At 68.6% G+C, this 54,135-nt stretch carries 54 protein-coding genes, 1 tRNA gene, 2 pseudogenes and 1 riboswitch (2 of these 58 running past the window's edge); of the genes and pseudogenes, 28 read left to right on the top strand and 29 right to left on the bottom strand.

Annotated elements, in window-relative coordinates:
- Together ACQY9S_RS15000 and ACQY9S_RS14995 are read left to right on the top strand one after the other, a co-directional pair.
- Positions 1 to 540, top strand: the 3' portion of a protein-coding gene (locus ACQY9S_RS15000) for a YheT family hydrolase (RefSeq protein WP_428420634.1). 480 nt of this gene lie to the left of the window's left edge; 540 of the gene's 1,020 nt are visible here — the last part of the coding sequence; the start codon falls outside the window, past its left edge; it ends in the stop codon at positions 538 to 540.
- A gap of 21 nt (positions 541 to 561) precedes the next feature.
- Positions 562 to 1,098, top strand: a complete 537-nt coding sequence (locus tag ACQY9S_RS14995; RefSeq protein ID WP_428420632.1) for a DUF2946 family protein — start codon at positions 562 to 564, stop codon at positions 1,096 to 1,098.
- A gap of 237 nt (positions 1,099 to 1,335) precedes the next feature.
- Here the strand turns inward: ACQY9S_RS14995 and ACQY9S_RS14990 are convergent, their stop codons facing one another.
- Positions 1,336 to 1,893: a c-type cytochrome gene (locus ACQY9S_RS14990; RefSeq protein WP_428420630.1), complete on the bottom strand. Its 558-nt coding sequence runs from the start codon at positions 1,891 to 1,893 to the stop codon at positions 1,336 to 1,338.
- Positions 1,894 to 2,032: 139 nt separating this feature from the next.
- Between ACQY9S_RS14990 and ACQY9S_RS14985 the strand changes: the two genes are divergently transcribed.
- A tRNA-Arg gene (locus ACQY9S_RS14985) sits at positions 2,033 to 2,108 on the top strand.
- A 343-nt stretch (positions 2,109 to 2,451) separates the two neighbouring features.
- On the top strand, positions 2,452 to 3,138 hold the full coding sequence (locus tag ACQY9S_RS14980; RefSeq protein WP_428420628.1) for a DUF1329 domain-containing protein: 687 nt from the start codon (positions 2,452 to 2,454) through the stop codon (positions 3,136 to 3,138).
- A 182-nt stretch (positions 3,139 to 3,320) separates the two neighbouring features.
- Here ACQY9S_RS14980 and ACQY9S_RS14975 read toward each other — a convergent pair whose 3' ends face one another.
- Positions 3,321 to 3,803: an Lrp/AsnC family transcriptional regulator gene (locus ACQY9S_RS14975; protein WP_428420626.1), complete on the bottom strand. Its 483-nt coding sequence runs from the start codon at positions 3,801 to 3,803 to the stop codon at positions 3,321 to 3,323.
- Between the two features lie 121 nt (positions 3,804 to 3,924).
- Between ACQY9S_RS14975 and hppD the strand changes: the two genes are divergently transcribed.
- The 3 genes from hppD to ACQY9S_RS14960 all read left to right on the top strand — a co-directional run bounded on the left by hppD (position 3,925) and on the right by ACQY9S_RS14960 (position 7,060).
- A complete protein-coding gene (gene hppD / locus ACQY9S_RS14970; RefSeq protein WP_428420624.1) occupies positions 3,925 to 5,019 on the top strand; it encodes a 4-hydroxyphenylpyruvate dioxygenase in 1,095 nt (364 codons plus the stop codon).
- The gene (phhA, locus tag ACQY9S_RS14965; RefSeq protein WP_428420623.1) at positions 5,016 to 6,050 is read left to right on the top strand and encodes a phenylalanine 4-monooxygenase; all 1,035 of its coding nucleotides are present in this window, start codon (positions 5,016 to 5,018) and stop codon (positions 6,048 to 6,050) included. The genes hppD and phhA overlap by 4 nt, the downstream gene beginning before the upstream one ends.
- Positions 6,051 to 6,214: 164 nt before the next feature.
- Positions 6,215 to 7,060: a hypothetical protein gene (locus ACQY9S_RS14960; RefSeq protein ID WP_428420622.1), complete on the top strand. Its 846-nt coding sequence runs from the start codon at positions 6,215 to 6,217 to the stop codon at positions 7,058 to 7,060.
- On the opposite strand, the gene ACQY9S_RS14955 is transcribed toward ACQY9S_RS14960, so the two are convergent.
- The 3 genes from ACQY9S_RS14955 to ACQY9S_RS14945 all read right to left on the bottom strand — a co-directional run bounded on the left by ACQY9S_RS14955 (position 6,970) and on the right by ACQY9S_RS14945 (position 10,192).
- Complete coding sequence (locus ACQY9S_RS14955; protein WP_428420620.1) at positions 6,970 to 7,908, bottom strand: esterase/lipase family protein; 939 nt, start codon at positions 7,906 to 7,908, stop codon at positions 6,970 to 6,972. The two genes, ACQY9S_RS14960 and ACQY9S_RS14955, sit on opposite strands and share 91 nt — an antisense overlap.
- Positions 7,909 to 7,930: 22 nt before the next feature.
- A complete protein-coding gene (locus ACQY9S_RS14950; RefSeq protein WP_428420618.1) occupies positions 7,931 to 9,547 on the bottom strand; it encodes a GMC family oxidoreductase N-terminal domain-containing protein in 1,617 nt (538 codons plus the stop codon).
- Between the two features lie 117 nt (positions 9,548 to 9,664).
- Positions 9,665 to 10,192, bottom strand: coding sequence for a hypothetical protein (locus ACQY9S_RS14945; protein ID WP_428420617.1), 528 nt, complete (start codon positions 10,190 to 10,192; stop codon positions 9,665 to 9,667).
- Positions 10,193 to 10,326: 134 nt separating this feature from the next.
- Between ACQY9S_RS14945 and ACQY9S_RS14940 the strand changes: the two genes are divergently transcribed.
- Positions 10,327 to 11,046 carry an FFLEELY motif protein gene (locus tag ACQY9S_RS14940; RefSeq protein ID WP_428420615.1) on the top strand — a complete coding sequence of 240 codons (720 nt, stop codon included), beginning with the start codon at positions 10,327 to 10,329 and terminating at the stop codon, positions 11,044 to 11,046.
- Positions 11,047 to 11,099: 53 nt separating this feature from the next.
- Positions 11,100 to 12,794, top strand: a complete 1,695-nt coding sequence (locus tag ACQY9S_RS14935; RefSeq protein WP_428420613.1) for a long-chain-fatty-acid--CoA ligase — start codon at positions 11,100 to 11,102, stop codon at positions 12,792 to 12,794.
- 21 nt (positions 12,795 to 12,815) lie between these two features.
- Here the strand turns inward: ACQY9S_RS14935 and ACQY9S_RS14930 are convergent, their stop codons facing one another.
- The 9 genes from ACQY9S_RS14930 to ACQY9S_RS14890 form a co-directional block, all read right to left on the bottom strand.
- Positions 12,816 to 13,544: an SGNH/GDSL hydrolase family protein gene (locus ACQY9S_RS14930; protein WP_428420611.1), complete on the bottom strand. Its 729-nt coding sequence runs from the start codon at positions 13,542 to 13,544 to the stop codon at positions 12,816 to 12,818.
- A 154-nt stretch (positions 13,545 to 13,698) separates the two neighbouring features.
- On the bottom strand, positions 13,699 to 14,328 hold the full coding sequence (locus ACQY9S_RS14925; RefSeq protein WP_428420610.1) for a response regulator: 630 nt from the start codon (positions 14,326 to 14,328) through the stop codon (positions 13,699 to 13,701).
- On the bottom strand, positions 14,325 to 15,773 hold the full coding sequence (locus tag ACQY9S_RS14920; RefSeq protein WP_428420609.1) for a HAMP domain-containing sensor histidine kinase: 1,449 nt from the start codon (positions 15,771 to 15,773) through the stop codon (positions 14,325 to 14,327). Before ACQY9S_RS14920 ends, ACQY9S_RS14925 begins: the two co-directional genes overlap by 4 nt.
- Positions 15,774 to 16,003: 230 nt before the next feature.
- Positions 16,004 to 17,146, bottom strand: coding sequence for a porin (locus tag ACQY9S_RS14915; RefSeq protein ID WP_428420608.1), 1,143 nt, complete (start codon positions 17,144 to 17,146; stop codon positions 16,004 to 16,006).
- A 121-nt stretch (positions 17,147 to 17,267) separates the two neighbouring features.
- Entirely contained in the window at positions 17,268 to 18,440 is a 1,173-nt protein-coding gene (locus tag ACQY9S_RS14910) for an alpha-hydroxy acid oxidase (RefSeq protein WP_428420606.1), read from the bottom strand.
- Positions 18,441 to 18,608: 168 nt separating this feature from the next.
- Entirely contained in the window at positions 18,609 to 20,048 is a 1,440-nt protein-coding gene (aldA, locus tag ACQY9S_RS14905) for an aldehyde dehydrogenase (protein ID WP_428420604.1), read from the bottom strand.
- A 68-nt stretch (positions 20,049 to 20,116) separates the two neighbouring features.
- Positions 20,117 to 20,587: a DUF1097 domain-containing protein gene (locus ACQY9S_RS14900; RefSeq protein WP_428420602.1), complete on the bottom strand. Its 471-nt coding sequence runs from the start codon at positions 20,585 to 20,587 to the stop codon at positions 20,117 to 20,119.
- 94 nt (positions 20,588 to 20,681) lie between these two features.
- A complete protein-coding gene (locus tag ACQY9S_RS14895; protein ID WP_428420600.1) occupies positions 20,682 to 22,400 on the bottom strand; it encodes a methanol/ethanol family PQQ-dependent dehydrogenase in 1,719 nt (572 codons plus the stop codon).
- Positions 22,401 to 22,488: 88 nt separating this feature from the next.
- The gene (locus tag ACQY9S_RS14890; RefSeq protein WP_428420599.1) at positions 22,489 to 23,115 is read right to left on the bottom strand and encodes a ubiquinol-cytochrome c reductase iron-sulfur subunit; all 627 of its coding nucleotides are present in this window, start codon (positions 23,113 to 23,115) and stop codon (positions 22,489 to 22,491) included.
- 427 nt (positions 23,116 to 23,542) lie between these two features.
- Between ACQY9S_RS14890 and ACQY9S_RS14885 the strand changes: the two genes are divergently transcribed.
- Complete coding sequence (locus ACQY9S_RS14885; RefSeq protein ID WP_428420597.1) at positions 23,543 to 25,579, top strand: sigma-54-dependent Fis family transcriptional regulator; 2,037 nt, start codon at positions 23,543 to 23,545, stop codon at positions 25,577 to 25,579.
- A gap of 25 nt (positions 25,580 to 25,604) precedes the next feature.
- Positions 25,605 to 25,775, top strand: a riboswitch (yybP-ykoY riboswitch).
- A gap of 3 nt (positions 25,776 to 25,778) precedes the next feature.
- Entirely contained in the window at positions 25,779 to 26,351 is a 573-nt protein-coding gene (locus tag ACQY9S_RS14880; protein ID WP_428420596.1) for a TMEM165/GDT1 family protein, read from the top strand.
- A 13-nt stretch (positions 26,352 to 26,364) separates the two neighbouring features.
- Here ACQY9S_RS14880 and ACQY9S_RS14875 read toward each other — a convergent pair whose 3' ends face one another.
- Positions 26,365 to 27,222 carry a LysR substrate-binding domain-containing protein gene (locus ACQY9S_RS14875; RefSeq protein WP_428420594.1) on the bottom strand — a complete coding sequence of 286 codons (858 nt, stop codon included), beginning with the start codon at positions 27,220 to 27,222 and terminating at the stop codon, positions 26,365 to 26,367.
- A 111-nt stretch (positions 27,223 to 27,333) separates the two neighbouring features.
- Here ACQY9S_RS14875 and ACQY9S_RS14870 point away from each other — a divergent pair, with 111 nt between their 5' ends.
- The 4 genes from ACQY9S_RS14870 (at position 27,334) to ACQY9S_RS14855 (ending at position 30,427) form a co-directional block, all read left to right on the top strand.
- Positions 27,334 to 27,888 (top strand): amino acid synthesis family protein, encoded by a 555-nt coding sequence (locus ACQY9S_RS14870; protein ID WP_428420593.1) that lies wholly within the window; start codon positions 27,334 to 27,336, stop codon positions 27,886 to 27,888.
- A 17-nt stretch (positions 27,889 to 27,905) separates the two neighbouring features.
- Positions 27,906 to 28,226 carry an EthD family reductase gene (locus ACQY9S_RS14865; protein WP_428420592.1) on the top strand — a complete coding sequence of 107 codons (321 nt, stop codon included), beginning with the start codon at positions 27,906 to 27,908 and terminating at the stop codon, positions 28,224 to 28,226.
- A 35-nt stretch (positions 28,227 to 28,261) separates the two neighbouring features.
- A complete protein-coding gene (locus ACQY9S_RS14860) occupies positions 28,262 to 29,617 on the top strand; it encodes an aspartate aminotransferase family protein (protein ID WP_428420591.1) in 1,356 nt (451 codons plus the stop codon).
- A 276-nt stretch (positions 29,618 to 29,893) separates the two neighbouring features.
- Complete coding sequence (locus ACQY9S_RS14855) at positions 29,894 to 30,427, top strand: hypothetical protein (RefSeq protein ID WP_428420590.1); 534 nt, start codon at positions 29,894 to 29,896, stop codon at positions 30,425 to 30,427.
- Positions 30,428 to 30,613: 186 nt separating this feature from the next.
- Here the strand turns inward: ACQY9S_RS14855 and ACQY9S_RS14850 are convergent, their stop codons facing one another.
- Both ACQY9S_RS14850 and ACQY9S_RS14845 read right to left on the bottom strand, forming a co-directional pair.
- Positions 30,614 to 31,708 carry an IS5 family transposase gene (locus ACQY9S_RS14850; protein ID WP_428420589.1) on the bottom strand — a complete coding sequence of 365 codons (1,095 nt, stop codon included), beginning with the start codon at positions 31,706 to 31,708 and terminating at the stop codon, positions 30,614 to 30,616.
- A gap of 464 nt (positions 31,709 to 32,172) precedes the next feature.
- Positions 32,173 to 32,879: pseudogene (locus tag ACQY9S_RS14845) on the bottom strand (transposase).
- Positions 32,880 to 33,019: 140 nt separating this feature from the next.
- Between ACQY9S_RS14845 and ACQY9S_RS14840 the strand changes: the two are divergent.
- The 10 genes from ACQY9S_RS14840 to ACQY9S_RS14795 all read left to right on the top strand — a co-directional run bounded on the left by ACQY9S_RS14840 (position 33,020) and on the right by ACQY9S_RS14795 (position 39,923).
- A complete protein-coding gene (locus ACQY9S_RS14840; protein ID WP_428420588.1) occupies positions 33,020 to 33,628 on the top strand; it encodes a hypothetical protein in 609 nt (202 codons plus the stop codon).
- Positions 33,629 to 34,160: 532 nt separating this feature from the next.
- Entirely contained in the window at positions 34,161 to 34,610 is a 450-nt protein-coding gene (locus ACQY9S_RS14835; RefSeq protein ID WP_428425769.1) for a DUF1801 domain-containing protein, read from the top strand.
- Positions 34,611 to 34,684: 74 nt separating this feature from the next.
- Positions 34,685 to 35,317: a hypothetical protein gene (locus ACQY9S_RS14830; RefSeq protein WP_428420586.1), complete on the top strand. Its 633-nt coding sequence runs from the start codon at positions 34,685 to 34,687 to the stop codon at positions 35,315 to 35,317.
- On the top strand, positions 35,318 to 35,911 hold the full coding sequence (locus ACQY9S_RS14825; protein WP_428420585.1) for a hypothetical protein: 594 nt from the start codon (positions 35,318 to 35,320) through the stop codon (positions 35,909 to 35,911).
- 3 nt (positions 35,912 to 35,914) lie between these two features.
- Positions 35,915 to 36,316: a VOC family protein gene (locus ACQY9S_RS14820; protein ID WP_428420584.1), complete on the top strand. Its 402-nt coding sequence runs from the start codon at positions 35,915 to 35,917 to the stop codon at positions 36,314 to 36,316.
- Between the two features lie 162 nt (positions 36,317 to 36,478).
- Positions 36,479 to 36,913, top strand: coding sequence for a DUF2846 domain-containing protein (locus ACQY9S_RS14815; RefSeq protein WP_428420582.1), 435 nt, complete (start codon positions 36,479 to 36,481; stop codon positions 36,911 to 36,913).
- 49 nt (positions 36,914 to 36,962) lie between these two features.
- Complete coding sequence (locus tag ACQY9S_RS14810) at positions 36,963 to 37,424, top strand: hypothetical protein (RefSeq protein ID WP_428420581.1); 462 nt, start codon at positions 36,963 to 36,965, stop codon at positions 37,422 to 37,424.
- A 212-nt stretch (positions 37,425 to 37,636) separates the two neighbouring features.
- Entirely contained in the window at positions 37,637 to 38,281 is a 645-nt protein-coding gene (locus tag ACQY9S_RS14805) for a glutathione S-transferase (protein WP_428420580.1), read from the top strand.
- Positions 38,282 to 38,350: 69 nt separating this feature from the next.
- The gene (locus ACQY9S_RS14800) at positions 38,351 to 39,277 is read left to right on the top strand and encodes a hypothetical protein (RefSeq protein WP_428420579.1); all 927 of its coding nucleotides are present in this window, start codon (positions 38,351 to 38,353) and stop codon (positions 39,275 to 39,277) included.
- Positions 39,278 to 39,308: 31 nt separating this feature from the next.
- Positions 39,309 to 39,923, top strand: a complete 615-nt coding sequence (locus ACQY9S_RS14795) for an antibiotic biosynthesis monooxygenase (protein ID WP_428420578.1) — start codon at positions 39,309 to 39,311, stop codon at positions 39,921 to 39,923.
- 201 nt (positions 39,924 to 40,124) lie between these two features.
- Here the strand turns inward: ACQY9S_RS14795 and ACQY9S_RS14790 are convergent, their stop codons facing one another.
- On the bottom strand, positions 40,125 to 40,487 hold the full coding sequence (locus ACQY9S_RS14790; protein ID WP_428420577.1) for a carboxymuconolactone decarboxylase family protein: 363 nt from the start codon (positions 40,485 to 40,487) through the stop codon (positions 40,125 to 40,127).
- A 16-nt stretch (positions 40,488 to 40,503) separates the two neighbouring features.
- The gene (locus ACQY9S_RS14785) at positions 40,504 to 40,713 is read right to left on the bottom strand and encodes a YgaP family membrane protein (RefSeq protein ID WP_428420575.1); all 210 of its coding nucleotides are present in this window, start codon (positions 40,711 to 40,713) and stop codon (positions 40,504 to 40,506) included.
- 217 nt (positions 40,714 to 40,930) lie between these two features.
- Here ACQY9S_RS14785 and ACQY9S_RS14780 point away from each other — a divergent pair, with 217 nt between their 5' ends.
- Positions 40,931 to 41,758, top strand: a complete 828-nt coding sequence (locus tag ACQY9S_RS14780; protein WP_428420573.1) for a 2-keto-4-pentenoate hydratase — start codon at positions 40,931 to 40,933, stop codon at positions 41,756 to 41,758.
- A gap of 69 nt (positions 41,759 to 41,827) precedes the next feature.
- On the opposite strand, the gene ACQY9S_RS14775 is transcribed toward ACQY9S_RS14780, so the two are convergent.
- The 4 genes and pseudogenes from ACQY9S_RS14775 to ACQY9S_RS14760 all read right to left on the bottom strand — a co-directional run.
- Entirely contained in the window at positions 41,828 to 42,193 is a 366-nt protein-coding gene (locus ACQY9S_RS14775) for an SPW repeat protein (RefSeq protein WP_428420571.1), read from the bottom strand.
- 103 nt (positions 42,194 to 42,296) lie between these two features.
- Positions 42,297 to 43,085, bottom strand: coding sequence for a slipin family protein (locus ACQY9S_RS14770; protein ID WP_428420570.1), 789 nt, complete (start codon positions 43,083 to 43,085; stop codon positions 42,297 to 42,299).
- A complete protein-coding gene (locus ACQY9S_RS14765; protein ID WP_428420568.1) occupies positions 43,082 to 44,518 on the bottom strand; it encodes an NfeD family protein in 1,437 nt (478 codons plus the stop codon). Before ACQY9S_RS14765 ends, ACQY9S_RS14770 begins: the two co-directional genes overlap by 4 nt.
- 38 nt (positions 44,519 to 44,556) lie before the next feature.
- Positions 44,557 to 44,646 (bottom strand): annotated as a pseudogene (locus ACQY9S_RS14760) (CBS domain-containing protein); the annotation flags it as partial.
- A gap of 169 nt (positions 44,647 to 44,815) precedes the next feature.
- Between ACQY9S_RS14760 and ACQY9S_RS14755 the strand changes: the two are divergent.
- Positions 44,816 to 45,469, top strand: a complete 654-nt coding sequence (locus ACQY9S_RS14755) for a phosphoribosyltransferase (RefSeq protein WP_428420566.1) — start codon at positions 44,816 to 44,818, stop codon at positions 45,467 to 45,469.
- Between the two features lie 52 nt (positions 45,470 to 45,521).
- Here the strand turns inward: ACQY9S_RS14755 and ACQY9S_RS14750 are convergent, their stop codons facing one another.
- From ACQY9S_RS14750 to ACQY9S_RS14725, 6 genes are read right to left on the bottom strand one after another with little or no spacing between them, the layout of a single operon-like run.
- On the bottom strand, positions 45,522 to 46,070 hold the full coding sequence (locus ACQY9S_RS14750) for a response regulator (protein ID WP_428420565.1): 549 nt from the start codon (positions 46,068 to 46,070) through the stop codon (positions 45,522 to 45,524).
- Complete coding sequence (locus ACQY9S_RS14745) at positions 46,070 to 47,413, bottom strand: HD domain-containing phosphohydrolase (protein ID WP_428420563.1); 1,344 nt, start codon at positions 47,411 to 47,413, stop codon at positions 46,070 to 46,072. The genes ACQY9S_RS14750 and ACQY9S_RS14745 overlap by 1 nt, the downstream gene beginning before the upstream one ends.
- Positions 47,414 to 47,415: 2 nt before the next feature.
- The gene (locus tag ACQY9S_RS14740) at positions 47,416 to 48,372 is read right to left on the bottom strand and encodes an ATP-binding protein (protein WP_428420561.1); all 957 of its coding nucleotides are present in this window, start codon (positions 48,370 to 48,372) and stop codon (positions 47,416 to 47,418) included.
- Positions 48,373 to 48,387: 15 nt separating this feature from the next.
- Positions 48,388 to 49,242, bottom strand: a complete 855-nt coding sequence (locus ACQY9S_RS14735) for an HDOD domain-containing protein (protein ID WP_428420560.1) — start codon at positions 49,240 to 49,242, stop codon at positions 48,388 to 48,390.
- Positions 49,239 to 49,496, bottom strand: a complete 258-nt coding sequence (locus tag ACQY9S_RS14730; RefSeq protein WP_428420558.1) for a hypothetical protein — start codon at positions 49,494 to 49,496, stop codon at positions 49,239 to 49,241. The genes ACQY9S_RS14735 and ACQY9S_RS14730 overlap by 4 nt, the downstream gene beginning before the upstream one ends.
- Positions 49,497 to 49,500: 4 nt before the next feature.
- On the bottom strand, positions 49,501 to 52,440 hold the full coding sequence (locus ACQY9S_RS14725; RefSeq protein WP_428420557.1) for an EAL domain-containing protein: 2,940 nt from the start codon (positions 52,438 to 52,440) through the stop codon (positions 49,501 to 49,503).
- Positions 52,441 to 52,850: 410 nt separating this feature from the next.
- Between ACQY9S_RS14725 and ACQY9S_RS14720 the strand changes: the two genes are divergently transcribed.
- On the top strand, positions 52,851 to 54,135 hold the 5' end (the start) of the coding sequence (locus ACQY9S_RS14720; RefSeq protein WP_428420555.1) for a PAS domain S-box protein. 1,856 nt of this gene lie beyond the right edge of the window; only the first 1,285 of its 3,141 coding nucleotides appear in the window; it begins with the start codon at positions 52,851 to 52,853; the stop codon falls past the right edge of the window.

Raw genomic sequence — 54,135 nt, 5'->3', positions numbered from 1 at the left:
CTGCGCTGGGCCGAAGAGGCCGGCGACAGCGCCGCCGCCACGGCGTGTGCGGTGTGCGCGATCTCGTCGCCGATCGACCTGACGGCCAGCGGTCATGCGATCACGCGCGGCTTCAACCGGCAGGTCTACAACCGCATGTTCCTGCGCACGATGAAGCCCAAAGCGCTGGCCAAGCTCGCGCAGCATCCGGGCCTGTTCGACCGCGCGCGCCTGCTGGCCGCGCGCGACCTCTACGAGTTCGACGACGTGTTCACCGCACCACTGCACGGCTTTCGCAACGCCGAGGACTACTGGGCGCGCGGCTCTGCCAAGCCGCACTTGGAGCGCATCCGCATCCCGGCGCTGGTGCTCAACGCGCGCAACGATCCCTTCGTGCCGGCGGCCTGCCTGCCGCAGTCGCACGAAGTGGGGCGCCACGTCACGCTGTGGCAGCCCGCGCAGGGTGGGCACGTCGGCTTTCCCCGTGGCGCCTTTCCCGGCGAGGTGCTGAGCCTGCCCGAGGCGGTGATGTCGTGGGTGCAGAGCATGGCTTGCGTGTAAGCCGGGTCGCACAATGCCGGCATGGATGACATCGTCCGTGCCGCGCTGAAGAAATGGCCGCAGGTGCCCGCCTGCTATGGCTGGCTCGGGCTCGATGCGCGCGGCGACTGGTATCTGCGCGACGACCGCACCCAGGCGGCCGGCCCCTTCCCGCAGGTCAAGGGCAGCCGCCTGCTGCACCAGAAGCTGTGCGAGTTCATCTGCCGCAACTACGAGGCCGATGCCGACGGGGCGTGGTACTTCCAGAACGGCCCGCAGCGCGTCTACGTCGAGCTGGAGGCCGCGCCGCTGGTGCTGGGCGTGCAGCGCTCCGGCGGCGGCTATGCCGTGCAGGCGCACACCGGTGCCGACGCGGGTGCCGTGAAGAGCGCATGGCTCGACGAGCACGGTCGCCTGTTCCTCGACACCGCGCTCGGTTTCGGCCTGCTGCGTTCGCTCGACATGGACACCGCCGCCGACGCGGTGACCGCAGGCCTGTGGGTTCCCGAAGACCTGCCGTTCGCCGAACTGCCGGCGCGCTTCGGCTATGTGCCGAGCCCGCGGTGCGTCAGAGCCTGATACCGACTCGCGTTCACCCGCATCAAATCGGCCATCGCCATTCGGTTCGTTGGCGCCGTTCGTGTGCGTTGGTTGCCGGCGCCCTCGCCAGCACTCACCACCGCGACCCGACGTCGTGTCCGCGCTCACATTGGACGGTCAGCGTTCCGGACAAGGACACCGAACACCGCATCCGCGCAGCCGCCCACAACAAAGCCGGTCACGCGGACCGGCTGGTTTGCTGAGCGAAGGCGCAACTCACGGCGCCGCACTGGCCGCCGCGGCTGGCAGTTTGGGCGCTTCGAACTTGGCGCCGCCGGCATTGGCCATGTAGACCACCGCACGGCCGACTTCCACGTCGCTGAAATCACCGCCTCCCTGCGCCCCCATCGCACCCTTGCCCTTGAGCGCTGAGTTCAGCAGCGCCTCGTAGCCGGCGGTGATGCGGGGGCCCCAGGCCGCGGCGTCACCGAACTTCGGCGAGCCTGCCACGCCAGCCGCATGGCAGGCCGAGCACTGCGCCTTGAACACGTCTTCGCCGCTCTTGAGCGCGCTCACGTCCGAGGCGTCCTTGACCTCGACCTTGCCCACCGGGGCAATGCGCTCGGCCGTTGCTTCGGCCTTCAGCCCGTCGCTGCCGGCTCCAGGCTTTTGCTCCGAACTCACGTAGCCGGCCAGCAGCACGATGATGACAATCGGCACGACGAAAGCGAAGGTCACCGCCACGATCAACTGCTTGGGCGTGCGGATCGGGCCTTCGTGGTTGGCTTCGTGTTCGTCGCCGTGGTTGTTGTCGTGGGAGGGCGCTGCGCTCATGGAGTCCTCGAGGGGTTTTGGGGAGCGAAGCAGCGCGGTGGAACGTGCCTCGCAAAGCCGGCCGAGTATACAAGGCCACCCCGTCGCGGACCTTGCCGCGCGCGGCTTTGCGCAGGGGCGCTGATAGAATGAAACCGTTGCGTCCGTAGCTCAATGGATAGAGTACTGCCCTCCGAAGGCAGGGGTTGCTGGTTCGATCCCAGCCGGGCGCACCATCCTGTTTTCGAGAGCGCTAAGACCGCCTAACGCCTTGGGCAAGGCTAAATGTGCGGTTCTAAAGCCCTCGTCTCGCACGTAGCTCAGACGGCCCGCGAAGGCCAGCTTGAGCACGGTGCGCTTGTCCTCTAGACGCTCGGAAGCCCATAGCTGACAAGGACTTGCGAGGAAATCGAGCGCGGTTCTAAGTGATTCTTCAAAGCTGCGCAGCGGATGCCCGCTTGAAGCCATCTTTTCCGCCAGAACGATCTTGCGATCTTCCAGCGTTTTGATGCGCGACTCATAGGCGGCGATCACCGATGGCACGGTGGCCTCCGTGATGCGGTCAAGGAGCTGCTCGACTTGCACGGCGACCTTGGTCAGCTCGGCCTTGAGCGCTTTGCTGCGCTCAGCGCTGCTGGCAAGGCGGTGGACGACTCCTACCTCTATCTTGGCTTTCAGCGCCGCGTGCGTCGGCTGGCGGCGGGCCAGACGACCGACTCGTTCCTCGGCTCGGACATCATGATCGAGGCCTTCGAAGGCTACAACGGCCGCGTCCTCGACATGGACTGGAAGTACATCGAGACCAAGCTCATGCTGATGCCGGTCTATCGGCACAGCGAGTGGAAACAGACGGAACCGAAAGACCAGGACGGCTACGGGCAGGTCAGGTTCGGCGGCCAGGCGGCCTGCTTCCCGAATATTCCCTGGTCACTGCGCATCGTTCATGTCATCGAGGGAACGCCCACCGAAGCGCGAAACCCCATTGGCAAGCGGATCATGTACATGGATGCGCAAGCCTCCATTTTCCCGATGATCCTCGCCTACGACCGCAAGGGCGAGTTGTGGAAGCGCTGGGGGATCGGCTTCTCGGATTCGGCGTACCACGCGCCGGCCAACAAGAACGCGGGGATTGCGATTTACATGTCCGCCTCGATGTTCGACCTGCAAGCGCAGCACTGCACCACCTTCCAGCTCCGCATGATCAGTGATCCGGCGCTGAATCCGGCCTCGACATTCTCCGTTCAGAATTTGCGCGGAGGGGACTGAGCAATCGTGCAGCCAGACTGCGAGCCCGGCGCCACAACACTGTCCGCCTCGTCTGATCGGAAATCTGCGATTCCGATCGGTGGCCCTCGCGGCCGGCGGCAGCGAGCTCGGCCGCAGCAACGCATTTCTCATGGCTGCCGTATGTCGACACCACCAGCCCGGCGCCTGCCTCGCTGGCCCGTTCACACCGGCGTCGCACTCACCGACTTCACGCGGTCCATCACGAAGCTCGTCTTGCAGTCCTCGACACTCGGATGCTTGAGCAGCGTGTCCATGATGAAGCGCGAGTAGTGCCCCATGTCCTCGACCACCACGCGCAGCTGGTAGTCGGTCTCGCCGGTCAGCGCCACGCACTCCACCACCTCGGGCCAGGCCTGCACCGCGGCCTTGAACAGGTCCATCGGGTTGCGCTTGTGGCTCTCGGTGTGCTTTTCGAGCCGCACGCTGATGAAGGCCGTGAGCCCCAGCCCCACGCGCTCGGGCGGCACCAGCGCCGCATAGCCGGCAATCACGCCGGCTTCCTCCAGGCGCTTCACGCGCCGCAGCGCCGCCGAAGCCGACAGCTGCACCTCGGCGGCGAGTTGGTCGTAGGTGGCGCGGCCGTTGGCCTGCAGCGCGCGGAGGAGGCGCCGGTCTATGGCATCGAGCTCGATCGGGGCATCCATTCGACGAATTGTGCAGGAATCATGCGTGATGGGGTGAATGAACGCGCGATTTGCAGAAAACCTGCGCTCCATGCTCTATACAGTGGGTGACCACCGTTCTTCCATGCAAGCGAGGCGCACGATGCTGTTCACCCCTTGGGACAACCCGATGGGCACCGACGGGTTCGAGTTCATCGAATACGCCGCGCCGGACCCGGTGGCGATGGGCGCGCTGTTCGAGCGCATGGGCTTTCGCGCCATCGCCAAGCACCGTCACAAGCAGGTGACGCTGTACCGTCAGGGCGAGATCAATTTCATCGTCAACGCCGAGCCCGATTCCTTTGCCCAGCGCTTCGCGCGCCTGCACGGGCCGAGCATTTGCGCGATCGCCTTGCGCGTGCGCGATGCCAAGGCCGCCACCGAGCGGGCCGTCCAGCTCGGCGCGTGGATCTATGCCGGCCAGGCCGGCCCGGGCGAGCTCAACATCCCGGCCATCAAGGGCGTGGGCGACTCGCTGATCTACCTGGTCGACCGCTGGCGCGGCAAGAACGGTGCATCCGTGGGCGACATCGGCAACATCGGCTTCTTCGACGTCGACTTCGAGCCGCTCGCCGGCGCCACGCTCGATCCGGTCGGCCATGGCCTGACCTGCATCGACCACCTGACGCACAACGTGCACCGCGGCCGCATGGCCGAATGGGCCGACTTCTACGCGCGCCTGTTCAACTTCCGCGAGGTCCGCTACTTCGACATCGAGGGCCGGGTCACCGGCGTCAAGAGCAAGGCGATGACCAGTCCCTGCGGCAAGATCCGCATCCCGATCAACGAAGAGGGCAACGAGACCGCCGGACAGATCCAGGAGTACCTGGACCGCTACCACGGCGAGGGCATTCAGCACATCGCCCTCGGTTCGGGCGACCTGCCGAAGACCGTCGATGCGCTGAGAGCCCGGGGCGTGAAACTGCTCGACACCCTCGACACCTACTACGAACTCGTCGACCAGCGCATTCCCGGCCATGGCGAGGATCTTGCGGCGCTGCGCTCGCGCAAGATCCTGGTCGACGGCAAGGCCGGCGAGCTGCTGCTGCAGATCTTCAGCGAGAACCAGCTCGGCCCGATCTTCTTCGAGTTCATCCAGCGCAAGGGCGACCAGGGCTTCGGCGAAGGCAACTTCAAGGCCTTGTTCGAGTCGATCGAGCTGGACCAGATGCGACGCGGGGTGTTGGAGAAGGCATGAGCGGGCCGCAAACCCTGGCTTCGGCCGCTGCGCTCGACCTGGCGGTGCCAGGTCAGCCTGCGCCGGCGGGCCCCATCCCTTTGGCTTCGGCCGCTGCGCTTGACCTGGCCGTGCCAAGTCAGCCTGCGCCGAAGTCCGGCCCTGGCGGGCCGGACTTTCACGACGGTGTGAACAAGGGGGTTGCTCCGGTCACCTACGGCCAGGGCGATCGCCCGCCGCGCGGCGACTATTCGCGCGCCCGGGCTGACTACACCTGCGAGCAGGACCTCGCCCGCTACACCGAAGCCGACCATGACACCTACCGCCGCCTCTATGCCCGCCAGCTGCAGCAGCTGCCCGGCCTGGCCTGCCAGGAATTCATCGACGCGGTCGAGCAGCTCGGCGCTCCGGATCGCATCCCGCGTTTCACCGACATTTCCGAGCGGCTGACGAAGGCCACCGGCTGGCAGGTCGTCGGCGTGCCGGGGCTGATCCCCGAAGAGGCTTTCTTCGCGCTGCTCGCCGAGCGCAAGTTCCCGGTCACTGACTGGATCCGCCGGCCCGAGGAGTTCGACTATGTCGTCGAGCCCGACGTCTTCCACGACCTGTTCGGTCATGTGCCGCTGCTGTTCGACCCGGTGTTCGCGAACTACATGCAGGCCTACGGCGCGGGCGGCCTGAAGGCCAGCCGGCTCGACGCCTGCGAGCTGCTCGCACGGCTGTACTGGTACACGGTCGAGTTCGGCCTGATCGACACCCCCCAGGGCCTGCGGGCCTACGGCGCCGGCATCCTGTCGAGCGCCGGCGAATTGCGTCACGCCGTCACGTCGCCCGAGCCGCACCGCATCGCCTTCGATCTGCAGCGGCTGATGCGCACGCTCTACAAGATCGACAGCTACCAGGCCAGCTACTTCGTGATCGACAGCTTCCAGCAGCTGTTCGACGCCACGGCGCCCGACTTCACGCCGGTCTACGCGACGGTACGCCGGCAGGCACTCGTCGAAGCGGGCGTGGTGCTGGACGGCGAGCGGCGCTTCCTTGCGGCCGTCTGAAGACGGCCTGCTCGACCCGGGGTCGACAAGGACCCTGGGCCGGAGCGAGGTTGGCACGGGCTTGCCTAGGACTTCACCCCCAAGAGGGGCCCCCGCGAGGGTGATGTGCGGCACCGCCGCGGCGCCGAGACTCGTCGGCAGTGAATGCCGCCACGCTGCCGTCGATGTCTTCCCAATTGTCCACACGTTGCGCGCTGGCCATGCTGGTCTCGATGCTGTTCGCCAGCGTGACAGGCCTGCTCGCCTGGGGGCCGGTCGGCTACGGCGAGCAAGCGCACCGCCTGACCGAACCCCGGACCGTGCTCGGCATGCTCAACGGCGCCAGCGTCGTGTTGCATCTGCCGCTGCTGGCGGCCGCCGCGGCGGGCACGCTCGGCATGCGGCGCAGCCGCACCGGGGCCGCGCTGCGGCGCGCCTGGGGCGTGTTCTTCGCCGGGGTGATGCTGGCGGCATCCATCAGCATTGCCGATCACCTCGCGCCGAGCGACACCGGCTATCTGCTGACCCAGGTCGCGACGGGCAGTGCCTGCGCCGTGCTGGCGGCGCTCTTTCTTGCCGAACGGCTGGGCGCCGGCTGGGTGGCGCCCGGTGCGCTGGGCCTGGCCGCCGCGAGCGGGCCCGTCGGCGGCCTGGTGTGTCTGGCGAGCCAGGCACTGCTCGGTGTGCCCGACCTGCGCTGGCTGTTGTGGCTCGAATACCTGCCGATGGTGCTGGTGCCGCTGGGCGTCTGGGGTCTCAGGAGCGAAGGCCTGAGCGGGCGCGACTGGGTCGTCGCCCTGCTGTGGTTCGCCGCGGCCAAGCTGATCGACTGGGCCGACGGCCCGCTGTGGCAAGCGAGCGGCCGCGCGATCACCGGCCATGCGCTGCACTACGTGCCGCTGGCGGTCTGCGTGGGCTGGCTGGCGTGGTGCGCGACGCGTCAGCGCGGCTCGCCGGCGGCGACGCCGGCCGAGATCGCCGCGTCGGTCGTGGCGAGCCAGCGCGCGGCTTCGCTCACCACCTCCGGGTGAAACACCATCGCCACGTGTGCGGTCGCGCGCAGGTGGCGGTTGTCGGCGCCAGGCAGCGTGGCCACGCGGGGCGGGAACACGATGTTGTCGGCATGGCCGTAGAAGCAGGTGAAGCGGCCCGTGTGCAGCGCCGGCTCGCGCGAGGCCAGGCCCGTGAGCCATTCGCTGGCCTGGCGCATGTGACGTGAGTTCGTCGTGCGGCTCAGCCGCGCGAGCCAGGTGCCGCGGTGGGGCGTGGCGATCGTGATGACGTGCTGCACGCGCGCCGCCGTGCCGGGCAATGCGGCGAGCCAGGCGCGCGCCACCAGTCCGCCCATGCTGTGGCACACCAGCAGCGGTGGCAGACCGGTCTCGCGCTCGAGTCGCGCAACCGCCGCTTCAAGCTGCGGCACGTAGACGTCGAGGTCGCTGAACACCGGCTCGAGGTTGACCGCAACGAAGGGGCGTCGCTCGGCGGTGCAGCGGACCAGCCAGGGGCCCCACAGACCGCGGTTGCAGACGTAACCGTGAACGAACACGATGCCCCGCACACCGGGCCGGCCCGGCACGTCGGGGTGCAGGCCGGAGCGAAACGGCTGGCGCCAGACGAACACCTGCCAGGCCACCACGCACTCGCCCAGCCACGCGCGCAGCAGCTGCAGCGGGCCGGCGCGCGGCGTCTCGTCGCGGCCGTGCACGCAGGCCAGCAGCATGAACTCGAGGGCCAGCACGAGCGTGTAGCTCAAACCGATGCCGGCCGCACCGACGATCGCCATGGCCGGCCGACCCTGCCACCACCACGGCGCCAGCCAGCCCAGAGCGACCAGCGTCACCGCCAGGACCACGAAGCGCTGCAGGCGAGCGAGCATCGGCGGCGTGTCAGGTCGCAGGTCAGGCGAGTCGGACCGCCCGGCCCGAGAGGCGCTGTGCAAGGCCGCTGGCCAGTCGGTTGACGATGCCGTAGATCGACAGCTGGGGGCTAGCGCCCAAGCTGGTGGGGAACAAGGAGCCGTCGTGCACCGACAGGTTCTCGAGCTGCCAGTGCTGACCGTCGGGTCGCACGACGCCGAGCCTTTCGTCGCCGGCGAAACCGCAGCCGCCCATCACGTGGGTGCTGACCACGCGCGTGAGCCGGGGCTTCATCGGCAGGGCCGCGATCTCGGCCTGGGCCTCGGGCCAGCTGCGGTAGCTGCGAGCCCGCTCGTGCACCGGCATCACCTCGCGTGCGCCGGCCGCGAACTGGATTTCCGCCATGCTCAGCAAGGCCCGGCGCGCGCCGTTCATCACGAACTCGGTCAGCGGGTAGTCGAGCACCGGCGAGCGGTCGCTGCGCAACCGGACCCGCCCGCCGGGCGACTGCGGATGGAAGCCGTCGCGCAGCAGCGCGAGCAGCCCCTGCAGGTGGGCGAACTGCGCGAGCACCCGCGTCTGCTCGAGGCCGAAGCCGGCCAGCGTGCTGGCGAAGGCCGCCGGGTGGATCGGCGGGGCTTCGAGCTTGTAGCCGATCGGTCCGTCGATCGCATCGACGCCGAGAAAGTGGTCGCTGTAGATCGACTGCGGCGCGCCGGACCAGGCTTCGACCTTCTGGTCGAACACCGCGGCCGAGACCACCACCGGATGCAGGAAAGTGCGGTGTCCGAGCCGGTTGTGCGGGTCGGGCGCCTCGGAGCGCAGCAGCAATGCGGGCGAGTTGATCGCGCCGCCGGCCACGACGTAGTGCTTTGCGGTCACGCGCACCGGCTGCTGTGATGCAGGGCCGCCGCCGGGCCCGACCGGCACGCAGTCGAGCCGGCTGATCTTCGAGCCGCTGTGTTCGAAGGCCTGCGCGCGGGTCTCGACCAGCAGGCGCGCGCCGCGCTCCAGCGCGGCCGGGATCGTGGTGACGAGCATCGACTGTTTCGCGTTCGTCGGGCAGCCCAGGCCGCAGGAGCCGAGGTTCCTGCAGCCCGTCACGTTGCGCGGGAGCGTCGCCGTCGCGATGCCCAGCCGGCTCGCGCCGCGCTGGAGCAACTCGTTGTTCTCGTTCGGCGGCGCCCGCCACGGGCCGATGCCGAGGCGCCGCTCGGCCTGTGCGAACCACGGTGACAGCAGGCCCGGCAGGCAGTCCTTCAGGCCGAACTGCTGCCGCCAGTAGGCCAACGTGTCGTCGGGCGTGCGCGACGAGCTGGTCCAGTCGACGGTGGTCGAGCCGCCGACGCAGCGGCCCTGCAGGATGTTGATGGCCTTGTCGGCCGTCTTGCGCCCAGCGCTCTCCTGGTAGAGCTGCGGGTAGGCCTCGCGCTCGAGCTGGTGGAAGTCGCTGCTGGTCTTCAGCGGGCCCTCCTCGATCAGCAGCACATCGAGGCCGGCCTGCGTCAGCAGCTCGGCGGTGATGCCGGCGCCGGCGCCGGTGCCGACGATCGCCACGTCGCAGCGGATCTGCGCGGGCAGCGGCTGTGCGCCGGCATGGCGGCCGCCGTAGACCTTCCAGCCGCGCGCGAGGCCTTCACGAAACGGATCGGTGGTCAATGGGGCCTCTCGTCGAATGAGCACATCCGCCGATCCCCCAGGGGGATGCGGGCCGGCTTGCGGCGGCCCGGCACTCGGCCCGCCGGAATCGGGATCGACGCCGGATCTCTCATTGCGTCAGACCGGGCTCGGGCCGGGGTAGCCCATCAGCGGCCAGTGCTCCGGCTGGGCATAGAAGGCCGCGTTGGTGAGGTCGCGCAGTGCGTGATAGGCCTGCTGGCGCAGCTCGTGATCGGTGGTGCGCATGCGGCGCAGTGCGGCCTCGAGCTCGTCGATGCGCGCCTCGGGCCAGTCGCTGCGCAGCCCGGTCAGCCACCGGCGGGTCACCGCCACCGACAGCAGACCGAGCAACTGCGCGATCTCGCCCTGCGTCGCGGCCGGGAGACCGGCGATGGTTTCGTCGAGCCGCAGCAGGTGGCGGTCCAGCGCGGCCTCCAGCGCGGCGGCCTCGGTCGGCAGGCTGCCTTCGAGCACCACCCTTGCAATCGCACGAAAGACCGCACGACCCGACCGCGTGAGTGCGCCATCGCGCACGCCCGGCCGCCACAACCAGGCGGCCCCACCGGCTGCCGCCAACACCACCGTGGCGCCGGCCCCGAGCTGCAGCAGCCGGCGGCGCGACAGGGCCGGGTCGGCAACGCTCATGACGCAAGCCCGCGCCGGGCTCGTGAAGGACGGGGCAGCACGCGGTCTGTCATGGGTGGCGAGTGTTGCATCATTCGAGCGCGCGGCCGTCGGGGCCGGCGTCTATTTGCGCTCAATACAAACCCCAGACCCGCATGGTTCAGAAGCGAGAGTCCGGCGCCACCGCGATCCTGCGCAGCCTCGCGGCCGCCGAGCAGGAGCGCACGCGCCGCCAGGCGCAGCCCGAACTGGGCGACAGGGTGCAGGCGCTCAAGGCCTACCAGCAGGCGCGTCTGCGGCTCAGCCACGCCGACCTGCTCGCGAGCCCGCGCTACGCTGCGGCAGCACGCTTCTTTCTCGACGAGCTGTACGGGCCGGGCGACTTCAGTCGGCGCGACGCGCAGTTCGCGCGCATCGTGCCGGCCCTGGTGCGACTGTTCCCGCGGGAGATCGTCGGCACCGTCGCGACGCTGGGTGAACTGCACGCGCTCACCGAGTCGCTCGACAGCGCGATGGCCGAGGCGCTGCCGTCGGCCGCGCTCGACGCGCCCGCGTACGTCCGGGCGTGGCAGGTCACGGGCCGCCGGGCGGACCGCGAGCGGCAGATCGATCTGCTGCTCGACGTCGCCCGCTCGCTGGACCGCTACACGCGCACGCCGATGCTCTCGGTGAGCCTGCGCATGATGCGCGCCCCGGCGCGCGCGGCCGGCCTGAGCGACCTGCAGGTCTTCCTCGAGCGCGGCTTCGACACCTTCAAGACCCTGCGCGGCGCCGACGAGTTCCTCGGCTGCATCGAGGCGCACGAGCGTGCCTTGCTCGCGCAATTGTTCACCGCCGATCCGTCCTCGCTCGCCGGCTCAGGGCAACTCCCGTAGCCGCGCGGGGGGGCCAGCTCGAAGAATCGGGCTTGAATCGGAGGAGTTCCTGCATGGACATGCCGGCCAAGAAGCCGTGGCTCGCCCACTACCCCCCGTCGGTGGCGGCCACGGTCGATGCCGGCGCCCATGCCTCGCTGTCCGCGTTGCTGGACGAAGCCTTTCGCCAGCACGCGGCGCGCGTCGCGGGCGTGTGCATGGGCCGTGAACTGAGCTTCCGCGACATCGACCAGATGGCCGACGCGCTCGGTGCCTGGCTTCAGGGCAAGGGCCTCGCGAAGGGTGCGCGCGTCGCGCTGATGATGCCCAACCTGCCGCAGTACATGGTCGCCATTCCCGCGGTGCTGCGTGCCGGCTGCGTGGTGGTCAACGTCAACCCGCTCTACACGGCGCGCGAGCTCCAGTACCAGCTCAGGGATTCCGGCGCCGAGGCCATCGTCCTTCTCGAGAACTTCGCGGCCACGCTCGAAGAAGTGATCGACCGCACGCCCGTCAAGCATGTGCTGCTGGCCTCGATGGGCGATCTGCTCGGCTTCTGGAAGGGCGCGCTGGTCAACTTCGTCGTGCGCAGGGTCAGGAAAATGGTGCCCGGGTTCGCGTTGCCGCTGGACCAGGGGCGCAGCGTCACGCGCTTCAACACGGCGCTTGCCGAGGGCATGCGGATGAAGCTCGAACGCCCGGTGCTCGGCCCCGACGACGTCGCCTTCCTGCAGTACACCGGCGGCACGACCGGCGTGTCGAAGGGCGCCACGCTGCTGCACCGCAACGTGGTCGCCAACGTCCTGCAGACCGAGGCCTGGTTCAAGCCCATGCTCGACAAGATCGGCGCCCGGCAGATCACCTGTGTCTGCGCGCTGCCGCTGTACCACATCTATGCGTTGACGCTGTGCTACCTGATGGGTGCGCGCCTGGGCATGAAGAACCTGCTGATCCCGAACCCGCGCGACTTGTCCGGCCTGGTCAAGACGCTGTCCCGGCACCGGATCCACATGTTCCCGGCGGTCAACACGCTGTTCAACGCGCTGGTTCACCACGCCGGCTTCGCGCGCCTGGACTTCTCCGGGCTGGTGGTGTCCAGCGGCGGCGGCATGGCCTGCCAGCACGCGACGGCCGAGAAGTGGCTCGCGCTCACCGGCTGCCCGATGGTGGAGGGCTACGGCCTGTCGGAGACCTCGCCGGTCGTCGCCAGCAACCGGCTCGACCTGCGCCAGTTCAGCGGCAACGTCGGCCTGCCGATCCCGTCGACCGAGATCGCGATCCGCGACGACGACGGGCGCGATCTGCCGTTCGGCGAGCCGGGCGAGATCTGCATCCGCGGGCCGCAGGTGATGGCCGGCTACTGGAACCGGCCCGACGAGACCGCCCAGGTCATGACGCCCGATGGCTTCCTGAAGTCGGGTGACATCGGCGTGATGGACGAGCGTGGCTACCTCCGCGTCGTCGACCGCAAGAAGGACATGATCCTCGTGTCGGGCTTCAACGTGTACCCGACCGAGATCGAGCAGGTGGTCAACCTGCACCCCGGTGTGCTCGAGTGCGCGGCGGTCGGCGTGCCCGACGCCAGGTCGGGCGAAGCGGTCAAGCTCTTCGTCGTGAAGAAGGATCCGGCGCTGGACGAGGACGGCGTGGTGGCCTACTGCAAGCAGAACTTCACCGCCTACAAGCGGCCCAAGCGCATCGAGTTCCGCAACGACCTGCCCAAGAGCAACCTCGGCAAGATCCTGCGCCGCGAGCTGCGCGGCGCCTGAACCGCCAAGCCGCCGGGAAACTCAGCGCGGTGGGGCGGGTGCGTGCAGGTGATCGGCGATGACCGACCGCCACAGCGCGTAGCCCTGCGCGTTGAGGTGCAGCGCATCCGGCCGGAAGAGATCGGCGCGCGGGCGGCCTTGATCGTCGAGCATCTTCGAATAGACGTCGATGAAGTCGAGCTTGGCCGTGCGTCGGCTGTAGCCGGCGATCAGGGTGTTGGTCGCCACCATTCGCGGCATCAACGCGGCCCGCAGCGGGCTCGGCTTGATCGACAGATAGGTGATGCGCGTGTCCGGCAGCGCCCGGCGCACGCCTTTCACGAAGGCGGTGAAGCTGGCGAGCACTTCCCGTGGCGTGCGGCCCTCGGCGAGGTCGTTGTCGCCCGCGTAGACGATCACCAGCCGGGGCCTGTACGGCAGCACCAGCTGCTCGACGTAGCGAGCACAGTCCGACATGCGTGAGCCGCCGAAGCCGCGATTGAGCACCGGTTCGGTCCCGAACTGCGTTTCGAGTCCGGGCCACAGCCGGATCGACGAGCTGCCGATGAACAGCACGCCGCCCGGCTGCGGCGCCCGGGCCCGGTCGGCCGCCGCGAAAGCGTCGAGGCTCTCCTGCCAGCGGTCATCGACTTGCGCGGCGCCGCTGGCCGCGCGTGCCGGCGCCGGTTGCCCGGCAGGCTGCGCCTGCACGGCCAGCGTCCAGAGTCCGAGGACGCACAGCGTCAAGGCCCGGCGAACCGCGCGCTCCATTCCTCGCTCCTTCCGGTGTCTGCGAACCCATCCCACCGTCGGCGAACAGATCCTTCAAGGTTCGCCGTGACGGCTTCGGCTCCGCGAACGAGCTATTTTGCGCCGGCCGCGACATCGCGTGACCCGGAGCACCGGCACGGCGGCATGCCGAAGCTCAGGCGATCCAGCCCCGCTGCCAGGCCATGCGCGCGAGCTCGAAGTCGCTCGTGGCCCCGAGCTTGGACTTGATCTGGTAGTGCACGTTGTGCACGGTCTTGACGCTCAGGCTGAGCGACTGCGCGATCTCCTGCGGCGTGCGCCCGCCGACCAGCAGCCGCATCACCTCGAATTCGCGTGGCGACAGGCCGTGCGCCGCGCTGTCCTGCGGGTCGAGCAGCACGCTGGTGACCTCGGTCGCCACGTCGGGGCTGAGCACGCGGCGGCCCCGGTGCACCTCGCGCACTGCTGTGACCAGCTGCGACGGCGCGCTGCTCTTGGTGACGTAGCCGAGTGCGCCGGCGCGCAAGGCCTGGGCCACCCACACCGGGTCGCGGTGCATGCTGAACGCGAGCATGCGGCACTGCTCGTCGCGCTGGCGCAGCCGCACCATCAGCTCCAGCCCGCCCATGCCGGGCAGCCCGAGGTCGACCACCACCACGTCCGGGCGCAGCGCGCGCCACTGGTTCATCGCCTCGCCGCCATCGCCCGCTTCGGCGACGACGACGATGTCGCTCTGCAGCTCGAGCAGCCGCTTGTAGCCCTCGCGCACGATGGCGTGGTCGTCGACCAGCATCACGCGGATCATGCGGCCTGCTCCGTTGCCCAGGCCGTCGGCGGCAGCGGCAGCGTGACCGCCAGCCGCATGCCGCCGGGCAGGCAGGGCGCCACGGCCAGCGTGCCGCCCAGCGCCGAGACCCGCTCGCTCATGCCCAGCAGACCATGCCCAGGTACCGGCACCGCCACGCCGACATGGCTGCCGTTGTCCGTCACTTCGATGCTCACCTGCCGCTCGGTGCAGGCGACATGCACCCGCGCCTGCGCGGCGTCGCCGTGGCGCACCGCGTTCGTCAGCGCCTCCTGCACGATGCGGTAGACGTGCACCCGCATCGAATCCGGAATGCGCGAGGTATCGCCGCTGATGTCGAGCGTGGCTTGCAGACCGCCCTGGGCCACGCGGCGCCGTGGCTGGGCCACCAGCGCCTGCAATGCCTGACCCAGGCCGAAGCGGTCCAGTGCCGGCGGCCGCAGGTCCGACAGCACGCGCTGCAGGCCTTCGAGCAGGTGGGCGGTGGTGCGCGACATCGCGTCGGCGCTGGGTTGCAGCTGCGGCAGCGACTGGCCGGCGAGCGTGGCCACCACCTCGGCCTCGGCCCGCAGCGCCGCGAGACTCTGGCCCATCTCGTCGTGCAGTTCGCGCGCCAGGCGTCGTCGTTCCTCTTCGCGCACCTGCAGCAGCCGCTCGGTCAGCAAGCGCTGGCGCGCCGTCGTCGCGGCCCAGCGCGCGGCCAGGCGGTTGAAGCTGTCGGCGATGTTGCGCAGTTCGTTCAGCGCGAACGGCGGCAGGCGGGCCGTCAGGTCGCCGCCTTCCAGCCGCGCCAGCGCCGCCAGCACCTCGTTGGCCGGGCGCAGCGAGCGGTCGACCAGCAGCGCCACGGCGGCCACCACCACCACGAAGCCGAGGCCGAAGCCGCCCAGCACCAGCCAGCGCTCCCACAGCATCTGACCCAGGCTGTCCCAGTTCGGCGTGACGACGATGGTCCCGGCGCGGATGCCCGCCTGCAGCTGCAACAGGCGCGTCGCCTGCGCCTTCTCGATCTTGCCGGTGCGGATCCACGGCGCCAGCAGGCGCCCGGCGTTCGACACGGGCTCCTCCGACAGGCAGGACTGCGCCAGCAGCCGGTCGCGCATCAGGTGCTGGACCTCGACGCAGAACGAGATGCGCCGTCCCAGCCGGTCCAGCGGCGTCAGCGGCACCTCGATGTCGATGCGATCGAACGACGAGGTGCGCCGCGCCAGGTCGTCGTTGAGCAGCTGCGCCACCAGCGACGCGGTGGCGGGCAGCTCGGCCGTCGCGGCCTGGCGCAGCACGCGCACCTCCCAGGCCGCCAGCGACAGCAGCACCGCGGCGGCGATCAGCACGATCCGCCAGATCAGTGCGCGTCGCAGGTAGAGGACCGGTCGTGCGGCGGGCAGGGCCGCAGCCGGGTGTGCGAGGCGACGCGCAGGAACGACGGGGTGAGAGTGGGGCATGGGCGGCGCAGTGAGTCGCCCATCTTGCACGAAGGCCACCGGCCCCCCGGCGATGCGACGGGGTGCCGGGCAGTTTGCCCGTTCCCGGGGCATGTGCCGTCAGGGCCGGGCGAGGCCACTCGGCACAGTGGTGCGCCGGTGCCCGGAGCTCGCCTGAGCAGCGCGAAAAAGGCAAGAAACCGGGGCGTCCGCGAGGACGCCCGCAAAGCCGTCGGCTCGGCTCGAGTCGGTCAGAAGGTGTGGTTGATGCCCACGTTCAACAGCGTCGTCTTGGCACCCTGCGCCGGCACACCCGCGGCGACGATGGTGGTCTTGATCGTCGCGCCGGCCTTCGCGTCGACGTAGGCGCCCTGCACGTAGAGCAGCGTGCGCTTGGACAGCGAGTAGTCGTTGCTGATCACCAGGTTGCGCGTCGCGTCGCTGTGGTTGCGCCGGTCCTTGTTGTCGTAGTAGGCCACCGTCAGCTTGTTCGCCGCGCTCCAGTCGCAGTCCACGCCCAGACTGATGCCGTTGACGTCCGACACCTCCGCGCCACTCGGGTCGGCGTTCTTCACGTTGAGGTAGTTGGCCTTCAGCGTGAAGTCGCCGATCGGCACGGCGCCGCCGAAGCCGAGGTGCTTCACGACGGGCTCGCCGGTCGTGCCGTCTTTCATGTTCTGGTACGAGAACGACAGCACCACCGGACCGGTGTAAGTCACGCCGGCCGCGAGGACGCTGTTCTTCTTCAGGCTGCCCGCCGCCTCGCCCAGCGCGTAGGCCAGGCCCACCTGCACCGGGCCGAAGGCGTTGCGGTACTGGATCGCGTTCTTCAAGAAGATGCCGACGTCGTTGTTCGCGTTGATACCGGCCGGTGCCGGGCCGAGGGTGGCCGCGTACTGGTTGTAGGCGAACAGGTAGATGTTCGAGAACTGCTCCTTGAACGCGCGCGGCTCGGTCGCCAGGTGGGCCAGCAGCGCCGGGCCGTACTGGCGCCCGAACGCCACCTGGCCCCAGTCCCCCGACAGCCCGAGGTTGGCCTGGCGGCGGAACAGGATCGGGCCGGAGCCGGCCGCGTCGCCGGTGCCGTGGAACTCGCCGGTATCGACGTCGAAGTGCGTCTCGAGGTTGAAGAAGACCTTCAGGCCGTTGCCCAGGTCCTCCTTGCCGCGAAAGCCCCACACGCTCTGGCGGTAGCCGCTGGTGGCCACCTGGGTCAGGCTGCCGGCGGTGCCGGACTTCGATTGCGTCAGCACGCCGATGTCGACGATGCCGTAGATCTGCACCGACGGCTCGTCGGCGGCGGCGAGGCCGGTGCCCAGGCCGAGGGCCAACGCGATGGCGGTCGCGCGCCAGGGCAGGGCGGGAGCGGAAAGGCGGGTGTGCTTGGTGAACATGGTGGGTGTCTCCTCTGTGCTTGTTGGTGTTCGATGCGCGGCCGCCTGTGCCCGTCGCGGGCCGGGCGGTCCTTGTGTCTTTCGTCGGTGGGGTGTGCGTGCGTGGGGATCGAGGGCTGGCTCACCTCCCTCGTTCCGTGCCGGGGTGCGGCGTCGGCGCGCTCAGCAGGATCTCGCGCCCCACCTTTGTGATATCGGTATGGCCGGTGAAGGCCATCGTGATGTCGAGCTCGTTGCGCAGGATCTCCAGCGCGCGGGTCACGCCGGCCTGGCCCATCGCCCCCAGCCCGTACAGGAAGGCCCGCCCGATCATCGTGCCGCGCGCCCCCAGCGCGACCGCCTTCAGCACGTCCTGCCCCGAGCGGATCCCCCCGTCCATCCACACCTCGATCCGATCGCCCACCGCCTCGGCGATCGCCGGCAGCGCCGCGATCGAGGACGGCGCCCCGTCGAGCTGCCGCCCGCCGTGGTTCGACACCACCAGCGCATCGGCCCCGCTGTCGGCCGCCAGCTTCGCGTCGGCCACCTCCATGATCCCCTTCAGGATCAGCTTGCCGCCCCAGCGCTGCTTGATCCACGCCACGTCGTCCCAGCCCAGCCGCGGATCGAACTGCTCCTTCGTCCACGTCCCCAGCGAAGACATGTCGCTCACCCCCTTGGCATGCCCGATCAGGTTGCCGAAGCTGTGGCGCCGCGTCCCGGCCATCCCCAGGCACCAGCGCGGCTTCATCGCCAGGTTCACCAGGTTCGCCAGCGTCGGCTTCGGCGGCGCCGTCATGCCGTTCTTCAGATCCTTGTGGCGCTGCCCCAGCACCTGCAGGTCCAGCGTCAACACCAGCGCCGAGCAGCGCGCCGCCTTGGCGCGCTCGATCAGCCGCTCCATGAAATCGCGGTCCCGCATCCAGTACAGCTGGAACCAGAACGGCGCCTGGGTGTGCGCGGCGATGTCCTCGATCGAGCAGATGCTCATCGTCGACAGCGTGAACGGGATGCCGAAGGCCTCGGCGGCGCGCGCGCCCAGGATCTCGCCGTCGGCGTGCTGCATGCCGGCGAGGCCGGTCGGGGCGACGACCACCGGCATGGCGCAGTCCTGGCCGGCCAGCGTGGTGCGCAGCGAGCGGCCCTCCATGTTCACCGCCACGCGCTGGCGCAGCAGGATGCGGGCGAAGTCGGCCTCGTTGGCGCGGTAGGTGCCCTCGGTCCACGAGCCCGAGTCGGCGTAGTCGTAGAACATCCTCGGCACGCGCTGCTTGGCCAGCACCCTCAGGTCTTCGATGCAGGTGATCACGGGCATGGGGGATCGGCGTTGCGGTGGGAGGTGCTTGCGTCGGCGGCGGGCTGAACGCGGCCGGGCGCCGGCGCGAGACGCGCCGGGACCGTCGGGTGTCAGATCGGAAAAGAGGCCCGCCCCGCGGGGCGGAGCGGGCTCAAGCGTCGCTGCGTGGCGACACGATGACGAAACTCAGCCGTGCTGGATGTAGACCACGTGGGTCTCGGTGAACTCGTACAGGCCGTGCTTGCCGTCGGCCCCGCCGATGCCCGACTTCTTGCGCCCGGCGTGGAAGCCCTGCATCGCCTCGAAGTGCTCGCGGTTCACGTAGGTCTCGCCGAACTGCAGGTCGCGCACCGCGCGCATCGCCGAGTTCAGGTCGCGCGTGAAGATCGACGAGGTCAGGCCGTAGTCGGAGTCGTTCGACAGCGCGATCGCCTCGTCGAGCTCGTCGACCACCTGGATCGGCAGCACCGGACCGAAGATCTCTTTGCGCATGATTTCCATGTCGGCCTTGCAGTTCGCGATGACGGTGGGCTCGTAGTGGAAGCCCTTGTCGCGGTGGGCCTTCTGGCCGCCCTGAACGATGCTGGCGCCGGCCGCGCGGGCGCGGTCCACCATGCCCGCTACCTTGTCGAGGCCGGCCTGGCTGACCAGCGGGCCCATCGCCACGTCGGGCTGGGCCAGCGGGTCGCCGTACAGCGTGCCGGCCATGCGCGCGGCGATCTTGCTGGTGAACTCGTCGGCCACCTTGCGCTGCACGTACACGCGCTCGGCGCAGTTGCACACCTGGCCGGTGTTGATGACGCGCGAGTCGTAGATGGCCTTCACGGCCAGGTCGAGGTCCGCATCGGCCAGCACGATGGCCGGCGCCTTGCCGCCGAGTTCGAGGTTCACGCGCGTCAGGTTCTTCGACGCCGCCGCCATGATGCGGATGCCGGTCTCGACGCTGCCGGTGAACGACACGATGCCCACGTCACGGTGCGAGGTGAGCTGCGCACCGGCACCGGCGCCGGTGCCGCCGACCAGGTTGAACACGCCGCGCGGCAGGTCGGTCTGCGACGCCAGGCGCGCGAACTCGAAGGCGTTGATCGGCGTGATCTCGCTCGGCTTGATCACGATGGTGTTGCCGGTGATCAGCGCCGGTGCCAGCTTGCGCGCGATCAGGAAGAACGGGAAGTTCCACGGCAGGATGCCGGCGGCCACGCCGATCGGCTTGCGCATCAGGAAGATGCTCTCGCCGACGCGGTCGCTGGTCAGCACCTCGCCCTCGAGGCGGCGTGCCCACTCGGCCATGTAGTCCATGTAGTCGGCGGTGAAGTTCACCTCGACGCGCGCCAGCCCCAGCACCTTGCCCTGCTCGGACGTGATGGTGTGCGCCAGCTCCTCGACGTTCTCGCGCAGCTTGGCTGCAATGGCGCGCAGGTGCTGGGCGCGCTGGATCGCCGGCAGCTTCGCCCAGGCCGGCTGGGCAGCGCGCGCCGCTTGCACGGCCTGGTCGACCACGTCGTTCGGGGCATCGGGCACGTGCGCAAGCAACTCGTGGGTGGCCGGGTTGCGGACGTCGATCAGGGCACCCGAGCGGTTGGCCAGGAACTCGCCGTCGATGTAGTTTCTGTATTCGGTGACCATGGTGGTGTTGTCCTTCTGGGGTGGGGGAGGTGAGCGCTGACGCAAAGTCAAGAGGGGCTGCCGCTCGCTCAGGTCGCGGGCCGGGCGAAGCGTTTGCCCATCAGCTCGGACGCGAAGCCGAAGGCCACGCCGGCGAGCCAGGTGATCGAGACGAGCAGGATGGTTTCGTCGGCCTTGCCGCCGGCGCCGAAGAAGGACGCGGCGCCCAGGAAGGCGGCCGGCGTGTAGGCCAGCGCCGGGATGTCGGCCATCGCCACCAGCACGAAGGCGAGCACCGCGACCAGGCCGATCATCCAGGGCAGTCCGCCGCCGAGCGCGGTGACGGCGGCCATCGTGCCGGCCGTCAGCAGGATCGCGGCGATGCCGCCGGCCACCGACTTGTAGGCGCCCTGCGTGCCGCCGCCGGCGGCGAAGAACGCGGCCCAGGCGACGAAGCCGATCCACGGGTTGAAGCGCAGCTCGGGCCGGCCGATGCTGAGGTAGACCCACAGGCCGACGAGGGCGGCGATGCTGAGGGCGAGCGCGTGCAGCAGTTTCATGATGTCTTGTCTCCTTGCGTGTTTTTGAGGGACGAGTCACCCAGCGGCGGCGGACCTCGTGGTCCGCCGCCGGCAGGGATCGAACGGGGCGGGCTTACTTGCCCAGCTTGAAGACCAGCACCGTGCCGCCCTGCGGCACGAAGGTCTTGTGCTTGAGCACCGCGTTGAAGGCGCCCTGCATGCGTTCGGCGTCGACACCCCAGCCCGACTGCACGGCGATGTACTGCTCGCCGTCGACCTCGAAGGACGAGGGCACGCCGGTCACGCCCGAGCTGGCCGGGTACTCCCACAGCAGCTTGCCGGTGCTCGCGTTGAACGCATGGAACATGCGGTCATTCGTGCCGCCACCGAACACCAGGTTGCCGGCGGTCGCCATCAGCGGCCCCCAGTTCATCTCCGGGTAGGTGTGCGTCCAGACCTTCTTCTTGTCGGTGAGGCTCCATGCCTGCACTTCGCCGATGTGCTTCTTCGACTCGTCGGTCATGCGCACATTGGTCAGGATGTTGTCGAGCGCCACCCCGATGTAGAGGTCACCCTTCTTGTACTTGACGGCCTCGCCGGTCATCTCCGAGCACAGGTTGTTGTTCGCCGGGATGTAGAACATGCCGGTCTTCGGGCTGTAGGCCTCGGGGAACCAGTCCTTGCCGCCCCACAGCGAAGGACAGAAGCCGACCGTCTTGCCGGTGCCCGGCACCTTCGTCTGGTCGTAGGTCGGGCGGCCCGTCTTCGGGTCGACCGACTTGAACACGTTCTGCTTCACGTACGGCCAGGCATCGACGAAGTTGATCTTGCCGCTGGTGCGTTCGAGTTGCCACACGTAGCCGTTGCGGCCGGCGTGGACCAGCGACTTCACCTTCTTGCCGTTGCGTTCGACGTCGATCAGCAGCGGTGCCGACACTTCGTCCCAGTCCCAGGCGTCGTTCCAGTGGTACTGGTGATAGCCCTTCATCTTGCCGGTGTCGATGTCGAGCGCGAGCGTCGAATTGGCGAACAGGTTGTCGCCCTGGCGCGTGTCGGGCATCCAGGGCGCGGCGTTGCCGGTGCCCCAGTACGACAGCCTGGTCTCGGCATCGTAGGTGCCGGTGATCCACACCGAGCCGCCGCCGGTCTTGTAGGTCTCGCCCGGCCAGGTGTCGCCACCGGGCTCGCCCGGCGCGGGGATCGTGTAGGTGCGCCACACTTCCTTGCCGGTCTCGGCGTCGACGGCGATCACGTAGCCGCGCACGCCGTACTCGCCACCGGACACGCCCACCACCACCTTGCCATTGGCCACCAGCGGTGCCAGCGTCGAGTAGTAGCCGGCCTTCCAGTCGCCGATCGCGGTCTTCCAGAGCTCCTTGCCGGTGACGGGATCGAGCGCCACCACCATCGCATCGGTGGTCGCGAAATAGAGCTTGTCGTTGTAGAGCGCGACGCCGCGGTTGGTCGGGTGCAGCTGCTGCAGCTCCTCGGGGATCTGCTTCTTGTAGCGCCACAGTTCGCGGCCGCTCTTGGCCTCGAACGCGATCACCTGGTTGTTCGGCGTCGAGACGTACATGTAGCCGTTGTTGACGATCGGCGGCGCCTGGTGACCTTCGGTCATGCCGGTCACGTAGGACCAGGCCAGCGTCAGCTTCGACACGTTCTTGTCGGTGATCTTCTCCAGCGGGCTGTAGCCCCAGCCGGCGTAGTTGCCGCGGTACATCAGCCAGTTCCTGGCCTCGGGGTTCGCGAGCCGCGCGTCGGTGACCGGTGCGTAGGCAGGCAGCTCGGCCAGTGCAGCGAGCGGTGCGAGCATCAGGCAGGCAGCCAGTGGGGTCAGTGCAAGTTTCATGGGGTCTCCTCTGTAGTGGTTGTGGTGCGGTGGCGGTGTCTTCGGCGCGGCGGCCCGGTCGGTCTTGCGATCTCCTCGGGGGTGGAATTCAGCTGGATTGCTTGGCGCCCGGGCTCGCGCTGAAGGGCGCGGTGACCGCCAGCTCGCCGCGCTCGACCGCGACCGGCAGGTGCGGCAGGCTGCGCGGTGCCGGGCCGGCCATCACCTGGCCCGAGCGGCAGGGGTCGAAGCGCGAGAAGTGGCAGAAGCACAGCAGCGTCTTGCTCTCGGGCACCCACTCGCTGACGTCGCAGCCCTGGTGGGTGCACACGGCCGAGAAGGCGAGCACGCCGTCGGCCGAACGGGCGCGCGTGGCCTCGTCCAGCGAGCCTGGGTCGAGGCGGATCAGCAGCACCTTGTTCAGGCGCGAGCCGTCGCGCACCAGCTTCTGGTCGGCGTCGTACGGAAACGCGAACAACGGCTTCTCGCCGAGCTTCACGTCGGTTGCGGCCAGCGGCTTCGGCGCGCCGTCGGCACCGACGACCACCAATCGGTCGCCCTTCGTCGGGCGCTGTTCGGTGGGCTCGTCGGCCAGCGCGCGGTTCAGGCCGGCAGCATCGAGGCCGAAGCCGATGCAGGCACCGGCGCAAAGTTTCAGCGCCTCGCGGCGCCCCGGGCACGCGGCGGCGGACGAGGACGCGGTCGTCGCGCCGGGGATCATCTCTTTCTCGTTCATGGCGGCTTCGTCGGGGTTCGGTGGCGAGGGCTTTTTGCAATCCACATGCCATCACCAACGGGCCGCATGCCGCGCCGCCGCATCGACGGGTTTTTTCATGCGAATCAAGCACTTGCGGCATCGCATTCGGGTAAGTGCGAGTGATGCGGCGCGTGTGGACAGGTGAGGCGCACGAGGCCACAGGTGAGGCCTCGGGTGATGCGCCGGCGCCGCGCCGCGTGCGGCGCTGCGGGCCGATACCGACACACGAAAGCGCGCGCTTCGCTTAGAGTCGCGCTCGCGCAGCAAGACCCCGGCGCGGGCCACCAGTGCCGCATCGATCCGCGGAGGGCCCGGCCCTTCACGAGGCAGCGCGCGCATCGGAGCCGAGGGGCTCCCCGCACGGCGAGACACCCTTCGCCGCGCCGACCTCAAAGGAGCAGCTGTCTTGAACCTGTCCCATCAACACGTGGACGCGATCCGCCGGATCGCGTCGGGCACTGCACCCCAGGCCGGCACGCCCGACAGCCTGATCCATCGCTCCTGGCACCGCTGCGTCAACACGCACGGCCTCGACCCCGAGCAGTCCTTCGGTCTGCGCGTCGAGAGCTCGACACGGCTGCGCGAGTCGCGCGAGCGCATCGAGGAGTACCTGCAGGTCGCGCGCGGCGGCATGGAGCAGCTGTTCAAGCGCGTGTCCGATCTCGGCTATGTGCTGCTGCTGACCGACGCCGACGGCGTGACCGTCGACTACATCGGCAACGACTCCTGGGGCAAGGACGCGCAGCGCGCCGGGCTCTACCTCGGTGCCAACTGGAAGGAAGAGATCGCCGGCACCAACGGCATCGGCACCTGCATCTTCGAGCAGGCCGCGCTCACCTGCCACCGCGACGACCACTTCTACACCGGCAACGTCGGCCTGAGCTGCAACACCGCGCCGCTGTTCCATCCCGACGGCAAGCTGATGGGCATCCTCGACGTGTCGGCGCTCGCGATGCCCAACGCCCGCGAGAGCCAGCACCTCGCGCTGCACCTCACCACGCTGTACGGCCAGATGATCGAGGACGCCAACTTCGTGCGCCACTTCCGCGACCACTGGATCCTGCGGCTGGCTACCAGCTGGGCGCTGGTCGACGTGCTGGGCGACATGATGCTGGCCTTCGACAGCGACGGCGTGCTGGCCGGCGCCAGCACCGGCGCGCGCAAGTGGCTGCGCGGCCTGGCGCTGCAGACCGGCGACGAGGCCATCGAAGGGCGCCACCTGACCGACGTGTTCCGCTGCTCGATGGACGACATCTGGCGCCTCGCGCGTTCGTCCAACGTGATGGACCGCGCGTTGCTGTCCGCCTTCGACCATCAAAGCTACTTCGGCAGCGTGGTCGCGCCGCGCATGCGCAGCCTGTCGTCGATGCAGGGTCACCGCGACGTGACGGACGTGCCCGCGCTCGCCCCGGCCAGTCCGGCGCTCGAGCGCCTGGCCGGCGACGACAAGCAGATGCGCGCGCTGCAGGACCAGGCGCGCCGCCTGGCCAACAAGCGCATCAACATCCTGATCCAGGGCGAGACCGGCACCGGCAAGGAAGTGTTCGCGAAGGCGCTGCACGAATCGAGCACGCGCGGCGACAAGCCCTTCGTCGCCGTCAACTGCGCGTCGATCCCCGAGTCGCTGATCGAGAGCGAGCTGTTCGGCTACACCGCCGGCACCTTCACCGGCGCACGCAGCCGCGGCATGAAGGGCCTGATCCTGCAGTCGCACGGCGGCACGCTGTTCCTCGACGAGATCGGCGACATGCCGCTGCACCTGCAGACCCGCCTGCTGCGCGTGCTGTCCGAGCACGAGGTGCTGCCGCTCGGCGCCGACCGGCCGATTCGCGTGGAGCTGACCGTCATCGCCGCGTCGCACCGCGACCTGCGCCAGCTCATCGCCGCCGGCAGCTTCCGCGAAGACCTGTACTACCGGCTGTGCGGCGCCACGCTGCCGCTGCCCGCGCTGCGCGACCGCCGCGACCTCGGCTACCTGATCGACCTCATCCTGCGCGAGGAGGCCGAGCAGCTCGACACCCGCGCCTGCATCGCCGACGAAGCGCTGGAGCTGCTGGAGCGCTATGAATGGCCCGGCAATGTGCGGCAGCTGCGCAATGTGCTGCGCTTCGGCCTCGCGCTGTCCGACGGCGAAGGCATCTATCCGGAGCACCTGCCGCCGGAGATCACCGCGCCGTCGGCGCAGCCTGCCGGCGTGGCGCCGACGGGCAGCATGCCGGCGTTGCCCGCGCCGCACGCCCGCAGCGCCGCAGCGCAGGGTGACGGCCGTGCGGCGTCGCGCCCCCCCGAGGCCGAGCGGCTGCTCGCCGCCCTGCACAAGCACCGCTGGAACATCACCGCCGTGGCCGCGCAGGCCGGGCAGAACCGCACCACCATCTACCGGCAGATGAAGCGCTTCGGCATCGTCTCGCCGACGCAGGCTGCGCTGCCCGCCGACCGCTAGGGTCCCCAGACCCTAGAATCGCTGCGTACCCGTCATTGGGGAGTAGCCGCCCTGCAGCCGCAGGGGCTCGCGTCAACACACTTGGCCCGCAGGCCGTGGTGCGAGCAGCTTCCAGCCTGGCAAGACCTTTGACCGCACCGCTTCGGCATGGGCCGCAGAGGCCGTGTGGTCATTGCGTCTCCCGGCCCCGGTGAATCACATGGAAGCTTTTCTCGTCTCGACCGGCGTCGTCGCCCTCGGTGAAATGGGCGACAAGACGCAGCTGCTGGCCCTGCTGCTGGCGGCGCGCTTTCGCCGGCCCGTGCCCATCGTGCTGGGCATCCTGGTCGCCACGCTGATCAACCATGCCGGCGCCGCCGCGGTCGGCGGCTGGATCGCCCGCGCGCTGGGGCCCGACCTGCTGCGCTGGGTGATCGGGGGCTCCTTCCTCGCGATGGCCGCGTGGATGCTGGTGCCCGACAAGATGGAGGGCGAAGCCGGTGGCGGCCGCCAGCGCTTCGGCGTGTTCGGCACCACCGTGCTGGCCTTCTTCCTCGCCGAGATGGGCGACAAGACGCAGATCGCCACCGTGGCGCTCGCCGCGCGCTACAGCGACCTGCTCGCCGTCGTCACCGGCACCACGCTGGGCATGATGCTGGCCAACGTGCCGGTGGTGCTGCTCGGCGACGCCGTGGCGAAGAAGGTCTCGATGCAACTGGTGCACGGCATCGCGGCGCTGCTGTTCGCGGTGCTGGGCGTGCTGACGCTGTTCAACGTGGGCAAGCTATTTTGATGACGGCACGGCGCTAGGCGCGCAGCTGCCGCAGCGGCGCGCGCATCTGCTCACCCAGGCGCTGCACCAGCGCCGCGTCGGCGGCCGGCGAGGCGGCCAGGATGATCGTCACCGCCGGCAGCGCCGGAAAGCCCTGCTGCGGCGTCAGCACCACCGCGCCGGGTGGCACGCAGCTCTCGGCCACCACCGACACCGCGAAGCCGGCGCGCACCGCCGCCTGGATGGCCGCCATGCTGCGGCTGGTGCAGACGATGCGGTGCTCGCGCCGCCGCTTGCGCAGCTGCGCCAGCGCCCACTTGCGGAAGATGCAGCCGTCGGGGAACAGCGCCAGCGGCAGGCAGTCGAGCTTGGCCACGTCGTGCTGGCTCGATGCCGTCCACACCACGCGCTCGGTGCGCAGCACCAGGCCCTCCTGGGTGTCGGTCTCGGCCGACAGGATGGCCAGGTCGAGCTGGCCGTCGGCCAGCAGCGGCCGCAACTCGGCGCTCGGCGCGCACAGCACCTCCACATGCGCCCGCGGCGCCAGCCGCGCCAGTGCGGCCAGCAGCGGCGCCATCAGCACCGGGATGTAGTCGTCGGGCAGGCCCACGCACAGCGCGCCGCCGAACTCGGGCGCACGAAAGTGCGCCAGCGCCTCGCTCTGCAGCGCCAGCATGCGCCGCGCGTAGCGCACGAGCTCGGTGCCGTCGTGCGTGAGCACCAGGCGCCGGCCCTCGCGCTGCAGCAGCACGCGCTCCAGGGAAGCCGCCAGCTTGGCCAGGTGCACGCTCACCGCCGAGGGCGTCTTGTGCACCAGGTGGGCGGCGCCCTTGCAGCTGCCGGCGTCGGCAAAGGCCACCAGGGTGCGCAGCTGCTCGATGTCCAGAACCATGATGAAGCAACAGTTTACGGAACGTGAATCGTCACGCCACGAAGTTTCGATATTCGCGTGTTCCCGGGCAGCCTAGAGTGGGTTGATCCCCCGCTCTCCGCAAGCCCCACGATGTCTTTGCTGCAACTGCGCAAGCTGGTGGTCCAGCTCGAGGAAACCCACACCGAGATGGGCCGCCCGGTCAGCCCGCCGTCCCGCAAGGTCACCGTGGCGGCGGTCATCCAGAACCCCTGCGCCGGCCGCTACGTGGAAGACCTGGCGCCGCTGTACGACCTGGGCGCCGAGGTGGGCGAGCTGCTGGCCCGCCGCGGCGTGCAGGCGCTGGGCGTGGCGCCCGACGAGGTGCAGGCCTACGGCAAGGGCGCCATCGTGGGCCTGGACGGCGAGATCGAGCATGCCGCGGCCATCTTGCACCCCAAGTTCGGCGCGCCGGTGCGCAAGGCCGTGCACAAGGGCGACGACATCATTCCCGGCACCAAGAAGATGGGCGGGCCGGGCGCGCTGATCGTGATGCCGGTGACCAACAAGAACAGCATCTGGAACTTCGACGACATGGACGCTGCGGAGATCGCGATCGCCGACGCACCGCGCCCGGACGAGATGCTGATCGCGCTGGTGCTGGCGATCGGCGGGCGGCCGCTGCACCGGGTGAAGAAGCCCGCATGAAGACAAAGGAGACAGCCATGTTCTTCAAAGCGATCGTCCTCCTGAAGCGGCGCGACGACATGAGCGCGCAGGACTTCGCCTCGTGGTGGCTGGGCCAGCACGCCGCGCTGGCGCGCCAGCTGCCCGGCCTGCGCGGCCTGCGCTTCAACCTGGTAACGGCCGACGGCGAAGGCGCCATCGACGGCGTGTCCGAGCTGTGGTTCGACAGCCAGGAAGCCTTCGCGGCGGCCTACGACACCAAGCAGGGCCGCGCGGTGGCGGCCGACTCCACGGCGCACCTGTCGCGGCGCGAGCGCCTGTTCGTCGACGAGCACACGCTGGTCGACACCGGCGTCTGAGCCCCGGCCCACCCAGCTCGACACGGAGCACGACGATGGGCGACAGCCTCAACACCGCGCTGCTGCAGCGCGACCACCGCCACATCGTGCACTCGCTGCACAACGAGGCCGCCCACCTGGCCGGCAACGTGTGGGTGAAGGGCGAGGGCACCACGCTGATCGACGCCGACGGCCAGCGCTACATCGACGCCATGTCGGGCCTGTGGAACGTGACGCTGGGCTACGGCCGCCGCGAACTGGTGGACGCCGCCGCCGCGCAGATGGGCGAGCTGGCCTATGCCTCCGGCTACGCCGGCAGCACCAACCTGCGCGCGATGGAGCTGGCCGAGAAGCTGGCCGCCGACCGCGTGTACCCCAACACGCACCGCTTCTTCTTCACCTCGGGCGGCGGCGAGTCGACCGACAGCACCCTCAAGACCGCGCGCTACTACTGGAAGGCGCAAGGCAAGCCCGGCAAGTACAAGACCATCAGCGTGCTGGGCGGCTACCACGGCGTGACGCTCGCCGCCATGTGCGCCACCGGCATGCCGGCCTACTGGCCGGCCTTCGAGCCGCGCATGCCGGGCTTCGTGCACATCCCCAACCACGACGTGTACCGCTGCGTGGTGCCGCCCGGTGCCGACCCGGCCACCGCCGCGGCCGACGAGCTGGAGCGCGCCATCCTGGCCGAGGGCCCCGACAGCGTGGCGCTGTTCATTGCCGAGCCGGTGATGGGCGGCGGCGCCCACGTGCCGCCGGCGGGCTACTTCCGCCGCATCCGCGAGATCTGCGACCGCTACGACGTGCTGTTTGCCACCGACGAAGTCATCACCGGCTTCGGCCGCACCGGCAAGCTCTTTGCGCTGGGCCACTGGGGCAGCGACGTGCAGCCCGACCTGGTGCAGTTTGCCAAGGGCATCACCAGCGGCTACGTGCCGATGGGCGGCGTGGGCCTGTCCGACAAGGTGGCCGCCGTGTTCGACCGCCCGGGCGCCGACCCCTGGATGCACTGCTACACCTACAGCGGCCACCCGGTGGCCTGCGCGGTGGCGCTGGCCACGCTGGACGTCATCGAACGCGAAGGCCTGCTGGCGCGCGCACAGGTGCTGGGCGAGCGGCTGCTGTGCGGCCTGCGCGGCGCGCTGGGCGGCCACCCGAACGTGGGCGACATCCGCGGCCTGGGCCTCATGGCCGCGGTGGAGCTGGTAGAAGACCGATTCACCAAGAAGCCGTTCGACCCCGCCCGCAAGACGGGCCCGCAAGTGCTGGCCCAGGTGCGCCAGCGCGGCGTGGTCACGCGCGGCCGCGGCGACACCCTCTACCTGGGCCCCGCGCTGGTGAGCGACGAGGCCACGATCGACCGCATCGTGGAGGCGGTGGCCGAGGGGGTGGGGGCGGTGTTGCCGGGGTAGGCGACCACGCCGCGCGCGGTGCGCCAACTGGATCAGCGCTCATTCTTTCCATGGCGTCGGGTACTTGCCCGACGCCGTGATCATTTAGGCCGCCTGAGTCTGCGCTCAACAGAAAAACTGCGTCTTTCTCCTGTGGTGAGCTGGACCTATCAACAGGCGAAGGGATTGCGTTAGACCCACTGTGCGGCTAACGTCCGCGGCGTCTAAATCTAGGCAGCACGCAATTCAACGTTGCCTCCGTACTGCCCAAACACTTCACGGCTTCTAGGCATACATATGTTCCCCCTACTTGCTGGACTGTTCGGAGTAGTTATTGGCCTGCTAACCAGCCCCAATCCGCTGCTTGCGGCCATCTGCGGCGCCTTTTTGGCATTTGTTGCATGGGCGATCACCGGCTTCAAGATTGGCGGAACGGCCTCAAATGAAAGCGCATCAGCTCAAAGCCATTTACCAACCCAGAAGGATCACGTTTCGGCAACGCTTGCAAGCATCTCCCAGGTTGCCGAGGTTGCGACATCTCAAACAACACCTATAGATCACGATGCCGAGCGTAAGTGGCGGCGCTTCAAGATCAAGGCATTTCTTTTGGTCACTGCTGTCATCATTGCCGCAAACTACGAGCGATGCACTGAGACACCGCAAGAGCGCACCCGAAAAGACATGCTGTCCACACAACGATTGCAAAGCATCGCCAGTGAGGAGGCGTATCAGGATTGCAAGGATAACGGAAGCGAGCAAGAGTGCCGCGCGGCAGCGCGGCGTGCAGCGGAACTTGCGCGCGAAAAGGCCAGGGTCATCTATGGCCGCTAACCACGCTTTCGCTGGGCGAGTGCTGCCTAACAGGCTGTTGAAGAACTCGCTCTGAGGCCGAGTTTTCTCATCATTGATGTTGAGATGACGTTCATCCAGTGTGCGAGGCGGTCGAGACGGCGCCTCTGCAGGCTTTCTGCGCAGCATTACGCCGTCGCAGGGCACGCATTGCGGCCTTCTCACCGTTCATTGCGCTGCCTGCGGGCGCAACTGCGCCAAGCTGCGCATGCGCGTGAGGTTGTAAGCCGTCATCGTCAACGCGAAGAGTGCATCGACCTTGTCCAGCCCGCGCACCATCACCTGGCGGATCGGACCCACCGTCTTGCCCCAGCCGAAGCACTGCTCGATGCACTTGCGCTTGATCTGGCTGATCTCGTAGCCGCGGTGCCGGGTGGTCCTGCCGTCGATGGCGCTGCCGCCGTTGCGCTTGATGTTCTGCGCCACGTGCGGCGTGACCCCGATGTCGCGGCAGGCCTGCACGAAGCCGCGCGTGTCGTAGTTCTTGTCGGCGCCCACGGTGATGATGCGGCTGTCTCTGCTGGCGTCCTCGAGCATGCGCGCCGCGCTGTCGCGCTCGGCCATGCTGTTGGCCGGGCTGGCGTGCGCGTTGACCACCAGCCCGTGGCGGTTGTCGGTGAGCGCGTGTCCGAGATAGCTCAACAGCGCCGGCGCGGCGTTGCTCTTCCTGTACAGCCGAGCCTCGGGGTCGGTCTTGGATTCGTGCGTGTCATTGCTGCGCGGCTCGCCACGCCAGTCTTCGGGTGGGCGTCCGTCGTCCGAGCCGTCCTTGCGCCGCAGGCTCTTGTGACCGGCCCAAGCTTGGATCAGGGTGCCGTCGACGCTGAAGTGTTCGCCCGACAGCAACCCGCGCGCCCGGGCCATCTCCACCGTGGCGTTGAACAGCGTGGTCACCGCGTCGTGCTCGATGATGCGGTCACGGTTCTTGCTGAACACCGAGTGATTCCACACCGCATCATCGATGGACAGGCCGACGAACCAGCGAAACAGCAGGTTGTAGTTGATCTGCTCGACGAGCTGCCTCTCGCTGCGCACGCTGTAGAGCACCTGCAGCAGCATCGCGCGCATGAGCTTCTCCGGCGCAATGCTCGGGCGTCCGCCCTTGATGTCGGCCTCGTACATCGCCGAGAAGCAGGTGTCCATCTGCGCCAGCGCATCGTTGACCCACTGGCGGATCGGCCGCAGCGGATGCTCGGACGGCACGAAGTCTTCGAGCCGTATCGTGCTGAACAGGCTCTCGTTGTAGCTGTCGCTGCCTCGCATCGTCTACGCCCCTTCCTTCGCTATCCCCGCCGCGCATGCTCGCTCAAACGACAAAGCTCAGGGGGGTATTTCAACAGCCTGCTAACCCTTTACAGGGACTTCCCCATCTGTCAAGCGAAAGAGATTTACCGAGCCGCGCGAGCGGCTCGAATCACTTCTGATTCCATCTTCTGTCGCTTCACCGCGCTGCGTCGCGTCGATTCTTCGAGCCAGGTGCGGACGGACAAACTACAACCGGTCATCGATGCAGCGCTGCTCGTTGCCGAGCGTGGCTGCGGACCCTGATGAAAGACGCGCGCGGGGCCTCATTCGTTAGCCGCGGACAGCTCATGCTGCCGCCTTGAGTTGATCAGGCACACCTTGCGCAGGTCCAACCTCGCTCATCAATGCCTGGTGCATCACGCGGTGGAAAGAATCGGTCGTGGTCTTCTTCTTGGTCAGCGGTATTGGGTATTGGTTGTCGTCTACGCCGGCAACTCGAACTGCTCGCCGCGCGCCAGCATTGCCCAACACATGCGCGCGTTCTTGGCTGCGATCGCAACGACGGTGCCTTCCAGTAGCCTCGTCGCTGCTCGAGCGCGACGGCTCAGCGGCTCACCGCGTCGGTCTTGTTCTTGGCTGCTGCCAGCACCGCCCTGGCCTCTAGGATCAACATCGTGCGCAGGTACGCGTCGCCGGCCTCGGTGATGCGCACCAGCCGCGTCTTGCCGCCCGAGCTGTACTGCCCTGGCGTCAAGCCTGGCCAGGCAGCGAACTGCCGGCCGCGACAGGTGCATCAACTGGCGCGCTCGTTCGTCCTCGCGCGCGATGGTCTGGATATGCGCGTCGTACTGCGCGATGCGCTCGTCGAGCCGGTGCAGCTCGCTCAACAGATCGCCGCCGCATCGGCCGCGCCGTTCTTGCTGCGCGCGCCGCTCATGCGGTAGGGGGCGACGAACTTGGGGGCGATCAAGCGCACGGTGTGGCCGTGCGCGGCAAACAGCCGCGCCCAGTGGTAGCCACCCGAGCAGGCCTCCATCGCCACCGTGCACGGTGGCAGCGAGGCGATCAGCTCGTGTAGCTTGGCGCGCGGCATGCTCGGGCGCATCACGACAGGCTTGCCCCGTCCATCCACCCCATGAACTGCAAACACGTTCTTGGCGAGATCGATGCCGACGTGGACAATGCCCATGGGCTTCCCCTTCCGAGTGAGCTGATGAGAGTTCGCACTTCCCATCGCGGCGCTTCGTTGCCGGTCGCCGCTTCGCGGCCAGCTCGGGACGGGGATGCCTCTTTCATTCGTTGGGCATCTCACAACCAAAGGGGGAATGCATGAGCACATCCATACTGAGCAGCCATGCTGAGTCGTTGAATGCGAGAGTTGGAGCTGTCAGCCTTGGCGTTGCAGCATTCATGACCTTGTTGCTTTCACATACCGCTCTTCCACTGGCACCACTGCGCTTGATCACACTCGCGGTTGCAGCATTCGCCGCGTGGGCGTTTTGCGAAGAAATGGGTTTGAGGCGGCCGTTGAACCGTGCGGGATTTGTGTTCTTTGCCATAGCGGCTGCCACCAAGGTTCAAATCACATTGGGGCTGGCTTCTCAGCTCATCGGGCGCTACTACTTGCTGTACGCGGCGTTTCTGTTGGTGGCCGTGCTGCTCTGGTCGGTAGCGTTTCTGCACCGGCAGCGTGCGCTCAAGATGGTCGGCGCGCTTGGCGTAGCGGCCAGCTTGGCCCCCATCCTTGCGCTCGTCGTGGGGCATCTTGTCGTCGGGTTTGGCGCGGCGCTGGGCGTGGGTGCCATGCTGTCAGCGGCAGAAGGCGCGGCTCCTGCAAATCTGAGCTTTGTCACGTTAGTCGAGCGCCTGTTTGGGTTGTGGGGCTACCTGGCGGCCTGGATGCTGTGGCGGGGTCACATCAAGGCGCCCGCGCAGTGATACCCGACATTTCCGTCAAGCGCTGAGACTGTGCAATAACTGGATGACCAAGCATCCGAGATAGCGCTGACGAGCGACGTGATCGCAGCGTCGTTGAACCCTCGTCGCAGATATGCAGGAGGGGTCGATGGCACGTTACAAGCCCGTTCAGCGCAACGGCATCTTCGTGCCGGTGGTGTTTGCCGAGCAGATCCAGCCCGGCACCTTCGGGTTCGCGCTGCACCACCTGGTCGACGAAGAACCCGACCTCACGGCACTGGACGCCAAGTTCCGCAACGATGCGACTGATGCCTCGGCCTGCGACCCGCGCGTCATGCTCAAGATCGTGCTGCTGGCCTGCGACCGCCTGGGCCTGATCGGGCGCAGCATGTTCGCCATCGTCTTGCATCGTCGTTGCGACAGCCGATACCTTGCAACGTCCGCGCCGTACGGGCAGACTGCGACGGATGGAATTTCTACAACCTCGGTAGGCCGCACAAAGCCCGCTTCCGGCGCCCTGGCCAGCCTGGACGTGGACACTCGGGAAACAGCGATGCCAACTACCAAGCTCCAATCACCCGCCGCGAAGGCATCTGCCAAGAAGGCGGTCCGGGCAAGCAGAGCCGAGTCTCCCGCTGTGCTGATAGACGCAAAAATCAAGGAGCTGGGCGACTGGAGGGGCCAAGTGCTCTCCCGACTTCGCGCGCTGATCAAGGAAGCTGACCCCGAAGTAGCCGAGGAGTGGAAGTGGAACACTCCTGTCTGGTCACACAACGGGATCATCTGCACAGGCGAGGCATACAAGAAGGTAGTGAAGATGACCTTCGCCAAGGGAGCCTCGCTGGCCGATCCCTCGAGCCTCTTTAATTCAAGTCTCGAAGGAAATGTCCGACGCGCTATCGACTTCCATGAGGGCGCACAGATTGACGAAGAGGCTCTGAAGGCGCTCATTCGGGCCGCTGCGGCGACAAACATGTCCTCGGCCCGCGGCAAGTCGTTGTGACCCGGCTTTGTCGCAGCGCCGCTGGCTGCCGCTCACCTCGAACGTAGGCACTTCAAGACAGGAGGCGACACGCGATGTTTTGCTCGAACTGCGGCACCAAGGCAACTGGAAACTTCTGTTTCAGCTGCGGTTCGCGCTTGTCCTCGCAATCAAGCCCTGCCGAGCCGCAGAAATCAGACTGGTCACAGGAGATCCGGTATGAAGCGCTTCTGCGCATGCCAGAGGTCCGTGAGCGCGTCAGCCGGCACGCAGTCATGGCGAAGAAGGCGATGTCTGCTGAAGACTTTCTCTCCATTTCCGACAAGATCCTCCCTCTCTTTGTCAACATCGGACCTCTGTCCTTCCAGAAAATCGGTGCGGCAGTTCTGCCGGTGTTTTCACAGCTCGGAATCTCGACGGGCAAGGAGCACTCGGCCACGCTATCGAATCCACCAGGCACGACGATCGTTGCTGCACTCTGTTCTCTCGCGCGCCACGGACAGGGATTGCGAGCCGTACAGCAATTCGAGGACGGCTGCCTCCTGGACGCAGCGCTGCCTTCGGACATGTGGTCGTGGGAAGGAACACTCTATGTCAGCATCAGACGCCATGAGCGCGCGACTTGCGTAGACGCAGCCACCAAAATCAAAGGGCAGAAATTCGATTGGGGCAAGAGCAAACGTGCTTTGGAGGCACTGTTTCAGGATTTGACGTCGACCCCGGTATGAATGGATACGGTGATCAAGCGCATCCTCGCCTTGGCAACGCTTGCCGCCTTCTCCGTTCTGGCGGGGTGCGCGTCGACCAAGGTTGAAACCACGGGCACCCCCCTCAGGGAACCCCTGTGCCAGGTCGGCGCTCCGGCGCTTACCACGGTCGTCTACTGGGGTCCGCAGTGGCGCCCCGACCAGAAGGAGCCGCCGCTCCGCGAAGCCGCCGCGCTCCGGGGCATTGAAGACTTCCTCGCCCACACCAGTTGCCTGTCGGTCACGGGCGTTCATCGCTTGCCGGCCGGTGAGGCACAACCGACCGACGAGGATCTCCTGCGCCTGGCGTCCACTTCACCGCTCAGGCCGGAGCGGGCGGTGCTCATCGTGGTTCGCGAGCTGGGGCCGAGGCTCGCTGTCGGCATGCCTGTCATCGTCGAAGGCGGCACCGAGGTCCTCATCGACGTGCACGTGCTCGACCCTCGGACTTCGGCATCGCTGGCCAATACCCGCACGTCCTGGCGCAACGGTGGCATCTTCGTCATCAAGGGCGTCAAGTCACTCGACCAGGACATGAGTGCCGCCTTGAGCGCCACACTCATGCACCGGGAGTAGCCCGTGAGCGTTGAACTCGACCACACGATGGTGTCCGCCCGTGACAGGCGAGCCTCGGCAGACTTGCTCGCCTTCATCCTGGACGTGCCGTGGTCGGAGGCCGGCGTCGGCCCGTTCTGCCCGGTCTACGTCAACGAGGGACTCACGCTCGACTTCGACCAGGTCGATGGGGCGTTCCCGGTTCAGCATTTCTGCTTCCGCGTCGGCGAGTCGGCGTTTGAGCGCATCCTCGCCAGGCTCACGACCCGCGGCATCGAATACAGGAGCACGCCGCACGGCCCCGTCGACATGCGGGTGAATACGCAGCACGGCGGCCGCATCGTGTACTGGAGCGAGCCCGACGGTCACGTCTGGGAGGCCCTGACGCTGAGCTACGCGCGGCAACCGAATCCCGTGGGGCGATGACACCTTCGAGGCCGGCCGAAGAGTTCCTTCGGCCGGAAGGCGGACGGGTGTTCGTCGGCCCGGATCTGCAAGCCCTATGGGGCGCCTGGGGCGCGTCGCGCGCCTCAATACACTCCCAAAGTTTTCCGCTCGACAACAACCAACGATCAGGAGGATCACCCGATGTACAGATTGCCAGCAGCGCTTGCCCTCACCCTTGCACTCGTCGGATGCGCCTCGGTGCCGATGGGCGACGCGAAGCAGGACGCCACCCTCAAGACCTTCCAGGCGCCTGCGGACAAGGCGGGCATCTACATCTACCGCAACGAGTCCATGGGGGCGGCGGTCAAGATGGACGTGCTCCTGGACGGCCAGAACATCGGTGAGACTGCCGCCAACACCTACATGTACCGCGAGGTCGCACCGGGCCTGCACACCGTGGCGTCGAAGGCGGAGAACACCGACACGGTGGAGGTCGACCTCAAGCCCGGCACGCTGGCCTTCATCTGGCAGGAGGTGAAGATGGGCCTGTTGTTCGCCCGCACCAAGCTGCACGTCGTGAGCGAGCAGGACGGCAAGAAGGGCGTTGCCGAGACCAAGCTCGCCGTCGGCAAGTGACGGCTGCCTCATCACCCTGTCTCGAGACGACTCCATCCAAGAACCGACCATGAACAAACTTCTGGCCATCGCGTGCGCCCCCTTCGTCTTCACCGGCTGCGCCACCGTGGTGAACGAGACGACGCATCCCATGAAGATCGAGACCATGACGGCCGAGGGCCAGGCCGTCACCGGGGCCGACTGCAAGCTGACCAACGACTACGGCTCGATCAATGTGAAGTCCGGCGACACCGCGCAGGTCCGGCGCTCGAGCAAGGATCTCGATATCACGTGCGTGCAGCCGCAGAATCCGGACGCGGTGGCGCGGGCGATATCTCGGGCCAATGGCGGTATGTGGGGCAACATCATTCTCGGTGGTGGCATCGGTGCCATCGTCGACCACAACAGGGGCACCGCGTACACCTACCCGACGTGGGTGCAACTGGTCTTCGGCAAGACCCTGGTCTTCGACCGCACGGCCGAGAAGGAGGGTCATCCGCTGCTCGGCACCGAGGCTGTGGCCAGCAAGTAGCCCGATAAAGGGCGGAGGCCGGGCCGCAATGTGATGAACGAGCGGATGTACGACCACCAGCGGCCTGATCGCCGTGGCGCTGCTGCTGGCACTGGCGGTCGCCATGGAGTTCGGTTTCGGCATCGTCGGCTGCGCGGGGCGCCGACCGTTCCCGGCGCCGCAGTGAGGAGCACGCCACAATCGCGCTGAACCCCACCCGCAGAGGCGCCACCATGCAACTCATCGGCATGCTCGACTCCCCCTACGTCCGCCGCGTCGCGGTGTCGCTGCAGCTGCTCGGGCTGCCGTTCGAGCACCGCTCGATCTCGGTCTTTCGCGGCTACGACGCGTTCCGCCGGATCAGCCCGGTGGTCAAAGCGCCGTCGCTGGTGTGCGACGACGGCGCCGTGCTGCTCGACTCCACGCTGATCCTCGATCACGCCGAGGCGCTGGCCGCGCCCACCACGGCGCGCCGCCTGATGCCCGCCGGCCTGGCCGAGCGCCGGCACACGCTGCAGCTCGTGGGGCTGGCGCTCGCCGCCTGCGAGAAGAGCGTGCAGATCGTCTACGAGCAGCAGCTGCGCCCGGCCGACAAGCAGCACGCGCCCTGGCTCGCGCGCGTGACCGGCCAGACGCTGGCCGCCTACGGCGAGCTGGAGGCCGCGCTGGCGCGCCGGCCGCTCGCGGTAGCGGCCGACACCATCGACCAGGCGGGCGTCAGCACCGCCGTGGCCTGGTATTTCACGCAGGCGCTGCTGCCGGGCGTGGTGAGCCCGGCGCAGCACCCGCGGCTCGCCGAGCATTCGGCGCGGGCCGAATGCCTGCCGGCCTTCCGCGCCGCGCCGCACGGCGACGGCACCTGCCCGGTTGAGGGCTGAGGTCATGGAGCCCCCGGGCCGCAGCGCACCGCAGCCTGCCCGTCCCACGCACGCGTGCGCGACCGAGGCATGAAACCCTCCGTCGTTCCAGCGTCGCGCGCCACGGGCGGCGATGGCCGCGACAAGCGCCGCCGCAGCGCCCATCTCACGCGCTCGCTCGTCGTGCTGCGCCTGCAGCGTCAGCTCGAGGCGGGCTCGTGGCCGCGGCTGCAGATGTCGCTGATCGTCGCGCTCACCGGCGCGGCGGGGCTGTTGTGCTCCTTCCTGCTGCTGCACGCCGGCGTCGACCGCATGGCGCTGCGCTATCCGCTGGCGCTGGCCGGCGCATACGGCGTGTTCCTGTGCCTGCTGTGGCTGTGGCTGCGCACCAAGGCGTCGGATTACGGGGACGTGCCCGACCCGACCGGCTTCCTGCCCAGCGGCGGTGGCCTGGGCGATGCGCCGCTGCCGCTGCACAGCGGCGGCGGGGGCGATTTCGGGGGCGGGGGCGCGAGTGGCTCGTTCGACGGGCCGGCCGGCGCGTGGGCCGATGTGGCCCCCGCGCCGTCGACTTCCGTCGATCTACCATCGATCGGCGACGCGGCAGGTTCAGCGTTCGACGCCGACGAGCTGGCGATCCCGCTCGTTGCCATTGCGCTGGCGGTCGGCCTGGCGCTGGCCTCGCTGTATGTGGTGTACGTGGCGCCGGCGCTGTTTGCCGAGCTGCTGCTCGACGGCGCGCTGTCGTACACGCTGTACCGCCGGCTGCGTGCTGGCGACGACAGCCGGCACTGGTTCACCACGGCGCTGCGCCGCACTGCGCTGCCGTTCGCGCTGACGGCGGTATTCCTGGCGGTGGCGGGTGCGGCGCTCTCGACCTACGCGCCGAGGGCGCGCTCGATCGGCGAGGCGCTGCGCGCGCCGCCGGCGGCGCGCACCGGTGGGTTGGGCGCGGTCGGCCTTCGACTTGCTGCTCCGGCGTCCGAAGTGGGAGATCGCTCGGCACGAGCGCTTTGACACCCGGCGCGGTGTCGCGGAGAAGCAGACGATGAACAACGAGGAACGGCATCCGGAGCTGCGCACGGCCACGCTGTCGGACATCGCGGCGCGTGAACTCCCGCGTCCGGACATGGTGACCTCGGTCATCCAGCAGCAGGTCAGGCCGGAGGCGGTGGCGCCGTACGAGCAGTGGTTGAAGAAGATCATGCCGGTCGCGGCGCGCTTTCCGGGGCATCGGGGCGTCAATGTCATCCCGCCGGCCGCCGGCAGCTCCAGCTACACCATCACGATCCGGTTCGATTCGCTGGCGCATGCCGAAGACTGGTTCCGTTCGGAGGCGCGGCGGCAGCTCATCGAGGAGGCCTCACCCTTCCTGGCCGGCGATGAGAAGGTCGAAACGGTCACCGGGCTCGAGTTCTGGTTCCGCCCGCCGGCGGGCCAGAAGCCGGCGAAGCGCTACAAGCAGTTCCTGCTGACGCTGTCGGTGATCTACCCGCTGACGCTGATCGTCCCGCCGCTGGTGCAGCGGCTGCTCGGCCCGGTGCCGCTGCTGCAGAACCGATTCGTCGAACACTTCATCGCGTCGGCGATCGTGGTCGGGCTGCTGGCGTACGTCGTGATGCCGAGGTACACGCGGCTGATGGCCCGGTGGCTGTACCGGTGAGGCCCGGGCCGCGCGCGGCCGTCACATCCGCGGGTTCTCCGGCGTCTCGCCGACCTGGGGGCGAATGCTCGGACGGCTCGATGTGGGCGGGGTGTTGCTTGATCATGGTGGCTTCCGTTCGGTGGGGAGGGGCCACCCCGTGTTCAGCCGATCCGGTCGCCCGTCGGTCTTACGGGCGCAAGCGCGCCCGTAAGACCGGGCCTACGGCGCGGAGCCGCGCGCGAACTCGTCGTAGGCGGACACTGCCTGGGCGGCGTACATCAGCGACGGGCCGCCGCCCATGTAGACGGCCACGCCCAGCGCTTCGTCCAGCTCCTGCCGCGACGCGCCAAGCTTCACCAGCGCCTGCATGTGAAAGCCGATGCAGGGGTCGCAGCGCGCCGCCACGCTCAGCGCCACGGCGATCAGCTCCTTGGTCTTCTTGTCCAGTGCGCCGTCGACCATGGCCGCGCGGCCCAGTTCGCCAAAGCCCTTCATCACCTCCGGCACGCCGGCGCGCAGGCTGGCGAGCCGGGTGGACACGCCCTGCGTCAGGTCGCGGTAGCGGGTGTCGGTGTGGGCCATGCGGGTGCCGGGTCGGTCACTTGCGGTTGCCGGTGCCGCCGCGCGTCGCGCAGGTGCTGAGCCCGAGCGGCAGGTAGGCCGGGCAGAAGCGGAACAGCCCGGTCGCGAGCGGCACCACGCCGATCCAGCCCCAGGGTCCGATGTAGCCCATCAAGGTGGCGGCGATCAGCGCCACGCCAGCGACGATCCGCACGCCGCGGTCGAGGGTTCCCACGTTCTGGTTCATGACATCTCCTTTTGAAGCTCGGCCCATCATGACGGCATGGCGCAGGCGGGGTGATGACGTGTATCAAGTCCGGGCCAGATGGGGCCGCCAGCGGCTCGCCGATGCAGCCTCACCTTAGGGGGCGCACCGCGGCGCTGGCCATGGCGGGATTGACTTCGCCCGAACAGCGCCGCTAGCGTGCGGTGGTCGACATCGGGGGGCAACCCAGGACACACACATGACCATGACGGCGGCACCGAACCTCGAACACTTTGCACGACAGATAAAGGCCGCGCAGGATGCGGCCTGCCAGATCGCGCCCTTCACGTCGCAGGTGGACGGCTTCGACGTGCCGGCCGCCTATGCGGTGGCGCAGCGCGTGCACGAGGCGCGGCTGCGCGACGGCGCGCGCGCGGTCGGCCGCAAGATCGGTTTCACCAACCCGGAGATGTGGTCGCTCTACGGCGTGCGCGAGCCGATCTGGGCCCACGTGTACGACCGCACGGTGGTGCGTGTGGCAGGCGGGTACCACGTCTGCCACCTCGCGCCGTTCACCGAGCCGAAGATCGAGCCCGAGATCGTGCTGCACTTCCACCGCGCGCCGCCGGTCGGCGCCGACCCGGCGGCCATCCTGGCCTGCATCGACTGGGTCGCCCATGCGTTCGAGATCGTGCAGTCGCACTTCCCGGGCTGGCGGTTCCAGGCCGCCGACACCGTGGCCGACGCGGCGCTGCACGGCACGCTGCTGGTCGGCGAGCCGCAGCCGGTCGCGCAGCTGCAGCCGGGGCTGATGACGGCGCTGGCCGCCTTCTCGGTCGAGCTGGTGTGCAACGGCGCGGTGCGCGAGGTCGGCGTGGGGGCCAATGTGCTGGGCAGTCCGCTGGCCGCGCTGGCGCACCTGGTCGGCGTGCTGGATGGGCAGCCCGGGTCTTTGCCGCTGCAGGCCGACGAACTGGTGACCACCGGCACGCTCACCACCGCGCAGCCGGTGCGCGCCGGCCAGACCTGGCACACCGCGCTGCGGGGCATCGCGCTGCCGGGGCTGGTGGTCGAGTTCGTCGACTGAGCCGGGGCCCGCGCCGCGGCCAGGCCAACGGCGCCGCGCTTCAGCCCGAGCGCAGGCGGCCCTTCGGCGTCAATGGGCCATGCGGTTGCGCCACCAGCTGTTGTAGTCCTTGTCGGTCATCAGCGTCCACAGCGCGAGCGCTGCCACCACGACGCCAGCGATCACGGCCCCGAGCCTCGCCTCGCGCAGCGCGGCGAATCCGAGCACCCAGGGCGAGGCGATCAGCCACAGTCCGAGCGCGAACTCGGTCCACTCTTCCCAGGCCTGCGGAACGAGGATCGCCCCGAGCGCCACGGCGATCAGCGCCAGACCGATGACAACCGCGTTAGCCATTGCCACCGTTTCGCTCTGGATGCCCAGGGCCCAAGGCGACAGGATCAGACAGCCCCCGACGAGGGCGTTGACCGGATCTTGCCAATGCTTCATTTGCTTCATGGTTTTGACCTCCTGCGGTTGGAGAGAACGCCAACTGCAGTGGGTTGGATCGGCCGGTCGCCGTCTTGTTCCGCGGCGGTCGAGGGGGGCGGTCGCTGCGCGGCTATTCCTTCGGCGATCCCGGTGCCCTGTCCAACCACCGGAGCAAGGGCGTCAGCAGGTCGAGCGGCAGCGGGAACACGATGGTCGAATTCTTGTCGGCGGCAATCACCGTCAGCGTTTCGAGATAGCGCAGCTGCAGGGCCTGCGGCTGGCGTCCGAGGATCTCGGCCGCCTCGGCCAGCTTCACCGAGGCCTGCAGTTCGCCTTCGGCGTGGATCACCTTGGCGCGCCGCTCGCGCTCGGCTTCGGCCTGGCGGGCGATGGCCCGCACCATGCTGTCGTTCAGATCGACATGCTTGATCTCGACGTTGGTCACCTTGATGCCCCAGGCGTCGGTCAAGGCCGCGAGGATTTTCTGGATGTCGAGGTTCAGGCGCTCGCGCTCGGCCAGCAGGTCGTCGAGCTCGTGCTTGCCGAGCACGGCGCGCAGCGTGGTCTGGGCCAGCTGGCTGGTGGCGGCGAGGTAGTTCTCCACCTGGATGATCGCCTTTTCGGGATCGACGACGCGGAAATAGAGGACGGCGTTGACCTTCACCGAGACGTTGTCGCGCGTGATCACGTCCTGAGCCGGGATGTCCAGCACCATCACCCGCAGGCCCACCTTCACCATCTGCTGGATGCCGGGAATCAGGATCACCAGGCCCGGGCCCTTGACCTTCCAGAAGCGGCCGAGCTGGAACACGACGCCCCGCTCGTACTCGCGCAGGATGCGCAGCGCTGTCGCCAGCAGCAGCACCAGCAGCACTAGGCCCACGGCCAGTCCGGCACCGAAATCGAACAACATGGTCATGCTCCTGTGCTGGGTTGGCGGCCTTGCGCTTCCACGTCGAGCGTGAGACCGCGCACGCCCTTGACCCGCACGGCGTGGCCGGCCCGCAGAGCGTCCGCGCTGCGCACCTGCCACGGTTCGCCGTGGATCAGGGCCCAGCCTTCACCCGCCGAGAACTCGACCAGTTCGCCGCTGGCGCCGAGCAGCGCGGCGGCGCCGTTCGCGTGCGGCCGGCGGCGTGCCTGCGCCGCCATGCCCGCGACGCCCAGAACGAACGCCGCGGAGACGACCGTCAGGGCCGCGACCAGCCACCGCGGGACGCCGAAGCCCGGCGCATCGCTGTCGATCAGCAGCAGCGCGCCGAACGCGAATGCGGCCATGCCGCCCAGTCCCAGCACGCCGAAGCTCGGCAGAAAGGCTTCGGCGACGAGGAAGGCCACGCCGAGCAGGATCAGCGCCAGCCCGGCGTAGTTGACCGGCAGCATCTGCAGCGCGAACAGCGCCAGCAGCAGGCAGGTCGCGCCGACCACGCCCGGCAGCACGAAGCCCGGGTTGGAGAACTCGAACAGCAGGCCATAGACGCCGATCAGCAGCAGCAGCAAGGCCAGGCTCGGATCCGTGATCACCGACAGCAGCCGGCTGCGCCAGTCCGGCTCGAAGGCGAGCAGCGGCGCGTTCCGGGTGGCCAACCGCACCGTGCCGGTGGCGAGCGGGACTTCGCGCCCGTCCAGCTGGCGCAGCAGGTCCGGCACGTCGCGCGCGATCAAGCTGATCACGTCGAGCTTCAGCGCCTCATGGGACGACAGGCTCACCGCCTCGCGCACCGCCTGCTCGGCCCACTGCGCATTGCGCCCGCGCAGTTGCGCGAGACTGCGGATGTAGGCCGACGCGTCGGACAGCTGCTTGGCGGTCATCGCCTCGGCGCCCGGTTCGCCCGGCGGCGCGGCGGCCGGGCGCGAACCGTCCGCGGTGCTCGCTTCGGAGGCGCGGCGGGGTGGCGGCAAGGGATGCGCCGCCGGCCCGCCCGGGGTCGGCAGGCCGATCGCCACCGGCGTGGCCGCACCGAGGTTGGAGGCCGGCGCCATCGCCGCGATGTGGCTGGCGTACAGGATGTAGGTTCCCGCGCTGGCCGCGCGGGCGCCGTCGGGCGCGACGAAGGCCACCACCGGCACCGGCGATGCGAGGATGTCCTTGATGATGTGGCGCATCGAGACATCCAGCCCGCCCGGGGTGTCGATCTGCAGCACCGCGAGCGGCGCCCGCTGCGCGGCGGCCAGCGCGAGCCCGCGGTGCAGGTAGTCGGCCGTTGCCGGGCCGATCGCGCCTTCCACCGTCATCAGCACCACGGCGCCCGGCGTTGCCGCGGCGGTTGCGGGCGGCGCCCGGGCACCGGCCAGTGCGCTGGTGCAGACCAGGAGCGTCAGGGCCAGCAAGCATGCGGCGGCGAACTTCATGTCTTCACCTGCACGATCCCGTCCGTTCGATGGGGCCCCTAGTCCCGCTGTCCCGAGATGCAGTGTTCGAGCTGTTCGATGATGAACTGCTGCTCGGAGATGATGTCCTTGACCAGGTCGCCGATGTTCTTGTCCGCCATCAGCCTGACGGCCTCGAACACGCTGGCCTCGGGCGCGATGGTGTGGACGACCGGATCGACCTTGGACTCGAGAATGCTGGCGACGGTCTTCATGGGGTGGCTGCCGGGCATGCACGGCAGCGGCAAGCGCTACGATCCTTGCACATCCTCCACCGCCATGAGCAAGACACGGTTTCTGCCGCTGCGCGACCGCGCCGAGGCCGGACGGCGGCTCGCACGATTGCTGCTGGCGCAGTCGCCCGCCGCGGCGAACGGGCTCGTGCTCGCGCTGCCGCGCGGCGGCGTGGCCGTGGCCCGGCCGATCGCCGACGCGCTGCATGCCGAGCTGGACCTGTTGCTGGTGCGCAAGGTGGGCGCGCCGGGCCAGCCCGAGCTGGCCTATGCCGCGCTGGTCGACGGCGACCCGCCGGTGCTGGAGCTCAACGCGGAGCTGGCGGCCGATTGGCCGGTGGAGGCGGGCTGGCTGGACGCCGCCGTGGCCCGGGAGCGCCAGGTGCTGCAAGCGCGGCGCCTGTGCTACCGCGGTGGGCGGGCGCCGGCGGCGGTGTCGGGGCGCACGGTCGTGGTGGTCGACGACGGACTGGCGACCGGAACGACCATGGCCGCGGCGCTCGAGGTCTTGCGGCGGGCCGGTGCCTCGCGGCTGGTGCTCGCGGTGCCGGTGGCACCGCTGGCGACGCTGCAGCGGCTCGGCGCGCTGGTGGACGAAGTGCATTGCCTGGCAACGCCCACGCCGTTCTGGTCGATCGGCGAGCACTACGTGGACTTCCACCAGCTGGACGATGAAGAGGTGCTGGCCTTGCTGGCGTGACGGACGAGGGCCGGGCGCGCTCGATCGGCGAGGGGCTGCACCCCCCCAGGTCCTAGTGGATCGTGTCGGCGAGGTCCGGCATCAGCACCTCGCCCTGCGGCCCCCATTCCACATGGGTGATGCCGGGCTCGATGGTTTCGAGCCGGCGCCGTTCGGCGGCTGCGGCAGTCGACTCGCCTCGCTGCACCTTCATCGCGTCGGCCAGTTCGCGGTCGTGGCGCGATTGCTCCGCGTGGCGCAAGGCCTGGCGGACCTGCACGACGAGTTCGTCGTCGCTCCAGGGTTTGGCGAGATAGCGAAAGACCTCCACCGCATTGACCGCCAGCATGACCGTCCTGACTTCGGACGACGCGCTGAGGATGATGCGCACGGTGTGCGGCTGGAGCGCGCGCACCCGCTGGAGGAACTCGATGCCGTTCATCGACGGCATGCGGTAGTCCGAGACCACCAGATCGAACGCCGCCTCGGCGACGCGCCGCAGCGCGATCCGCGGGTCGGTGGTCGACTCGATGTGCAGCTCGGTGCCGAAGCCCAGTCGCAGGGTCCGCTTCAGGGCCGCCAGCACGTGGGGCTCGTCGTCGAGCAGCAGCAGTCGAGGCATCAGGATCTCCGTTGTGGTTTGATGTGGAGCACGAGGCTGAGTCCGTCGCGGCGCTCGTACTGACGCACCCGCTGGATCAGGTCGGCGCTCAGTACGTGGCCGGCGGCCAGCAGCATCACGCCCTCCGCGGACACCAGTTCGCGGGCCAGCACCATGCCCGGCTGGAGTTCCGCGGTGGAGGTCGGTACCGGCGGCGCCGCGGCGCCCGGCGTTGCCTCCAGAGCCACCTGCAGGAACACGTCGATCACTTCGGGGTGGTGCAACGTGCCGCGGCCGCGCGCGATGATCGTGCGTGCCTGGATCGCGTCGAGGCCCGAGGAACCGAGGTGGCCCGACTGCAGGTCGTCGAAGGTGTCGGCCACGGCCAGGATGCGGGCCCCCAGCGGGATCGCGTCGCCCTGCAGGCCGTCGGGGAAGCCCTTGCCGTCGTGGCGCTCGTGGTGAGCGCGGATCAGCGCGGCCACCGGCTGCATGTCGTCCAGCGCCATCAGGGCCTGCTCACCCATCGCCGGGTGCTTGCGGTACAGCGCGAGTTCCTCGCTCGACATGCGCGGCACCGGCCGCGTGAGCAGGCTGTCCGACAGTCCGATCTGGCCGACGTCGTGCAGCAGGCCGGCGATGAAGATCTCCTGCTGGGCGTTCTCGTCGAGGCCCAGCTCGCGTGCGGTGCGGCGGGCCAGCTCCGCGACGCGCCGCGAGTGCCCCACCAGGTGCCCGCCGCGCAGTTCGATCAGATTGGAGAAGACCTTGATCGACGTGAGGTAGTTCTTGCGCAGCTTGTCATTGGCCTGCGACAACTGCTGCGTGCGCGCATCGACCTTGTGCTCGAGCGTGGCATTGAGCTCCTTGAGCTCGGCGTTCTGCGAGCGCGTCAGCGCCTCCAGCCGGCGCGTCTCGCGCCGCAGCGCCTGGTGCTCGAACGCTTCGCGCACTGTCAGCAGGAGCTCGGCGTCGTTCCAGGGCTTGGTGATGTAGCGGTAGACCTCGCCGCGGTTGATGGCGGCGACGGTGGACTGCACGTCGGCATAGCCCGTCAGCAGCAGCCGCGTGACGGCAGGCCAGCGCGCACGCACCTGCTCGAGCAGCTGCGCACCGTCCATGCCCGGCATGCGCATGTCCGAGATGATCAGGTCGACCGGCTCCGCCTCCAGCACGCTCAGCGCCTGCGCCGCGCTCTCGGCCGTCAACACCCGGTAGCCGCTGCCCCGGAACAGGCGCCGCAGGGCCGAGCCGATGTTCGGCTCGTCATCCACGCACAGCACGTTCCAGGGACTCGCGGGCGCTTCGCGCAGCAACGATGCGTCGGCGGCCGTGGCCGCGGGGGCCGGGGTTGCGGTGTCCATGCTCAGGCCTCGGGCCGCCGGCGGACCGGCAGCGTGACACGAAACACCGTGCCGACGCCGACCTCGCTGCTCACCTCGATCTGCCCCAGGTGCTTCTTGACGATGCCGTACGACAGCGACAACCCCAGCCCGGTGCCCTTGCCCACCGGCTTCGTGGTGAAGAAGGGATCGAAGATGCGGCCGAGGTTCTCCTTGGCGATGCCTTCGCCGGAGTCGGCGACCTCGACCCAGGCCGTGTCGTCGGCGCAACCGGTGCGCACGGTGATCGTGCCGCGCTCGGCCGTGATCGCGTGCGCCGCATTGACCAGCAGGTTCATGAACACCTGGTTCAGCTCGGAAGGCAGGCATTCCACGTCGGGCATCTCGCCGTAGGCCTTGACGACGTCGGCCTTGTACTTGATCTCGTTGTTGACGATGTTGAGCGTCGAGTCGATGCCGTGGTGCAGGTCGGCCATCACCCATTCCTGCGTCGTGTCCACACGCGAGAAATCCTTCAGGTTCTGCACGATCTTGCGCACGCGCGTGATGCCCTCCTTCGACTCGGACATCAGCATCGGGATATCGTCCTTCAGGAAGTCGAGCTCGATGGTCTCGCGCAGGGTCTCGAGCCGGGCGCCGACCGGTGTGCCGGCCAGGGCGGTTTCGGCTTCCTCGTAGGCGGCCAGCATCTCGAACAGGTCCGCGATGTACTTCTCCAGCGTGCCGAAGTTGGAGAAGATGTAGCCGATGGGATTGTTGATCTCGTGGGCCACGCCGGCGGCCAGCTGGCCGATCGAGGCGAGCTTCTCGGACTGCATCAGCTTGTCCTGCGCATCGGACAGGCGGGCGTTCAACTGCTTGAGTTCGGCGTTGGCGCGCAGCAGCTCCTGCACCTGGTCACCCGTCGATGGCACGGCGCTCTCGTTGCAGGCGTGGGCGTCGGCGGGCTCTGGCACGGTCTGGGCGATCGACAGGTTCAAGAGGCTTCTCCGAATTCAGGACAGGATCGCATTGCAGACCGCTTCATGCTGCATCCGCACTTCACGCACGACTTCCACGCAGCGGCGTTCGTTCAGGTCCAGTCGGGACCACGCTGCCATCGACAGCGGCGGCACGAGGTCGTCGTCCGCGTGCGACAGGTCCAGCGCATGGGCCATGTTGTCGGCCACGTGCACCAGGTCGGCGAGGTCGGCAGGGCCCGGGCGGGACGTGAGCGGCTGCGGCTCGTGATGCGCGGCAATGGCCTCGACCATGCAGCTCGCGAAGCACCAGTGCTCGGCAAGCAGGCTGCCGACGGCAGCGTGGTCGGTTCCCAGCACGGCGCGCTCGGACTCCAGCACGGGACCGTCGCATTCGCCGCGATGACGCAGGACCTGCGCGTACGGGCCGGCGAAACTGCTGGCGAGCGCCAGGCGGCCGAGATCGTGCAGCAAGCCCGCCGTGAAGCCCAGGCCCTCGTCCAGCGGCGTGCCTCGCGCCAGCGACGCGGCGCACAGCGCGGTGCCGATGGCGTGGCGCCAGAAGGCCTTGAAGTCGAAGCCCGGGCAGTCCGGGGTGTGCATCATGGCGGTCAGGCCGGCGGCCGTGGCCACGCTGCGCACCGTGCGCCAGCCGAGGATGGTCGTGGCGTCGGCGATCGACGTGACCTGACGCGGCATGCCGTAGAACGACGAATTGGCCAGGCGCAAGGTCTTGGCCGCCAGCCCCTGGTCTCGCGCGATGCGTGCGGCGAGCTGGTCCGTGTTGGCATCGGTGTCGCCCAGCGACTGGATCAGCTCCAGCACGACCGCGGGCAATGCGGGCAGCTCGCGCACGCCGGCCAGGATCGCTTCGGTGCTCAGCAGGGTCACGGCGCTTCCTCCCGACGGTCGTGGTTCAGGATGTGCAGCAGCGGGTTGACCTGACCGTGCTTGAGCATGTGGCGGAACAAATGCCGCAGGCGCTGCGACGACGGCGCGGTTGCGGCCGAGGCGTCGCCCGCGCACGCGCCGGGCCCTGGCGCCGTCGACGCCTCCGGCCGAACCGCGCCCCGGGCCTCGCAGGCCGGGATGGCGGGGACCGCCGTCGGCGACCGATCGGCGAAGGGAAAGGGGGTGTCTCTCATGGCTTCAATGGCAAACGACGGGGACACCGGGGGCCAGCACCAACAGCTTGCCCCGGGGGCTGGATGCGCCGTTCAGGCTGCGGCATGCCGCCAGGTAGGCGTGCCCGTCCACGCTCACGCCGTGGTGTGCGCCGTCTCCGAGTTCCAGCACCTTCAGCAGGTCGGCGGGCAACGCCTCGGGAGCGAAACGGCCGAGCAACGACGGGCCCCGCGAGAAGAGCGTTTCGGCATCGGCGTTCGCGAAGGCGATCATGCCTTCGAGGTCGATGCCGATGACCGGGGTGGGCATGTTCTGCAGCATGTCGTGGGCGATCCCGAGGCTGATTTCCTCACGGCTCATGCGCTCGTTCTGGGTGTCGAGCAGCCGCTGCAGGCGCTGGTTGACCTTGGCCAGTTCCTGGTTCGCGATCTGCACCTGTGCGCCCAGGCGCCGGTTCTCGTCGGACATCTCCTTCTGCCGGAAGGCCTCCGAGATGTGGCCGCGCAGCCGTTCGTCGTCCCAGGGCTTGGTCAGGAACTTGTAGATCGCCCCTTCGTTGATCGCGTCGGTGATCGACTGCAGCTCGGTGTAGCCCGACAGCACCATGCGCACCGTGTCGGGGTACAGGTCCTTGGCGCGCCGGAGGAACTCCACGCCGGTCATGCCGGGCATGCGCTGGTCCGAGACGATGACGTCGATCGCCTGTTCGGCCAGCCGCTGCAGGCCCTGGGCTCCCGAGCTGGCGGTGACGATGTGGTAGCCGTCCCGGCGCAGCAGCCGCTTCAGTGCGGAGACGACGTTGTCCTCGTCGTCGACCAGCAGCAGCGTGCGGTTGCGCTGGCGCCGCTGCAGCAGGTGCTCGGGCAGCTGGCGGCGCTCTTGCAGCATCCCGGCCACGACACCGGCCGCGACCGGCTTGCTGAAGAAGTAGCCCTGCATCTGGTCGCAGCCGTTGGAGATCAGCAGCGCGAGCTGGCCTTCGGTCTCGACACCCTCGGCCAGCACCTTCATGCGCAGGCCGTGGGCCATGTTGATGACGGCCCGGGCCATCGACACGTCCTGTGGTGCCGCGGTCACGTCGTGCACCAGGGAGCGATCGATCTTGACGACGTCGATCGGCAGCGTGCGCAGATAGCTCAGGTTCGAGTACCCGGTCCCGAAGTCGTCGAGCGAAATCTCGACGCCCAGGGCCTTGAGTTCGCCGAGCGTTCGTGCCACGTGGGTGCCGTCGATCATCATCACGCTCTCGGTGATCTCGACGCCGAGGTCGTGCGGGTCGAGTCCCGTCTCGAGCAGCACCTGCTGGATGCGACGCGCCAGGTCGGGTTGCTCGAACTGGCGCACCGACAGGTTCACCGCCACCCTGATCGGCGCGAGTCCGGCCCGCTGCCAGGCGAGGTTCTGCGCGCACGCGGTGCGCAGCACCCAGTCGCCGATCGGCAGGATGAGGCCGGTCTCCTCCGCCAGCGGAATGAACTCCGTCGGCGAAATCTGGCCGCGCACCGGATCGGTCCAGCGCAACAGGGCTTCGACACCGATCAATGCACCGCTCGCCAGATCGAGCTGGGGTTGATAGTGCAGGTAGAACTCGTCCTTCTCGAGCGCGCGGCGCAGCGCGGCCTCCATCGCCAGGCGCGCGGCGGCCTTGGCGTTCGCGTCGGTGGTGTACACGCAGACATGGTTGTCACCCTGCTCGCGGGCGCGGTGCATGGCGGCCTGGGCCTGGTGCAGCAGCTGGTCGGCGCACTCGGCGTCGCGCGGGAACAGTGCGAGGCCCACCGCGCAACTCACCAGCACTTCGGTGTCTTCCACCATGAACGGCACGGAAAATGCCTCGACCACCGCCTGGGCCGCGGCGAGCGCGGTGGCCTCGCTCACGTCCTCCGCGTGGATCAACGGGACCGCATACCGGCCGCTGCCGAGGTGGGCCAGCATGTGCTGCGCCAGCACGCCACTCGACAGCCGCTCGCCGATGGCCGCCAGCAGCAAGTCGGCCGCGCCGTAGCCGAACGAATCGCTGACGATCTTGAGGTGATCGATCTCGAGGGCCAGCAAGGCCACCTCGCGCGATTCGCGCTGCGCCTGCAGCACCGTTCGCTCCAGGTGGTCGAGCAGCGCGTTGCGGTTGGGCAGCCGGGTCACGACATCGGACTGGGCGAACTGGTCGCGCTGGTGCTCGGCGAGACGCTGCGCCGTGATGTCCTGCAGGATGCTGATCACCCGCATGCCGTGGCCCTGGCCGCCGGCTTCGGCGGTGGCCCGGTGCAGCACGGTGCGCAGGTTGCCGTCGGCATGGACGATGCGGTGCTCGAATTCGCACGGCTCGCCGGGGCGCACGCCCTGCAGGATCATGCGCACGAAGGCTTCCTCGCTGGACGGCACGCGCGCCATCAGCCATTCACCCCCCACCCGATCGTCGACAAAGGGCTCGCCAAAGATCCTGAACATGCCCGCGGACTGCTTGACGGTGTCGGTCGCCACGTCGTACTCCGAAGAGCCGATCAGCGCCAGCTCCTCGGTCTGTGCCAGCAGCTGCTCGCGCTGCTGGGCGGTGCTCGCGATGCGCTTGAGCTCGCTCACGTCGTGCAGCGTGATCAGGTCGGCGGGCGAGCCTTCGAGCTCGAAGCGCGCGCTCCACAGGCGGGCGCTGAAGCAGCTGCCGTCCTTGCGCAGGCACTCGATGTCCTGTGAGCGTCCGCGCAGGCCGGCCTCTCGGCGTTGGATCTGCTCCGCGATCCTGGCCCGATCTTCGGGCGCGACCAGATCGGCAGGGTCCAGGCCGTCGAGCATTTCCCCGATCGTGTAGCCGAACAGCGCGGCCAGCATGGAGTTGATCAGGCGCAAGCGCGATGCCTGTACGACGAACATGGCGACCGGCGCCTGTTCGACCAGCAGTCGATAGGCGTCGATCCCGAGCTCGCCGGCAAGGGCGGGGTTGCGCTGCTGCGGCTCGCCTTGATTCACTGTGATCTCTGCAATGGGTGGATGGGGTCCGGGGGGGGGGAATGCCCGGTTCATGCCAGTTGTCGGCATGTGCAGCGCACAACTTGAGCGCGCAGCCGGTGCGGGCCTTGAGCGTTGTCAAACCGGCCGATGGCAGCTTCCTTGGGGTCCAGCCGCGTTGAACGCCGCACGGATCGAGGCGCCGGGGGCAGGGGCGGGAGCACTGAAGGCCCCGATCCTCGAAGGGGCATCGACCGCACCCGTTGCCCCCGGATGCTCGCCCGGCGCGTCATCGTCCGTCTTCTGTGCCTAGGGGTTCATCTTTGGCGGGCAACTTGCTAGGCTGAACCCCGAGCGGTATGGTCGCCGGCGGCGAATGCAGGGATGGACCATGCAGGGCCGCCGAGGACGCTCTAGCGGGGAGATCGGGCATGGATTTTCTCAGTTCGTTCCTGGGGCGCAGCGGCTTCCTGCCGCACGGCTACTGTTTCACCTGGACGCCCGGGGTGCTGTGGTCGATGGTCGGCGCGGACGCGGTCATCGCGGCAGCCTATTTCTCGATCCCCCTGGCCATCGTCAGCTTCGTTCGCAAGCGGCCGGACTCGTCGATGAACTGGGTGCCGTGGATCTTCAGCGCGTTCATCTTTGCCTGCGGTCTCACGCACGTGATGGACATCTGGACCGTCTGGCAACCCGACTACGGCCTGCAGGCGCTGACGAAGATGGTCACCGCGACGATCTCGATCCTGACGGCGGTTGCGCTGTGGCCGCTGATGCCGAAGGCGCTGAAGATCCCGTCGGTGAGTCAGTTGCAATCGGTCATCGGCTCGCTCGAAGAGGAGATGCGCAAGCGCCGAAGCGCGGAAGACCAGCTGATCGAGATCCAGCAAAGTCTTGCCGTGACGCTCGCCAGCATCGGCGCGGGCTTCATCGCCACCGACCGCGAAGGCCGTGTGACGCGCATGAATGCCGTGGCAGAGGCAGTGACCGGGTGGCCCGAGAGCGAGGCCCAGGGGCAGATCATCTGGGAGGTGTTCGAGCGCAGGAACCGCCCCCCCGCGTTTGCCGGGAGGAATCCGGTCGACGTGATGGTCGAGAACGGCATCACCATGGACACCGTTGACCATGGGGTCGCGGTCTCGCGCAGCGGCAGGCGCACGACGGTGGAAGTGCGCGCAACGCTGACGCATCTGGCCGACGGCACGGTGCGCGGACTGGCGATGGTGTTTCGCGACATGACGTCGCTGATGCTGGCCGAGGACGAAGCCAGGCGGCTGGCCGCGATCGTGGAGTCATCGAGCGACGCGATCATCGGCACGACGCTCGGCGGGCGCATCACGAACTGGAACAGCGGGGCCGCGGCCGTCTTCGGCTACCGCATGGAAGAGGTGATCGGCCAGCCGGTGCTGATGCTGATTCCGGAAGACCGCCAAGGCAAAGAGCTGCACCTCCTGGCCGACCTGGCAAGCGGCAAGAGCGTGCCCGCGTTCGATACCGTGTGCCGCACCAAGGAGGGTGGTCTGCTCGACGTGTCGGTCACGGTCTCGCCGATCCGCGACGCGCGGGGGCGCATCGTGGGGGCGTCGAGGATCGCGCGCGACGTCTCGGACAAGCGGCGTGCCGAGGCGGCTCTGCGCGACAGCGAGGCACGCCTGCGTTTCACGCTGGAGTCGGCCCAGATCGGCGACTGGGACATCGACCTGACGACCGGCTGGA

Origin of the sequence: Methylibium sp. (assembly GCF_965279545.1) — a bacterium.
Lineage (GTDB): Bacteria > Pseudomonadota > Gammaproteobacteria > Burkholderiales > Burkholderiaceae_C > Methylibium.
Note: the sequence above shows the minus strand (reverse complement) of the source record. Positions and strands in the feature narration are given on the sequence as shown.

Excerpts from the sequence above, each read along its gene's own strand:
- ACQY9S_RS14995 (WP_428420632.1), top strand. The coding sequence starts at position 562 with ATGGATGACATCGTCCGTGCCGCGCTGAAGAAATGGCCGCAGGTGCCC.
- ACQY9S_RS14990 (WP_428420630.1), bottom strand. The coding sequence starts at position 1,893 with ATGAGCGCAGCGCCCTCCCACGACAACAACCACGGCGACGAACACGAA.
- ACQY9S_RS14975 (WP_428420626.1), bottom strand. The coding sequence starts at position 3,803 with ATGGATGCCCCGATCGAGCTCGATGCCATAGACCGGCGCCTCCTCCGC.
- hppD (WP_428420624.1), top strand. The coding sequence starts at position 3,925 with ATGCTGTTCACCCCTTGGGACAACCCGATGGGCACCGACGGGTTCGAG.
- phhA (WP_428420623.1), top strand. The coding sequence starts at position 5,016 with ATGAGCGGGCCGCAAACCCTGGCTTCGGCCGCTGCGCTCGACCTGGCG.
- ACQY9S_RS14960 (WP_428420622.1), top strand. The coding sequence starts at position 6,215 with ATGTCTTCCCAATTGTCCACACGTTGCGCGCTGGCCATGCTGGTCTCG.
- ACQY9S_RS14955 (WP_428420620.1), bottom strand. The coding sequence starts at position 7,908 with ATGCTCGCTCGCCTGCAGCGCTTCGTGGTCCTGGCGGTGACGCTGGTC.
- ACQY9S_RS14945 (WP_428420617.1), bottom strand. The coding sequence starts at position 10,192 with ATGAGCGTTGCCGACCCGGCCCTGTCGCGCCGCCGGCTGCTGCAGCTC.
- ACQY9S_RS14940 (WP_428420615.1), top strand. The coding sequence starts at position 10,327 with ATGGTTCAGAAGCGAGAGTCCGGCGCCACCGCGATCCTGCGCAGCCTC.
- ACQY9S_RS14935 (WP_428420613.1), top strand. The coding sequence starts at position 11,100 with ATGGACATGCCGGCCAAGAAGCCGTGGCTCGCCCACTACCCCCCGTCG.
- ACQY9S_RS14930 (WP_428420611.1), bottom strand. The coding sequence starts at position 13,544 with ATGGAGCGCGCGGTTCGCCGGGCCTTGACGCTGTGCGTCCTCGGACTC.
- ACQY9S_RS14925 (WP_428420610.1), bottom strand. The coding sequence starts at position 14,328 with ATGATCCGCGTGATGCTGGTCGACGACCACGCCATCGTGCGCGAGGGC.
- ACQY9S_RS14920 (WP_428420609.1), bottom strand. The coding sequence starts at position 15,773 with ATGCCCCACTCTCACCCCGTCGTTCCTGCGCGTCGCCTCGCACACCCG.
- ACQY9S_RS14915 (WP_428420608.1), bottom strand. The coding sequence starts at position 17,146 with ATGTTCACCAAGCACACCCGCCTTTCCGCTCCCGCCCTGCCCTGGCGC.
- ACQY9S_RS14910 (WP_428420606.1), bottom strand. The coding sequence starts at position 18,440 with ATGCCCGTGATCACCTGCATCGAAGACCTGAGGGTGCTGGCCAAGCAG.
- aldA (WP_428420604.1), bottom strand. The coding sequence starts at position 20,048 with ATGGTCACCGAATACAGAAACTACATCGACGGCGAGTTCCTGGCCAAC.
- ACQY9S_RS14900 (WP_428420602.1), bottom strand. The coding sequence starts at position 20,587 with ATGAAACTGCTGCACGCGCTCGCCCTCAGCATCGCCGCCCTCGTCGGC.
- ACQY9S_RS14895 (WP_428420600.1), bottom strand. The coding sequence starts at position 22,400 with ATGAAACTTGCACTGACCCCACTGGCTGCCTGCCTGATGCTCGCACCG.
- ACQY9S_RS14890 (WP_428420599.1), bottom strand. The coding sequence starts at position 23,115 with ATGAACGAGAAAGAGATGATCCCCGGCGCGACGACCGCGTCCTCGTCC.
- ACQY9S_RS14880 (WP_428420596.1), top strand. The coding sequence starts at position 25,779 with ATGGAAGCTTTTCTCGTCTCGACCGGCGTCGTCGCCCTCGGTGAAATG.
- ACQY9S_RS14875 (WP_428420594.1), bottom strand. The coding sequence starts at position 27,222 with ATGGTTCTGGACATCGAGCAGCTGCGCACCCTGGTGGCCTTTGCCGAC.
- ACQY9S_RS14870 (WP_428420593.1), top strand. The coding sequence starts at position 27,334 with ATGTCTTTGCTGCAACTGCGCAAGCTGGTGGTCCAGCTCGAGGAAACC.
- ACQY9S_RS14865 (WP_428420592.1), top strand. The coding sequence starts at position 27,906 with ATGTTCTTCAAAGCGATCGTCCTCCTGAAGCGGCGCGACGACATGAGC.
- ACQY9S_RS14860 (WP_428420591.1), top strand. The coding sequence starts at position 28,262 with ATGGGCGACAGCCTCAACACCGCGCTGCTGCAGCGCGACCACCGCCAC.
- ACQY9S_RS14855 (WP_428420590.1), top strand. The coding sequence starts at position 29,894 with ATGTTCCCCCTACTTGCTGGACTGTTCGGAGTAGTTATTGGCCTGCTA.
- ACQY9S_RS14850 (WP_428420589.1), bottom strand. The coding sequence starts at position 31,708 with ATGCGAGGCAGCGACAGCTACAACGAGAGCCTGTTCAGCACGATACGG.
- ACQY9S_RS14840 (WP_428420588.1), top strand. The coding sequence starts at position 33,020 with ATGAGCACATCCATACTGAGCAGCCATGCTGAGTCGTTGAATGCGAGA.
- ACQY9S_RS14835 (WP_428425769.1), top strand. The coding sequence starts at position 34,161 with ATGCCAACTACCAAGCTCCAATCACCCGCCGCGAAGGCATCTGCCAAG.
- ACQY9S_RS14830 (WP_428420586.1), top strand. The coding sequence starts at position 34,685 with ATGTTTTGCTCGAACTGCGGCACCAAGGCAACTGGAAACTTCTGTTTC.
- ACQY9S_RS14825 (WP_428420585.1), top strand. The coding sequence starts at position 35,318 with ATGGATACGGTGATCAAGCGCATCCTCGCCTTGGCAACGCTTGCCGCC.
- ACQY9S_RS14815 (WP_428420582.1), top strand. The coding sequence starts at position 36,479 with ATGTACAGATTGCCAGCAGCGCTTGCCCTCACCCTTGCACTCGTCGGA.
- ACQY9S_RS14810 (WP_428420581.1), top strand. The coding sequence starts at position 36,963 with ATGAACAAACTTCTGGCCATCGCGTGCGCCCCCTTCGTCTTCACCGGC.
- ACQY9S_RS14805 (WP_428420580.1), top strand. The coding sequence starts at position 37,637 with ATGCAACTCATCGGCATGCTCGACTCCCCCTACGTCCGCCGCGTCGCG.
- ACQY9S_RS14800 (WP_428420579.1), top strand. The coding sequence starts at position 38,351 with ATGAAACCCTCCGTCGTTCCAGCGTCGCGCGCCACGGGCGGCGATGGC.
- ACQY9S_RS14795 (WP_428420578.1), top strand. The coding sequence starts at position 39,309 with ATGAACAACGAGGAACGGCATCCGGAGCTGCGCACGGCCACGCTGTCG.
- ACQY9S_RS14790 (WP_428420577.1), bottom strand. The coding sequence starts at position 40,487 with ATGGCCCACACCGACACCCGCTACCGCGACCTGACGCAGGGCGTGTCC.
- ACQY9S_RS14785 (WP_428420575.1), bottom strand. The coding sequence starts at position 40,713 with ATGAACCAGAACGTGGGAACCCTCGACCGCGGCGTGCGGATCGTCGCT.
- ACQY9S_RS14780 (WP_428420573.1), top strand. The coding sequence starts at position 40,931 with ATGACCATGACGGCGGCACCGAACCTCGAACACTTTGCACGACAGATA.
- ACQY9S_RS14775 (WP_428420571.1), bottom strand. The coding sequence starts at position 42,193 with ATGAAGCAAATGAAGCATTGGCAAGATCCGGTCAACGCCCTCGTCGGG.
- ACQY9S_RS14770 (WP_428420570.1), bottom strand. The coding sequence starts at position 43,085 with ATGACCATGTTGTTCGATTTCGGTGCCGGACTGGCCGTGGGCCTAGTG.
- ACQY9S_RS14765 (WP_428420568.1), bottom strand. The coding sequence starts at position 44,518 with ATGAAGTTCGCCGCCGCATGCTTGCTGGCCCTGACGCTCCTGGTCTGC.
- ACQY9S_RS14755 (WP_428420566.1), top strand. The coding sequence starts at position 44,816 with ATGAGCAAGACACGGTTTCTGCCGCTGCGCGACCGCGCCGAGGCCGGA.
- ACQY9S_RS14750 (WP_428420565.1), bottom strand. The coding sequence starts at position 46,070 with ATGCCTCGACTGCTGCTGCTCGACGACGAGCCCCACGTGCTGGCGGCC.
- ACQY9S_RS14745 (WP_428420563.1), bottom strand. The coding sequence starts at position 47,413 with ATGGACACCGCAACCCCGGCCCCCGCGGCCACGGCCGCCGACGCATCG.
- ACQY9S_RS14730 (WP_428420558.1), bottom strand. The coding sequence starts at position 49,496 with ATGAGAGACACCCCCTTTCCCTTCGCCGATCGGTCGCCGACGGCGGTC.